General features: G+C 54.4%; 53 protein-coding genes and 1 tRNA gene (1 of these 54 running past the window's edge). 4 read left to right on the forward strand and 50 right to left on the reverse strand.

Features of this window, described 5'->3' with window-relative positions:
* Window positions 1-62 precede the first annotated feature (62 nt).
* Window positions 63-674, forward strand: a complete 612-nt coding sequence (locus G7Y43_RS07660; protein WP_165045715.1) for a transposase — start codon at window positions 63-65, stop codon at window positions 672-674.
* A 254-nt stretch (window positions 675-928) separates the two neighbouring features.
* On the opposite strand, the gene G7Y43_RS07665 is transcribed toward G7Y43_RS07660, so the two are convergent.
* The 23 genes from G7Y43_RS07665 to G7Y43_RS07775 form a co-directional block, all read right to left on the reverse strand.
* On the reverse strand, window positions 929-2,155 hold the full coding sequence (locus tag G7Y43_RS07665) for an oligosaccharide flippase family protein (RefSeq protein WP_165045717.1): 1,227 nt from the start codon (window positions 2,153-2,155) through the stop codon (window positions 929-931).
* Window positions 2,148-3,356, reverse strand: a complete 1,209-nt coding sequence (locus G7Y43_RS07670) for a glycosyltransferase family 4 protein (RefSeq protein ID WP_165045719.1) — start codon at window positions 3,354-3,356, stop codon at window positions 2,148-2,150. Before G7Y43_RS07670 ends, G7Y43_RS07665 begins: the two co-directional genes overlap by 8 nt.
* Window positions 3,349-4,779, reverse strand: a complete 1,431-nt coding sequence (wzy, locus tag G7Y43_RS07675; protein WP_165045721.1) for an O-antigen polysaccharide polymerase Wzy — start codon at window positions 4,777-4,779, stop codon at window positions 3,349-3,351. Before wzy ends, G7Y43_RS07670 begins: the two co-directional genes overlap by 8 nt.
* On the reverse strand, window positions 4,776-5,801 hold the full coding sequence (locus tag G7Y43_RS07680) for a hypothetical protein (RefSeq protein WP_165045723.1): 1,026 nt from the start codon (window positions 5,799-5,801) through the stop codon (window positions 4,776-4,778). The genes wzy and G7Y43_RS07680 overlap by 4 nt, the downstream gene beginning before the upstream one ends.
* A 22-nt stretch (window positions 5,802-5,823) precedes the next feature.
* The gene (locus G7Y43_RS07685; RefSeq protein ID WP_370514666.1) at window positions 5,824-6,975 is read right to left on the reverse strand and encodes an N-acetyl sugar amidotransferase; all 1,152 of its coding nucleotides are present in this window, start codon (window positions 6,973-6,975) and stop codon (window positions 5,824-5,826) included.
* A 45-nt stretch (window positions 6,976-7,020) separates the two neighbouring features.
* A complete protein-coding gene (wecB, locus tag G7Y43_RS07690) occupies window positions 7,021-8,184 on the reverse strand; it encodes a non-hydrolyzing UDP-N-acetylglucosamine 2-epimerase (RefSeq protein WP_165045725.1) in 1,164 nt (387 codons plus the stop codon).
* A gap of 4 nt (window positions 8,185-8,188) precedes the next feature.
* The gene (locus G7Y43_RS07695) at window positions 8,189-9,385 is read right to left on the reverse strand and encodes an NAD-dependent epimerase/dehydratase family protein (protein ID WP_165045727.1); all 1,197 of its coding nucleotides are present in this window, start codon (window positions 9,383-9,385) and stop codon (window positions 8,189-8,191) included.
* Window position 9,386: 1 nt separating this feature from the next.
* A complete protein-coding gene (locus G7Y43_RS07700) occupies window positions 9,387-10,451 on the reverse strand; it encodes a polysaccharide biosynthesis protein (protein WP_304518543.1) in 1,065 nt (354 codons plus the stop codon).
* Window positions 10,441-11,610: a glycosyltransferase family 4 protein gene (locus tag G7Y43_RS07705; RefSeq protein ID WP_165045729.1), complete on the reverse strand. Its 1,170-nt coding sequence runs from the start codon at window positions 11,608-11,610 to the stop codon at window positions 10,441-10,443. Before G7Y43_RS07705 ends, G7Y43_RS07700 begins: the two co-directional genes overlap by 11 nt.
* Window positions 11,611-11,663: 53 nt before the next feature.
* Entirely contained in the window at window positions 11,664-12,407 is a 744-nt protein-coding gene (locus G7Y43_RS07710; RefSeq protein WP_165045731.1) for a sugar transferase, read from the reverse strand.
* Window positions 12,397-14,376 (reverse strand): nucleoside-diphosphate sugar epimerase/dehydratase, encoded by a 1,980-nt coding sequence (locus G7Y43_RS07715; protein WP_165045733.1) that lies wholly within the window; start codon window positions 14,374-14,376, stop codon window positions 12,397-12,399. Before G7Y43_RS07715 ends, G7Y43_RS07710 begins: the two co-directional genes overlap by 11 nt.
* 92 nt (window positions 14,377-14,468) lie before the next feature.
* Window positions 14,469-14,999 carry an antiterminator LoaP gene (gene loaP, locus G7Y43_RS07720; protein WP_165045735.1) on the reverse strand — a complete coding sequence of 177 codons (531 nt, stop codon included), beginning with the start codon at window positions 14,997-14,999 and terminating at the stop codon, window positions 14,469-14,471.
* Between the two features lie 289 nt (window positions 15,000-15,288).
* A complete protein-coding gene (locus G7Y43_RS07725; protein WP_165045737.1) occupies window positions 15,289-15,894 on the reverse strand; it encodes a hypothetical protein in 606 nt (201 codons plus the stop codon).
* Window positions 15,895-16,240: 346 nt separating this feature from the next.
* The gene (locus G7Y43_RS07730) at window positions 16,241-19,615 is read right to left on the reverse strand and encodes a DEAD/DEAH box helicase (RefSeq protein WP_165045739.1); all 3,375 of its coding nucleotides are present in this window, start codon (window positions 19,613-19,615) and stop codon (window positions 16,241-16,243) included.
* Window positions 19,616-19,632: 17 nt separating this feature from the next.
* A complete protein-coding gene (locus tag G7Y43_RS07735; protein WP_165045741.1) occupies window positions 19,633-20,169 on the reverse strand; it encodes a GNAT family N-acetyltransferase in 537 nt (178 codons plus the stop codon).
* Window positions 20,170-20,342: 173 nt separating this feature from the next.
* Entirely contained in the window at window positions 20,343-21,869 is a 1,527-nt protein-coding gene (locus G7Y43_RS07740) for an ATP-binding protein (RefSeq protein WP_165045743.1), read from the reverse strand.
* 10 nt (window positions 21,870-21,879) lie between these two features.
* Window positions 21,880-22,572 (reverse strand): response regulator transcription factor, encoded by a 693-nt coding sequence (locus G7Y43_RS07745; RefSeq protein WP_165045745.1) that lies wholly within the window; start codon window positions 22,570-22,572, stop codon window positions 21,880-21,882.
* A gap of 192 nt (window positions 22,573-22,764) precedes the next feature.
* The gene (gene pstB, locus G7Y43_RS07750) at window positions 22,765-23,505 is read right to left on the reverse strand and encodes a phosphate ABC transporter ATP-binding protein PstB (protein ID WP_241158205.1); all 741 of its coding nucleotides are present in this window, start codon (window positions 23,503-23,505) and stop codon (window positions 22,765-22,767) included.
* Window positions 23,506-23,626: 121 nt separating this feature from the next.
* Window positions 23,627-24,598 (reverse strand): phosphate ABC transporter permease PstA, encoded by a 972-nt coding sequence (gene pstA, locus G7Y43_RS07755; protein ID WP_165045747.1) that lies wholly within the window; start codon window positions 24,596-24,598, stop codon window positions 23,627-23,629.
* Entirely contained in the window at window positions 24,595-25,455 is an 861-nt protein-coding gene (pstC, locus tag G7Y43_RS07760; RefSeq protein ID WP_165045749.1) for a phosphate ABC transporter permease subunit PstC, read from the reverse strand. Before pstC ends, pstA begins: the two co-directional genes overlap by 4 nt.
* Window positions 25,456-25,641: 186 nt before the next feature.
* The gene (locus tag G7Y43_RS07765) at window positions 25,642-26,556 is read right to left on the reverse strand and encodes a substrate-binding domain-containing protein (protein ID WP_165045750.1); all 915 of its coding nucleotides are present in this window, start codon (window positions 26,554-26,556) and stop codon (window positions 25,642-25,644) included.
* 366 nt (window positions 26,557-26,922) lie between these two features.
* Window positions 26,923-28,233: a histidine--tRNA ligase gene (hisS, locus tag G7Y43_RS07770; protein ID WP_165045752.1), complete on the reverse strand. Its 1,311-nt coding sequence runs from the start codon at window positions 28,231-28,233 to the stop codon at window positions 26,923-26,925.
* Between the two features lie 120 nt (window positions 28,234-28,353).
* Window positions 28,354-31,311 (reverse strand): hypothetical protein, encoded by a 2,958-nt coding sequence (locus tag G7Y43_RS07775; protein WP_241158200.1) that lies wholly within the window; start codon window positions 31,309-31,311, stop codon window positions 28,354-28,356.
* Window positions 31,312-31,514: 203 nt separating this feature from the next.
* On the opposite strand from G7Y43_RS07775, the gene G7Y43_RS07780 reads away from it, so the two are divergent.
* Window positions 31,515-34,466, forward strand: coding sequence for a hybrid sensor histidine kinase/response regulator (locus G7Y43_RS07780; protein WP_165045753.1), 2,952 nt, complete (start codon window positions 31,515-31,517; stop codon window positions 34,464-34,466).
* A 92-nt stretch (window positions 34,467-34,558) separates the two neighbouring features.
* Here G7Y43_RS07780 and G7Y43_RS07785 read toward each other — a convergent pair whose 3' ends face one another.
* Both G7Y43_RS07785 and G7Y43_RS07790 read right to left on the reverse strand, forming a co-directional pair.
* Complete coding sequence (locus G7Y43_RS07785; protein WP_165045754.1) at window positions 34,559-35,182, reverse strand: zeta toxin family protein; 624 nt, start codon at window positions 35,180-35,182, stop codon at window positions 34,559-34,561.
* Entirely contained in the window at window positions 35,182-35,610 is a 429-nt protein-coding gene (locus G7Y43_RS07790) for a helix-turn-helix domain-containing protein (RefSeq protein WP_165045755.1), read from the reverse strand. Before G7Y43_RS07790 ends, G7Y43_RS07785 begins: the two co-directional genes overlap by 1 nt.
* 326 nt (window positions 35,611-35,936) lie before the next feature.
* Between G7Y43_RS07790 and G7Y43_RS07795 the strand changes: the two genes are divergently transcribed.
* Window positions 35,937-36,317 carry a NifB/NifX family molybdenum-iron cluster-binding protein gene (locus G7Y43_RS07795; RefSeq protein WP_165045756.1) on the forward strand — a complete coding sequence of 127 codons (381 nt, stop codon included), beginning with the start codon at window positions 35,937-35,939 and terminating at the stop codon, window positions 36,315-36,317.
* Between the two features lie 138 nt (window positions 36,318-36,455).
* Here the strand turns inward: G7Y43_RS07795 and leuB are convergent, their stop codons facing one another.
* From leuB to G7Y43_RS07920, 25 genes are all read right to left on the reverse strand, one after another.
* Window positions 36,456-37,562 (reverse strand): 3-isopropylmalate dehydrogenase, encoded by a 1,107-nt coding sequence (leuB, locus tag G7Y43_RS07800; RefSeq protein ID WP_165045757.1) that lies wholly within the window; start codon window positions 37,560-37,562, stop codon window positions 36,456-36,458.
* A gap of 219 nt (window positions 37,563-37,781) precedes the next feature.
* A complete protein-coding gene (locus G7Y43_RS07805) occupies window positions 37,782-38,033 on the reverse strand; it encodes a hypothetical protein (RefSeq protein WP_165045758.1) in 252 nt (83 codons plus the stop codon).
* A gap of 9 nt (window positions 38,034-38,042) precedes the next feature.
* A complete protein-coding gene (locus G7Y43_RS07810) occupies window positions 38,043-38,366 on the reverse strand; it encodes a type II toxin-antitoxin system RelE/ParE family toxin (RefSeq protein WP_165045759.1) in 324 nt (107 codons plus the stop codon).
* Entirely contained in the window at window positions 38,363-38,650 is a 288-nt protein-coding gene (locus G7Y43_RS07815) for a type II toxin-antitoxin system prevent-host-death family antitoxin (protein WP_241158201.1), read from the reverse strand. The genes G7Y43_RS07810 and G7Y43_RS07815 overlap by 4 nt, the downstream gene beginning before the upstream one ends.
* Before the next feature lie 136 nt (window positions 38,651-38,786).
* Window positions 38,787-41,384 (reverse strand): phosphatidylinositol-specific phospholipase C domain-containing protein, encoded by a 2,598-nt coding sequence (locus G7Y43_RS07820; RefSeq protein ID WP_165045760.1) that lies wholly within the window; start codon window positions 41,382-41,384, stop codon window positions 38,787-38,789.
* 74 nt (window positions 41,385-41,458) lie between these two features.
* Window positions 41,459-41,956: a 3-isopropylmalate dehydratase small subunit gene (leuD, locus tag G7Y43_RS07825; protein ID WP_165045761.1), complete on the reverse strand. Its 498-nt coding sequence runs from the start codon at window positions 41,954-41,956 to the stop codon at window positions 41,459-41,461.
* A 12-nt stretch (window positions 41,957-41,968) separates the two neighbouring features.
* Window positions 41,969-43,237, reverse strand: a complete 1,269-nt coding sequence (leuC, locus tag G7Y43_RS07830; RefSeq protein WP_165045763.1) for a 3-isopropylmalate dehydratase large subunit — start codon at window positions 43,235-43,237, stop codon at window positions 41,969-41,971.
* 432 nt (window positions 43,238-43,669) lie between these two features.
* Window positions 43,670-44,569 carry a peptidoglycan-binding protein gene (locus tag G7Y43_RS07835; RefSeq protein WP_165045765.1) on the reverse strand — a complete coding sequence of 300 codons (900 nt, stop codon included), beginning with the start codon at window positions 44,567-44,569 and terminating at the stop codon, window positions 43,670-43,672.
* A gap of 104 nt (window positions 44,570-44,673) precedes the next feature.
* A complete protein-coding gene (locus G7Y43_RS07840; RefSeq protein ID WP_165045767.1) occupies window positions 44,674-45,729 on the reverse strand; it encodes a polyprenyl synthetase family protein in 1,056 nt (351 codons plus the stop codon).
* 134 nt (window positions 45,730-45,863) lie between these two features.
* A tRNA-Leu gene (locus tag G7Y43_RS07845) sits at window positions 45,864-45,946 on the reverse strand.
* A 29-nt stretch (window positions 45,947-45,975) separates the two neighbouring features.
* The gene (locus G7Y43_RS07850; protein ID WP_165045769.1) at window positions 45,976-46,950 is read right to left on the reverse strand and encodes a Ppx/GppA phosphatase family protein; all 975 of its coding nucleotides are present in this window, start codon (window positions 46,948-46,950) and stop codon (window positions 45,976-45,978) included.
* A 141-nt stretch (window positions 46,951-47,091) separates the two neighbouring features.
* The gene (locus tag G7Y43_RS07855; RefSeq protein WP_165045771.1) at window positions 47,092-47,973 is read right to left on the reverse strand and encodes a septum formation initiator family protein; all 882 of its coding nucleotides are present in this window, start codon (window positions 47,971-47,973) and stop codon (window positions 47,092-47,094) included.
* A 212-nt stretch (window positions 47,974-48,185) separates the two neighbouring features.
* Window positions 48,186-48,566 (reverse strand): metal-dependent transcriptional regulator, encoded by a 381-nt coding sequence (locus G7Y43_RS07860; protein ID WP_165045773.1) that lies wholly within the window; start codon window positions 48,564-48,566, stop codon window positions 48,186-48,188.
* Window positions 48,567-48,623: 57 nt separating this feature from the next.
* Window positions 48,624-48,977: an Hpt domain-containing protein gene (locus G7Y43_RS07865; protein ID WP_165045775.1), complete on the reverse strand. Its 354-nt coding sequence runs from the start codon at window positions 48,975-48,977 to the stop codon at window positions 48,624-48,626.
* Between the two features lie 220 nt (window positions 48,978-49,197).
* Window positions 49,198-49,911, reverse strand: coding sequence for a phosphodiesterase (yfcE, locus tag G7Y43_RS07870; protein ID WP_206215106.1), 714 nt, complete (start codon window positions 49,909-49,911; stop codon window positions 49,198-49,200).
* Entirely contained in the window at window positions 49,908-51,392 is a 1,485-nt protein-coding gene (locus tag G7Y43_RS07875; RefSeq protein ID WP_165045777.1) for an FAD-dependent oxidoreductase, read from the reverse strand. Before G7Y43_RS07875 ends, yfcE begins: the two co-directional genes overlap by 4 nt.
* A gap of 102 nt (window positions 51,393-51,494) precedes the next feature.
* Entirely contained in the window at window positions 51,495-52,379 is an 885-nt protein-coding gene (gene nadE / locus G7Y43_RS07880) for an NAD(+) synthase (RefSeq protein ID WP_165045779.1), read from the reverse strand.
* A gap of 71 nt (window positions 52,380-52,450) precedes the next feature.
* Window positions 52,451-52,813, reverse strand: a complete 363-nt coding sequence (locus tag G7Y43_RS07885; protein WP_165045781.1) for a hydrogenase maturation nickel metallochaperone HypA — start codon at window positions 52,811-52,813, stop codon at window positions 52,451-52,453.
* A gap of 165 nt (window positions 52,814-52,978) precedes the next feature.
* On the reverse strand, window positions 52,979-53,812 hold the full coding sequence (gene tatC, locus G7Y43_RS07890) for a twin-arginine translocase subunit TatC (RefSeq protein ID WP_165045783.1): 834 nt from the start codon (window positions 53,810-53,812) through the stop codon (window positions 52,979-52,981).
* A gap of 3 nt (window positions 53,813-53,815) precedes the next feature.
* A complete protein-coding gene (locus tag G7Y43_RS07895) occupies window positions 53,816-54,673 on the reverse strand; it encodes a twin-arginine translocase TatA/TatE family subunit (RefSeq protein WP_241158202.1) in 858 nt (285 codons plus the stop codon).
* Between the two features lie 36 nt (window positions 54,674-54,709).
* Window positions 54,710-54,904: a CASC3 protein CASC3 gene (locus G7Y43_RS07900; RefSeq protein WP_165045785.1), complete on the reverse strand. Its 195-nt coding sequence runs from the start codon at window positions 54,902-54,904 to the stop codon at window positions 54,710-54,712.
* A gap of 4 nt (window positions 54,905-54,908) precedes the next feature.
* The gene (locus G7Y43_RS07905) at window positions 54,909-56,264 is read right to left on the reverse strand and encodes an amidohydrolase family protein (RefSeq protein ID WP_165045787.1); all 1,356 of its coding nucleotides are present in this window, start codon (window positions 56,262-56,264) and stop codon (window positions 54,909-54,911) included.
* A 108-nt stretch (window positions 56,265-56,372) separates the two neighbouring features.
* On the reverse strand, window positions 56,373-56,651 hold the full coding sequence (locus G7Y43_RS10830; RefSeq protein WP_165045789.1) for a DUF4160 domain-containing protein: 279 nt from the start codon (window positions 56,649-56,651) through the stop codon (window positions 56,373-56,375).
* 2 nt (window positions 56,652-56,653) lie between these two features.
* Window positions 56,654-56,875, reverse strand: coding sequence for a hypothetical protein (locus G7Y43_RS07915; protein WP_165045791.1), 222 nt, complete (start codon window positions 56,873-56,875; stop codon window positions 56,654-56,656).
* Entirely contained in the window at window positions 56,868-57,146 is a 279-nt protein-coding gene (locus G7Y43_RS07920; protein ID WP_165045793.1) for a hypothetical protein, read from the reverse strand. Before G7Y43_RS07920 ends, G7Y43_RS07915 begins: the two co-directional genes overlap by 8 nt.
* A gap of 220 nt (window positions 57,147-57,366) precedes the next feature.
* Here G7Y43_RS07920 and G7Y43_RS07925 point away from each other — a divergent pair, with 220 nt between their 5' ends.
* Window positions 57,367-57,671: the 5' portion of an ATP-binding protein gene (locus G7Y43_RS07925; RefSeq protein WP_255464359.1), read on the forward strand. Its footprint extends 766 nt past the window's final position; only the first 305 of its 1,071 coding nucleotides appear in the window; the start codon lies at window positions 57,367-57,369; the stop codon falls past the right edge of the window.

Consider the following 57,671-nt stretch of genomic DNA (forward strand, 5'->3'; position numbering starts at 1 on the left):
GCGATGCACATAGCTACTCCCAGCCCGGACTGGGAAAATCCGGGCCGGGAGGACTTTGCCTCTTGACAAGGCTCGGGACATATGAATTCCATGTAGCAAAGCTTGTAACAGAAGCTGTTGATGATGTACGACGTCGGCTTACTCGTACAATCGAAGATGACATAGACCACAAAGAACAAAGACGTATCTTGCGCAAGGCTGCCAAACTCATGCTCACCAGAAAAGACATGCTCAAACGGCAAAAAGAACGTGAATGCGTAAGATGTTCCCTTGAGTCTATCGGGGCAGATGATCTGAAACGAGCCTATCTTGCCCTCCAGCTTTTCTTCGAATGGTCTGATACAACCTTTGAAAGCCGAGACGATATGGAAACCGTTTTGAAGCGATGGATATCTATCGCTCGACGCACTGATGTAGCTGAAGTGCGCTCTGTGTCTAACACCATAAACAGACGTAAGACCTACATCGTAAACGCCTGGGAATACGGGCGTACAAACGCAATTGCAGAAAGCCTGAACCGACAGATCAAAGACATCATTCGCACGTGCCGAGGCTTTATGAGCTTTGCAGCTTTGAGACGCCGTTGTTTGTTGGTGCTTGGGCATAAGCGAGAACCCAACAAGCCCATCCCGCTGTTTACAAGAAGCGACAAGAGAAAGGAGAGCGCTAACTAGCGAATAGGTCACATGCGATGGGCACAAGGTCTCCCCCACACAGGTTGTAACATATTCGATTTTCTGGCTTTTGGTCATCTTTTTTGAAGCTACTCTATGGAAGGCTTGGGTTAGTGTGCCCTCTTTTTGCCCCCAAGTGACAACTTGGGGTTAGATTCTCTTTGTTTTACCTGTTCAGACATTAGATTTGGCTATTTTTCCCACACAAATTAAGACTTACCCGGATATCCAGACGTCGCCTAGCGAACAGGTCATCAACTCGCAATGTATTTATAGCAAAATATCAGTCTGAGAACAGTAAGGGTGAATTCAGTAGCATTCCGAAGAAGACACACCGAGAAGAGTGAAAACCAGCCTAGAGACAAAAGAGTAAAAAGACCTGTAACCTGTAATACAGAAGCAGCAACAGAAGAAACTGTCATCTGCTTAATTTTGCCAGCTGCACCTAAAACAGGGAATCCAAGCATTATTCCGTAAAACGAGCAAAACAGCATAGGTACGAGAAGCGATAATACCCATGCCATGCCAACATACTCTTCACCACCTAGAATATAAAACAACAGGCTTGATAAGGACGAAACAGCTATCGACAGAATGATCATTACTGGAATAGACCATGTAAGTATCTTTCTTACAATCGAAAAATCCTTTGTAGCCAGCATACGAGGATAGAGACTGTTTGCAACTGGATTAAAGAGTGCTTGCATTGCGGATATAACCGTAAGAGCTAAAGACCAACTTGAAACAACTAAGGGATCCGAAACATAATACCCTATAGCAACCATGGCTATTGATGCATTGATGGTACATGAAGCATTCGAGATCAAATATGTAGAAGCACGCTTAATATGCTCTACGATCTTTGCCGATCCGTAAACAATGAGTTTTATTCGATGATTACCTTTTAAATCAAGTATGGTCATTACCAAGGCAAAAGCAGCAACTGCTAGATCAATTAAAGCAACTACGATTAAATCTTCGCCACTTTGCACCAAGGTGAATATTAGAACCAGCCCAATCCCACGAGTAATAACGTACCTAATCGTAAGGAGTCGCATCTTCTCAACACCCATATAATAATAATCTGGAATCAGTGAAGTCATTACCATAGCCATATACGCAAAGGTAGCGTACGTAGCGTTTGATTTTATGATTGGCAAAAACACCGCAAATGCAATACTAACAACGGAAATTGGAAGCAATATTATAGTTTTCGCCTTAACGACAAGAGAAACAACACCATCTAAACTAGTGCCTTCCTTATTTGCCTCCGATATAAGTTTTGTTCCATACTGCAAAAAGCCAAAGTCTAAAAAAACTTGAATAAGAGTTGACAGAGACAAAACATACGCACGCACAGAATAACCATCTGGACCAAGAACGCGAGCAAGATAGGGCAAGGTTAGAAAAGGAATAACATACTGAGCAATCTGAAGCCCATACTGAGCGATTAAGTTATTTCTTAGCACCTGGTCACGCATTGGTGTCATTCATAATTAAGTTGACATATTCCACATATCTAGAAATCATCCGTGAAGAGCTATATTCTTGAATGAATTTTATACGTGAGTTAGCACTTAGCTCAATCAGTTGAGTTTTATTATGGATCAGATTCGAAAAGATACCTTTTAACTGAAGGGCATCCGGAGCAATTATATAGCCATTCGAACCATCCTCAATCATTTCAGTTATTGCGCCAACAGGGGTTGATATTATAGGCAACCCCACACGCATGGCCTCGACAATAGACATGGGACAATTGTCGTATCTAGTCATCAAAACAAATAGATCAGCTTCATTGAGAAGCGAATTTACATCATTTCTTTCCCCTAAAAAAAAGACGTTGTTCAATCCGAGTTGTTGAACTCTTTTTTTAAGATAGTATTCTCTTTCTCCTTGTCCAACAAAACTGACCTGAATCATCTCTTTTTCTATGTCCGTCAACTTAGAAACTGCATCTATCACAACATCTTGCCCTTTAATCTCAATCAAAGATGCGACACATATAACCTTGAGAAGATCATCAGTTACAAACGAACTAGCTTCTTTCATTATTCCAGCAATATCTTTCACCCCATTCGGAATTAATGCCATGCGTTTAACGTGGTAATTTTTATTAACGTATTCTTTCGCTCGCTCACAAAGCACGATACATCCCCCAGAGCATTCAAAAGCCTCCCGCGCTGACCTTCTAAGATAAGTCTCGACAAATGTTCCGAGGAGTGCTTTTCTGTTCGAGAACAGTTGCGCACACGGATCACCGCTCGCATGCGAAACAATCACTGTTTTCTCCGGTCTATCCGGATACTGTTCTAAGTAATAGGCAGCACAAAGACAATCGTGAAATACTAGAATATCAGCTTGACAACCACTCGTAATGTATGAATCTACTGCTTGTTTTGCAGGGAGAACATGTTTTAGATACAAAAGTAAACTCTGTATTGGAAAAGCTGTGTACAGACCAGTTTTTTTTATCATGCTTAGCAGTTTTCGAAAGCGACTGCCGCTAGTTTTATCAGACCAACCAACACACACATCAACCAGCCCATAACAATCAAATGGACCTATTAGTTCAATCCCTAAAGAGAGAAATAGATTATGCTCGGAATACAACTGCATTACTAATGCATTTATACCTTGAATTTGACGAAAATCAGGAACAACCATCGCAACTTTAAGCACTGGCACTACCTTTCTTTTGTGCGCTCACCTTATAGGCAGCAACAAGAAACCAAAAGAGTGCATAAACAACTAAGAACTTCGCTATTGTGTACGTATCGAGAAAGTATTCAGCTCGGGGCATTAATAATAAATGTCTTATAAATGGATACGCAAAATACGAAGCGAGGACCGATACGTCAGCAATCCGCTCAAACCACCCAATAATAACAACCAGAAATACAATCCCCAAAACGATACCAACTACGCCAAACTCATATAACTCAGCAATAAAATTACCACCAAGACCCCCACCAAGTAAATACTGCTCAGGCGCAAGGGCATACGATAATTGGTTAGGAAGGTTGTTACTGACCAGGTTTAATTCGATCGAGTTTCCTAAAGAAAACACATCCGGATGCAAAACAACGAGACAAAGCCGTACTATTGGATCAAGAATAAATGGGTAACTATCGTTTATGCTCAGTAATCCGTAATCGTACACCAACGCCAAAACTGAAATACTCGAGCTAGACGCCATTACCGTTTCTGTAAACAGGCCCCCATAATCTAAGCCAACAGTTACATTGTTTCTAATATATGCAATAGCACCAAGAACTGGAATTCCGAACAAACAAATAATCAAAGCAAGCACTGGATTGATTCTCCGATTAAACCGATACTTCCCATACCAGAAATAAAACAGTAGCGGTGCTAAAAAAGCACTCCGAACACCTTGAGTTGAATTCAAAAACGACAAGAACAGAAACCTTCTTCCATACTTTGAAAAATCATCAAGCTCAGGCCTAGAACTAATAAAAAACATAAAGGAAGCAGTAAAAAGAAAATATGAGAGGGATCCGAGTCGATAGAGAATCCCTCTAGCGGCACCAATGTATAAACTGAGATATCCAGAATACAGCACCTGAATACTTGCGAACGCCAAAAAAATAGCCGCTGGCACAAATAAGAATTGCATCGCTTTTTTTGATAGCAAAATGCGTTCTGTTATCGGTATATTTGGTGTTTTGCTTTTCTTTGAAACCTTTTTAGAAATGACCTGTCTATAAAACAGGCACAAGTTATAAGCGAATAATAGGAGGCCGTAGCACTGTACAACCACGCGAGATGCCGACTCTGACCAATTGTAAGAAATTCCCAATGTGCCAAACTGAGTAATATCCCCGAGTCCGAACACAGTCATAGCAATACCGAACAGTCCAAAGAAACCGAGCGAGAACAAAAACAGAGAACCTAAGCTTAAAGCCGAAGTACACGCGATAGATACACCATATGTAACAAAATAAAAAACAGAGATAAAACCGAAGGATGCTAGAACTTCAACAGCTTCATTCGTAGATGCAAATATGATCAGCACCGTTATAACAATCGAAAAAATGCAGTTAGCTGTAACCACTATATTCCGCGAACGTATCGAAATATTCACAACGTGCAAACCCTTTCGATAACAGCCTGAACGTCATTCACAACATCAACACTATCAAAACCATCAAATCGAAACTGGTCGTCAACGCATAGTATCTTTCCGTAAAAGGTGGAGCAATACAAGTAGTCATACACCATGGTTGAGTTCTTCGTTACAACCAGATCAACATCAGAAAAACGATCGTTAGGACATATCACAACACTTTCTGAAGCACATTTCTTAATTACTCTCCTTGGTATCGAAGAAGCAGGATGGATGTAGTAAAACAAACACAAATCGACCCCGCAGCAGACTATCGATTCGATTATTTCATAATCAAATCGATAGTCACCTTGAGAAATCAAGGCGACTTTGTGTCCGGAAATATTAGATTCTTTAAATGTAATACTTGATTTGAAAGGGCGACGATGATACACACAATCAGAATTCTTCACAATAGCAGAAGAGAAGTACCTCTGTTCAATTTCATTAAAGACATAGGCATCGTTTACAGAGATTTTATTCTCAATAGGAGTTAAGCCTATTACTGTTCCGTGCTGGAAAAGCTTATAACCCAATGAATAACGTTCACACAAGTCAGCAAGCCATATAGCATATCGTTCATAATGGACGGCAGTAGATACAGAATCAATCAAACCAATGCATTCAGTGACAGCTTTTTCAAGTAAAGCAAACTCTAGGCAGAAAGAATAAGGAATAGAATCCTCACGGCTATATTTCAAGGCGCTAAATAATACCGGGATGCGTTTCGTGTATGGCACAACTCCTACCACTGAGTGATTTCTAATTGACTGCATTAGTCCATCACCCACGAGTCCATATATGCGCACGTCATTGTACTCTTCTTCTAAGATGTGTTTTTCTATAGGAGAAAATGCAACCGCAAGATACTTAGATGATATGCAGCGATACCTAGCACAACAGATAGATACCAGCGAGTACGCCAACAACTTGAAGTAGTTACCAGGCCTACATACAGTTGAAACATAAGCCTTATATCCTCTGCGACAAATGCTGCTCATAGGCTAAGCTTTCGCTATATTGCTATTTCCTAATTCTCTTTTCAATACCAAGAGCCTCAAATAGCTTGATTCCGGCATTGTAAAGCACCTTCTGGCTTCGGAAACGCTCCGAACACTTTGGCATTTCGTGGTATTCCATCAGCTCGTCTTCGCTTATCTCAAGTCGTTTTGCAACCTCGGAGAACAGCTCTCTCGCCTCTTCATCTGTCAGGGGAGGCTTCTCCAAAATGCGCAAAGCCTCATCCCTGTTCATTTGGCCCGTCATCACCAAGCTCGACAGCTGAGCCCTGCGAATATCGTGGCCGAAACGCGTTGGAACCCACCACCCCTCAAGGAACTTCGTGATTAGATCCTCAAAGTGCTTCTGCCCGTAAGGAGCATACCCGTATTCGGTTTGAAGGGTTTTCACCATTTGGTTTTTTGTGAAGTGAACGAGGTTTAACGGCTTGATCGTTTTCACGCCGTATATATAAGGAAGAAGAACTTTGTGCTTGAAACCGTTGGTGAACGTGTACTCTTTTATGGGTATAGCACAGTGCTTCCTGATCACGTCCCTCATGTAGGTGCTATCCCCTGTAGGACCCCCATCTTTTCCCCAGGAGGCTGGGTCAGCAACGATTTCAGTGCAGATGTTGTAGCCGTTAAGTATGTATTTGACCCCAAGCTCTCGAGAATACCTATCAATAAGAGCGATAAACGCATGGTCCTGGGGAGAATCGAGGTTCTCCATTCCAGTGCGAAACCAAGCCAATTGCATTTCCCGCATCTCATCCCAGTTCATCTTCTCGACATGAAGATCTACGCCTAGTTTATCGGTTACTCTTTTGACGTTCTCCTCGGCAACAGGGAGGTTCCATCCCGCATCGATATGGAACACGAACGGTCGAAGCCCCCATTCTCTAACCGCAAGATGGAGCATATAAGTACTGTCCAGGCCACCGCTTAGCCCAAGGATGCAATCATAAGGTTTGCTCGCGCCTTTTGATTTGATCTCGTTCAATAGCCCGCTTAGTTCTTCTTCATGGCCCTTTCCATAGTTCCACTCGGGCAAAATTCGGGTTTCATACTCGATGCAGCGATTGCATACACCATTAGCGTCGAAGGAAATATCTTCGTCGGTCGTGTCCATGACGCATATTTTACAAACTTGGTATTCTCGTTCCTTACTCATCATTTTTCCCAATCATTGCAGTCTTCAATGCCCAACATCATTACCACTTCAGTGAATCTTCCTCCACACCGTCTTGTTCACCACACCCGTGTAGGACTGGATGACCTTGACCACCTTGTCGGAGACATTCTTGTCGGTGTAGTCGGGAACTGGGATACCATGGTGCCCGTCAGCCTCTATGGCTACAGCTAGGTCCACCGCTTGTAGCAGGCCACGTTCATCGATTCCCGAGAGAATGAAGCATGCCTTGTCAAGCGCTTCAGGGCGCTCGGTGCTTGTGCGAATACAGACCGCCGGGAAGGGTTTGCCAACGCTCGCAAAGAAGGATGATTCCTCGGGCAGGGTTCCTGAATCGGAAACCACACAGAAGGCGTTAGCTTGCAGGCAGTTGTAGTCATGGAAACCCAGTGGTTCATGCATGCGCACACGAGGGTCAAGCTTGAAGCCAGAAGCTGCCAAGCGCTTGCGGCTTCTCGGATGACAGCTGTAGAGGACTGGCATGTTGTACCTCTCAGCCATGGTGTTTACGGCAGAAAAGAGCGAGTTGAAGTTTGTCTCAGTGTCGATGTTTTCTTCCCGGTGGGCACTAAGTAGGATGTAGTGACCTTTCTCGAGTCCGAGCTCTGTATGAATGTTGCTTGAGTTGATCTTACTGAGATTCTTGCTCAGCACCTCAGCCATGGGACTTCCCGTCACATAGGTGCGCTCAGGAGCACAGCCGGCGTCCTTGAGGTAGCGCCTGGCGTGTTCTGAGTATGCAAGGTTCACGTCAGATATGACGTCTACGATTCTTCGATTCGTCTCTTCTGGTAAACACTCATCCTTGCAGCGGTTTCCTGCCTCCATGTGAAAAATCGGGATATGCAACCTCTTGGCACCGATGACCGACAGACACGAGTTCGTGTCGCCAAGCACGAGCACCGCATCAGGCTTAACCTCTGTCATAAGTTGATAGCTTTTGGCGATGACGTTTCCTATTGTCTCGCCGAGGTTGGCACCCACAGCATCTAAGTAGACGTCGGGGTCATCCAGCTCTAGGTCACGGAAGAACACACCGTTGAGGTTGTAGTCGTAGTTTTGTCCCGTGTGTGCAAGCAGGGTATCGAAGTACCTGCGGCACTTCTTGATGACCTCTGATAAGCGAATGACCTCAGGGCGAGTACCCACGATGATAAGTAGCTTCAACCTTCCGTCGTTTTTGAAGGACGCCATGGATCTACACCTCCTCGTAGTACGTGTCGGGACGCGCCGGGTCGAAGACCTCGTTGCAGGACATAACGGTGACAAGATCCTCGACATCGGAGAGGTTGATGATATTGTGAGTCCAGCCGGGAACCATATATACAGCTTCAATCTTGTCGCCCGATACTTCGAACTCAACTGTTTCACCAGTGTTGATGTTGCGTTCTTGGATGAGTCCATGACCCTTGACCACGATAAAGAGCTCCCACTTAGAGCTGTGCCAGTGTTGGCCTTTGGTGACGCCGGGCTTAGATATGTTGACAGATACCTGGCCACAATCTCGGGTATGCACAAGCTCGGTAAAGCTTCCGCGCTCATCGACGTTCATGCTCAAGGGGTACTTGAACTTCTCAACAGGTAAGTAAGTCAAGTAGAGCGAGCAGAGTTTCTTCTCGAAGGAGCCTTCCGGCATCCTTGGCATCATGAGGGTCTCTGGGCTCGCCCTAAACTCCTGCAAAAGCTCAACGATGCGTCCCAGCGTTACTTTGTGGGTGGTCGGTACATAGCAGTAGCGACCTGTACTGGAGGGAACCACCTCTGCCCCGTCGTACTCACAACGTTGCTCCTTACCCTCCAGAAGGTCAAACATCCCATTGACGAGATCGTTAATATAGAGAAGCTCAAGCTCTATATTTGGATCGTTCACCTCGAAAGGTTCATCGTTTGCTATAGCCCAGCAAAAGGTTGACACCGCCGAGTTGTAATTGGGGCGGGAATGCCCCATCACATTCGGGAAGCGATAGACCGCAACCTTTGCCCCAGTTTCCTTTCCGTAAGAGAAGAAAAGATCCTCTCCGGCCTTTTTGCTCTTGCCGTAGTCGCTCTCTTCGAACCTTCCAGCAAGTGTCGCCTGCACACTAGAGGCCAGCATAACAGTGCAGGTATTTCCAGCAGTCTTAAGCTCGTTTAGAAGATCACTTACAAATCCGAAGTTACCTTCCATGAAATCAGCAGGGTTTTCTGGTCTGTTCACACCAGCAAGGTTGAATACGAAGTCACATGCCTTGCAGTAGACCCTGAGTTCTTCGGGAGTTGAGTTCAAGTCGTACTCGAATACCTCTTCAATCTTAAGGTTCGGCCGAGTACGATCTTTGTCATCACGCAGGTTCTTTAAGGCACGGCAAAGAGCGGTTCCCACCATACCCTTGGCTCCAGTAACAAGAAGCTTCACGCTACTGCACCGCCTCGTGCTCGCGACCTTGCAGAGCAAGCTGTACATACTCGGCGGTCTTTATCTTTTCGACAGTACCTGCTACATCGAGCCTTGCCGTGTTGTGCGAAGTGTAGGCTTCTGTTGCCATTGTTTTTACTTCACCGTTCACTACGAACTTGTCGTAGTTGAGATCACGTGTGTCAGCATGTACCCGGTAGTAGTTACCCATGTCTTCAGCGCGAAGCCTTTCTTCGCAGGTCATAAGTGTTTCAAAGAGCTTCTCACCATGACGGGTACCGATAACTTGGATGCCAGTGTGTCCGAACACTTCTTGCACCGCCTCGGCAAGGTCGGCGATGGTGGAAGCCGGAGCTTTTTGGATGAAAAGGTCTCCTGGGTTTGCATGCTCAAAAGCGAAGCAGACAAGATCGACCGCCTCATCTAAGTTCATGAGAAAGCGTGTCATGTTAGGGTCGGTTATCGTAAGTGGCAGACCCTTACGAATACGATCAATGAAGAGCGGGATTACGCTTCCCCGCGAACACATAACGTTGCCGTATCTCGTGCAACAGATAGTGGTACCTGCCGCAGCCCCATTTCTTGCGTTTGCATAGATGATAGACTCCATCATGGCCTTTGATTTACCCATGGCATTGATGGGGTATGCCGCTTTGTCGGTGGACAGACACACCACACGCTTAACCCCTTCAGCAATAGCTGCATGAAGCACATTGTCAGTACCGATGATATTTGTACGCACGGCTTCCATGGGGAAGAACTCACAGGATGGCACCTGCTTGAGTGCTGCCGCATGGAACACGTAATCCACGCCTCGCATGGCGTCTCGAACGCTTTGCGAATCGCGTACGTCACCAATATAAAAGCGAACCTTCCCCGCCGCTTCGGGACTCACCCGCTGCAACCTGTGCCGCATGTCGTCTTGCTTCTTTTCGTCACGAGAGAAGATGCGGATCTCGCCTACATCAGAGTTAAGGAAGTGCTTGAGCACCGTAGAACCGAACGACCCGGTTCCGCCTGTGATCATGAGGGTTCTATCCGCAAAGGAAGCCATGTCAGCAACCATGCTTTCTCCCTTTCAGTCTTTCAAGTTCTCCGATAAGGGTGTTAAAGAACCTGTCTCTGCTGTAGTGTTCATCGCAATACGCCCGCGCATTTGCGCCCAGTTCTCTTCTCTGTTGCTTTGACAGAGCGGCAAAGCGCCTCAAGCAGCTTGCCAAACCTTCGGGATCTTCCGCTTCGCAGCAAAACCCGCAGTGCGCCTCTTCAAGAACTCGACGAGCCTCACCTGTCACCGTTCCAATGACAGGCTTGCCTGCAGCCATGTAGGACTGAATCTTTCTGGGAAGCGTGTATCCAAGAACTGGATCGTTTGCAAACGTGGCCACCATTGCGTCGGTTTTCGCATAGTAGGCAGGCATTTCCTCAAGTGGGTGTCTCCCATGAAACACGACATTGTTTAGATCAAGCTTACTTGCGAGGGCTTTACAGTTACCAAGCTCTGATCCAGATCCCACGATATGAAACCTAAATGGCTCACCTTTGAGCAAGTTAGCTGCTCTTATGAGGGTTTGCACCGACTGTGCAGCTCCGACATTTCCTGCAAACATGACGTTTAACACGTCATCAGGAAACACATCACCAGAAAGACCCTCAGGGTTCGCGGGTAAGTTCCGAAACATCTCTTCGGCGTATTGAGGCAGATAAAGGCAGTGTGTCTCCCTGCCCAGCAATTTAGACAGGTATTCCCCAAATGCGGGTGAGGTTACAGTCAGCATATCAGCTGATGAATATATCCTTCTTGATTCTGTAGCAAACGCCTTGTAGACAAACGATCCCCTACGAATACCGCCAGCAAGAAGGCTCTCCGGCCATAAGTCGACTACGTAGTGAAACACTGGCGTGCCGTGTTTTTCTGCATAGGAAAGCGCAGGAATAGCCATCATGACTGGGGAGAGCTGAAAGACCAAGATAACGTCGAAGCCTTCCCCAGCATCCTCAATCCTCTTCTTTCCCAGGCGCGAGAAGCTGTAGTAATTTCTCACCCTGTTTATCGCGCCTTGTTTCCTCGGAGCGATTCTGGTGCGCAGCACGCGGACACCCTCGATAACTTCGTCAAGCCGATCATTACCCTCGTATCCTTCATAAATCACGCCCTCGGGATAATTTGGACAACCAGTGACAACGACAACCTCATGCCCCCGGAAAACAAGCTCTTCACACACATCGGAAACATTGAACGGCTCAGGGCGATAGTACTGGCAAACAGCCAGAATTCTCACTGCGCTGCCCCTTCGCCTTCATGCCCTGGTACCGTTGTTTCCACAACTTCAGAACCTGACAGTTTCGAAAACGTGCCCAAGAAGCACTTAAAGTCAAATGCAATTCCGCGCCTGCGCATGTATTCACCATCAAATGCTGACTTGGCCTCGATGGTAAGCTCATCGCGGCCGTTAATCTGTGCCCAGCCGGTAAGCCCAGGGCGCACTTCGTTGGCACCGTACTTGTCACGCTCGGACACCAGGTCAAACTGGCTCCAAAGGGAAGGTCTTGGTCCCACCACACTCATGTCACCTTTAAGAATGTTGATCAACTGCGGTAGCTCATCTAGGCTGTATTTTCGAAGTGTTGCGCCAATGGGTGTCATCCATTCGTTGGCATCAATCATGTGACTGGGCAAATCCGGTGTATCGATTCGCATAGTACGAAACTTATAGATACAAAAGAGTTTCTTGCCCTTGCCAACTCGTCGTTGCTTGAAAAGGACAGGGCCGGGACTTGTTACCTTGACTGCAACTGCTGTACCCGCGATAAGCCACGAGAGTGCGATAAGCCCACACCCGCTCACAGCAATATCGAAGGTGCGTTTAATGAAGCGATACCCATATCTACCGTCGAGCTGCAGTTCTTCTCTTACCTGCGCAGATGTTGCAGTACGTCCATAGACTGCAGGAGCACTTTCCACTGACGCGCTGTCCGTAGCCTCTTTCGAAGATGCGACACCTTCCAGGTTACGCAGCATGTGTATCCGTCTTCCCGTTATGCAGCTCAGGGCGATACGTCGGCACAACCTCGGCGAGGACAAGTTTGATCTCGTCGTTGGTTTCGTCTAGGCACGCCTTAAGCTTGGCTAGATTGCCTTCGATTTCTCCTGCATCTTTGGCTGCAGCGCGGCTGATGCGGATTTCGGGATGGCTGGTGGGTAGCAGTTCTTCGTCGTCCATGAGAAGCTCTTCATACATCTTCTCGCCAGGGCGCAGACCAACCTCTTTGATTTCTACGTCACGACCAACCTTCAGACCTGATAGGGTGACCAAGTTTGCCGCTAGGTCCCAAATGCGAACGGGTTTACCCATATCGAGTACGAACACCTCACCACCTTCCGCCATAGCACCGGCAGTAATGACTAGGCGAGCTGCTTCAGGGATAGTCATGAAGTAACGGGTAATGTCTTTGTGGGTAACGGTTATGGGTCCACCTTCTGCAAGTTGGCGCTTAAAGAGCGGTATAACGCTGCCGTGGCTTCCTAAAACGTTTCCGAAGCGCACACAGGTAAATACCGTGCTTGAGATTCCTGCGTAGTACTGAACGATCATTTCGTCCATGCGCTTGGTAGCGCCCATGACGTTTGTGGGGTTTACTGCTTTGTCAGTGGATATCTGTACAAAGTGGGTACAGCCCTTCTCATGCGCCAATCGAACCACGTTCAGCGTGCCAAACACGTTGTTCTCTATAGCTTCTCGGGCATTTCTTTCCATAAGCGGTACGTGTTTATGTGCTGCTGCATGAAAGATAACCTGAGGGGTATAGCGATCAAAGACTCCGGCGATGGCAGGCAAGTGTGTAATGGATCCGATCTCAACCTTAAGTTCAATGCCCTCATCGGCACACTGGCCACATATCTCGTGATAGAGCTCATAGGTAGTGTTCTCGTATATATCAAACAGGATTATCTGTGCTGGCTTGGCGGGTAACAGTTGTCGTACAAGCTCACTTCCAATAGAGCCGCCCCCGCCTGTCACCAGCACGCACTTGCCAGCAACATATCCCATCTGACACAGATCGAGCGCTTTCTCTTCGCGCGCCAAAAGGTCAGATACTTCAACTTCACGCAAAGGAATCCTGTCATCAAGGTCTCGCGGCATGTCTTGGATAAGTGGCAAGGTAAGCGTACGCACACCCGTTTGAACACACAACTGAAAGATGCGGTCACGCTGTGCCTTGGTAGAGCGTGGCATTGCCAATACAATCTGATCTATACGACCACTCTCGCAGATGCTGGGGATGCTGTCACAGGTTCCCATCACCTTGACACCGTGAACATGACTTCCTACCTTGGCAGGATCATCATCTACAAGCGCCACAGGAACTCCTGGCAGATCTGGGTTTCCTGCTAACATGCGCTTTACCGTAAGAGCACCTGTTTCTCCTGCCCCTACAACTAACGAACGTGAAGCGCCACTCTTTTCGTTCACTCCGAAAAATGACCAACCCTTGCGGCCCGAATACAGGCGGATAGCAAAGCGGCTAGCGCCGCAAACAACAAGTAAGACGAGCCAGGCGACACAATACACGCGAAGTGGCAAGCGCTGGCCGAATACCACAGCTGTTACCACATCCGCAATAATGGATGCTGCGGTAGTAACCAAAACAACACGCACAAGTTCGCTTGTACTTGCGTATTCCCAAAGTGAGCTGTACAGGTGACCACAGGAAAACACGACTACGTTGATGGCAGCAATTGCCGCTACCATCTGTGCGAAGTCACCTAACCCTAAGATAACATCGAACACACCAGTACCCCATGCTGCAACAATGTAGGCAACTGCTGTTGCAACAACGTCGAGCAGCACCAGGGGTAGCGCCTTTATCAGCGCACGGACCTTGCCTGTACCAGAAGCCCCTTTCCCCAACTGCTTCGAAAGAGCCAAACGGCCCGATTTCGAGCCGTTCTGTGCATCTATATTTCGTTGTTCTGCGGTTTCGCTCATTCGCTTTTCTGGTTTGTGACAGATGTTTCTCTTCTGCTTCTCTTCTTGCCGCCTGGCGCAAACGCCATGGACACCAGGAAGAAGCCTCAACTTCACTGCTTCTTTCTGACAAGACTCAGGCCCACCTTTACTTCCACTGTTCTTCCCAGAATGGAAAGCTCTAGTGTTGCCTCGCGCTTGCGGCGGTTGACTTTTTTGATTAAGGCCTCGCGGCCCACCAAAGGGCCGCTTGCGACAACCACGCGGCCACCTTCCACGAAGCCCTCAGACATTTCCACCGTCCGATGCTTTCGCTGCGTGAAGGCGCAAATCCACGCCACCTCACCCTCGGCTAAGGGTGTAAACATCCCGTCGGTTCCCAAAAGCCGGGTGAAGGCGGGCACCTTCCCCAGAAGAGCAGAAAGGCGTTCCACCTTGCTGGTTACAACCATAATGTAGCCAGGAAAGAGGGCTGTTTCGCCTTCCACAAGTTCACCGTGCTGCTTTGTGAGGGTTTTTCTCTTTGGGACAAACACCTCGTCAACCAGGTTCTCTTCACCCGAAATGGTAAGGGTCTGTCCTATGAGGCCAACCGCCTTATCCTCTTGCCCGGTAAACACCTGAACGGCATACCACGGAGCCACGACTTTCCTCCTTCTTACCAATAGCGAAGCTGCACACGGAAGCCGCGCACAGCTTTTCGCAAAGGCTTCTCGCAAAGCCCAACTTCCAGACACGGCTTCGCCACTGGGGGCCGTTTTGACCTTCCCCTAAGAAACGACGGGATATCCATTCCCCACGGCTTGTACGAACGCCGAACGCGGCATCGCTTTACACCGAGGGGTTTTAAAGGCAGAGCCTTTCCCCAAGGAAACGCCGATTAATTCCGTCAGCCCCAACTTCGCAATGCAAGACGGCCTTAATCAGTGTTTCCTAGCTTTTGAACGGAACGTCCAGGGGAACGCACTCGGCGAACCCTTCGTCCACGTCCACAAAGCAAAAGCGCTTGTGACGATCCACCTTCACCACACGGTCTTCCTGACCCACCAGCGGGCCGGACTGCACATGCAGCACGCCGTCTTCTATGACAGCGGTGCTCGTACGGATGACGCGCTCGGTGTCGAGCACGCCCTCGTACCACTGTTGCGCGCCTTTCGCCAGCGGCGCGAAGTGACGTCCGTCGGCCTTCGCTATGCGCGCGGGGAAGGTGAGCTTGGCAAGCTCTTTGTCGAGCGCCAGCACGTCTTTTGTTACGACGAAGAAGTACTCCTGATACATTGGTACCGGGTAGAGCCTCCATGCGCCGTGGTACTTGCGCCAGCGCTCTTTGCGCATGACAAACGCGTCCTCGAGCAAGTCGGGGGGCAGAATTTTGCGCAGCTTGTCGCAGGTGGCCTGCTCACGCCCAGGGGCGTGCACCAGATACCACCGCCGCCTGCCGCGCGGCGACCTTCTACCAACAGGCATGCCACCAAGCGCTATGTTGCGTGCAGTACTACCCGAAAGCCTCGTAGCAGCACCAATTCCGCTTGCGACCAACCCGCTTTCCTCCTTCTTGCTTTGATGCGCCTGAAAGTGCAGAGAAGCCTCCGTACACAGACGTCATCAAAAAGCACACGTTTAGAAAACGGGTGAAAAAGGGATGACAAAGCGCTGCCGCTGTCCGACTTTACGTGTGAAAAAAGCCCTATTCTGGGCTTTTACAAGAGAGGGAATATGTATAATGGTCAAGCTTTTGCGAGTTGAAAACGTGTACGTTTTGACAACACAAAAAGGCATTATTACCTGGGGTTATATCTCCAAGGAAACACTGATTAAAATCCGCCAGCCCTTACGTTTATAAGGCAGAACAGCCTTTCATCAGTGTTTCCCCAGACAATGCGCCCTAACCTTCCAGCAAATCAAGCAGTTCTTCGCTTGTGAGGGCCGATAACGACGCCCCTGCCGCACCCAGTACGTTTTCGGCCAGTTCAGCCTTTGCTTCCTGCAATTTCAGAATGCGCTCTTCCACCGTACCTGCGGCTATAACCTTGTACACGCTTACCGCATGGCGCTGCCCAATGCGGTGCGCACGATCGGTTGCCTGGTTGGTGGCAGCGGCGTTCCACCACGGGTCGGCATGCACCACCACACTCGCACCGGTAAGGTTAAGACCCGTGCCGCCCGCCTTCAGCGAAATAAGGAACACCGGTGTATCGTCGGTGTTAAAGCGGTCAACCAGCCGCACGCGCTCTTTCTTAGATGTCGACCCCGTAATGCGGAAATACGACAATTCCCGCGCTTTCAGTTCGTCGGCAAAACGCGCCAGATAGCTGGTGAACTGTGAGAACACCAACACCTTTTCGCCTGCATCGCAGGCGCGCTGAACAAGTTCTATAACGGCGTCGGTTTTCGCCGAGCCGTGCTGGTAATTCTCAAACGCAAGTGCTGGGTCGAGTGCAATCTGGCGCAAGCGCGTCAGCTCGGCAAGCACCTCTACACGCGATTTCTCGGAAGCAGCATCGTTCTTGCCGCCGTTCTTGCCGCCGTTCTTGCTGTTATTCTTGCGGCTGGCCGACGCCTTCTTCTGAACGGTGAGCTCTTGGCGCAGCTGTTGTTCGGCGGCATCGTATAAGCGTCGTTGCTCACTCCCTAACGCCACACGCACCACCGACTCTATTTTCTCGGGCAACTCGGTTAACACGCCCGCCTTGCGGCGGCGCAAAATGAACGGCCCTAGCAGCGCTTGCAGGCGCTGTGATAGTTCTTCATCGCCACCCACAATACCCAGCTCATAGCGCTCTCGGAACCGCATGTAGGAACTTAAGAACCCCGGCATCAAAAAATCGAAGATAGACCACGCTTCCGACAAGCGGTTTTCCACCGGCGTGCCCGTAAGCGCAAAGCGGTGCTGCGCGCGCAGACGCTTCACGGCGCGGGTGGTAAGCGCCGTGTGGTTTTTCACGTACTGTGCTTCGTCAAGCACGCAGCAGTAAAGCTGAAGTTGTTCGAGGTCGTCTATGTCCATGCGCGTAATGTCGTAGGAGGCCACCAGCACGTCGATGCCGCTCTCAGTACGAATACGGTAACGGTCGAGCTTGGGGCCCTCCATCGCCCGTACCGAAAGCTCGGGCGCGAACCGGGCGAATTCGGCTAGCCAGTTATACACAAGCGACGCCGGACACACGATAAGCGACGGGCCCACCGCACGGGCTGCTTCCGCGCGCGCCAGCAGGAAGCTAATAAGCTGCACCGACTTTCCCAAGCCCATTTCGTCAGCCAGAATGCCGCCAAATCCCATGTCGGCAAGCGCACTTAACCATTGGAAGCCCTCTGCCTGATACGGGCGCAGCACGCCAACAAGCGAGGGCGGCACCTGATACGACGACTGATCTACCGAGCGCAAGCGAGCCACGTAGCTTTCGAAGGACTCGTCGCGGCGGGCGCTTTCGAATTCGTCATCTAAGTAAAGCGCTCGGTATGCGGGAAGCTGCGCGCGCCCACGGGCAAGATCGCCCACGCTTAGGCCTGTGTCGTCCACCAAGCGATCGACATCGGAAAAATCGAGGTCGGCGAGGTTTAACAGCGCGCCGGTGCTCAAACGGTGGTAGCGCCTGCGTCTGCGGTAGCCCGCAAGCAGCGCCGCCAGTTCGTCGGGCGGAAGGTCGCTTGACGACACATCAAGATTAATGAGGTTTCCCGCCAAGGAAACGCCCATTGTCACGTGCGGGCGCTTGTCGCTGGTAAGCCGGTCAAACGCCGGCGTGGTGAACACCTCGCCCATTTCCCTAAACTGCGACAGCCCACCGAAGAGCAGCTTGCCAGCTTTCGAGCCATCACCGAGCGGCAACGTGGCATCGGGCTCGAAGAATTCGCGCACGAGTGACGCTGCCCGCCGCTCGAGCACTTCGTCGCGCAGCATTATGGGCGCTTCGGCCTTTGCTGCGGCTTCGACCTCGGCGGCTGCTGGTGCGGCGCCCGCTGTTGCGGCCTTGGACGCACCGGCACCCGCCGCAGCACCAGCACCCGCCGCGTCAGAGCTCAGCGTTAGCGGAAAAGCTTGTTCGCCATAGCGCGCCAGCGCCTCAATTTCTATCAGGTCGGTCTTCTTCGTGTAGTCGAAGTAGAACTCAAATTGCACCGGCACCGGCCGCAACTGCTCAAACTCGGGCGGTGCCTGCACGCCAAGTGTTTCTTCGAGCAGTGGCAGCGCCGCAGCACAGAACAGCGGTGCATCTTCAGGCGCGATATAGAGCTCATCGTCGGAGGACTCGTACACACTGCGCAGAAAGTCGGCACAGCGCGCAAACGATGGCGAACAGTTATACAGCCCGTCATCCTGCAACACATACATACGGTCGTGTACCGCCACGAACACAATGTCGCTCGTACGATCAATCACGTACCCGCCCTTACGACTACGCTCGATTCTCAAGGGAATACACGGGTCACATTGCCGGATTTCCACCATCAAGCGCGTAGCAAGGTTGGGACCCGAACAGCTCAGTTCGAAGGGATAATCGGCCAACAAATCGAGAAGTTCAATAACCTCAACGTCCGACAACGACAGATCACGTTCGATCAGCACTTTTGCGCGACCATGCCAGAATAGGAAATTGTCAAGACGGGTGCGATTCTCGACCGCGCGTTCAAGAAAATCGATAATCTTGCGGGCATGCTCATCAAATGCGGCAGGCGCATGCGTAAACGCAAGCTTCTTCCCGTAGGTAACAAATTGCGCATTGTGCACCGCATCCAGAAAACTGCTGATGCTCTTCATTACGTAGCTGGCGCGTGGGCCTCGCACCTTGAAACGTACCGACCAGTCACCGTAATCGTACGAGAGAAAAGCGTCGAGTCCCACTGGGTCTATAAGCGACTCCCGTTCGGCCCGCACGCGACTTATGCGCTTTATGTACGCGTCGATCGATGGGCTGGTTTCGGGCGTCCGGTCGGGGCGATAGCCCTTAAACGCCGTTGGATTGTCCAGATATACCAGCGCCAGCGCAGCAGCATGCTTACACATGCCATCGTACTTGAACGCGGCCGGACACGTGCACGAGTAGTCATACACTTCGTCTGTGTTCTCATCGAGTTCAACGTCAACTCTGTAGTTCTCGGACCAGCCATCTGATGACAGAACGTAGCCGGAAAGATACGTCAGACCAGTATCATAGCCACACCGCTTCTTCGTTATGCCACCAACACGCCGCGCAAGTTGCTTCGCCCGCTGAAACGTGCGCGACGTGCAGCATTCTTCGACATCCCATGTTGTAATCATACCGTTGCCCCTGCTGCCTACAGCGCAAACTCATACATGACAAGATCGACCGTACCCAGATCGTCGTAGAACACCGGAAAGGTGCCTACACGCGTAAACCCGCACGTTTCGTACAGGCGCTGACCACGCACGTTGGTAGTAAAGGTGTCTAAGCGCAACGCACGCGCACCCTGCTCGCGCGCTGCACAAATGGCGGCTTTCACCAGCTGTTTTGCAAAACCGCGACCATGATAAGCGGGTAGCGTTGCCACCACGTGCAACACCAGCACCTCACCCGGCGCGGCGGGCACAAGCCACGGCACGCTGTCATATCCTGGGGCGCCTTCGCGGTTCATCACCAGCGCGCATACCACCGACCCATCGCTCAGCACGCCCAACAGCACCTCACCTGCGGCAACTGACGCACGCAGAAACTCCGACGAAGGGTGCACGTCGTGTTTCCACAGTACATCGAAATCGGTGCCCGCCATCTGATCAATCATTTGCGTATAGAAATCTAACACGCGCTCGGTGTCGCCTGCCCGAGCGACGCGCAGCGTCAGTTCGCCGTCCATGCCTGCGCTCCCATCAACTCAATCGCGCTTTCACGCAAGGAGAAAGTTTATCACGTGTTTGTGCAGCGCAGAGGCGACACGCGCAGATGTCAGCGACGCGCAGAAGGTGTCCTGTCATTTCCCACGGGTTAGCCAGGAATAGATAGCACGGGACAACGGGGACGTAGGCAGCGTTACCGCCGTGAGGAAGCGAACGGCTCGAAGCTTGACATCTGGTCGGCGGCGGGAATGTGCACAATAAAGACGCTACCCTTCCCCATTTCGCTTTCCACCTCAATGGTGCCGTTATGGTAGAGCACCGCATGCTTTGCAATAGCCAAGCCCAAACCTGTTCCGCCCGTTTCTTTCGAACGGCTTTTCTCCATGCGATAGAAGCGCTCGAACACCTTATCGCGCGCCTCGGGAGGAATGCCCGGGCCTGTGTCGCGTACGCGCACCACTGCCTGCCGCTGCGCGCCGCACGCACCCGACGTTGCAGCTACGCGCCCGTGTGACATTTGGGCTGCTTGTTGGGGGGAAAGCCTCAAATCGGCCGAGGCGAACGCATCGGCTACCCATTCCTCACACACCGTTACCTGAACGTTGCCACCAACGTGGTTGTAGCGAATGCCGTTTTCTATAAGGTTGTACAGCATTTCTTCAAGCAGCGTGCCTTCGCCGAGCACCGTTGCACCTTCGCCGTCTACCGTCACGTTTACGCCGCGCTCGGCAGCAAGCGCCGACAAACGCGCCGCCATGCGCTTGGCGGTTTCCAGCAGATCAACGCGTCCCGCCGCAACGCCGCCAAAGCCAACTTCGTCAAGCCGAGACAACGTGAGCACGTCGTTAATGAGCGAGCGCATGTCTTGCGACTCGTCATAGATAAGGCTCGCGAAACGCGCGGTGTCTTCGGGCGGAACCATGCCAGATCGCATGAGTTCGGCATACCCCGATATCACCTGCAAGGGGGTTTTCATCTCGTGCGACACGTTCGCGGAGAAATCACGCCTCATGCTTTCGGCGCGCGCGAGTTCGTCATTTTGTTCTTTGAGCTGGCGCTGTTGCTCGTCAATTCGTTCGAGCAAGGGAACCATTTCGGAGTAGATGTCATTTTTCAGCGGGTCGGCAAAATCGAGCGCGTCGATGGGACGCATAATGCGTCGCGTGAGCACCTGCGACAGCAGCAGCACCAGCACCACGGCTACCACACTTGCCGCAACCACCGGCCACACCATGCCGCGCGCAAACGCGAACAGCGACTTTCGCATTTCCGATGCGCGCATAACCGATCCGTCATCAAGCAGCACGGCAGCATACACGGTGTCGGTTCGCAGTGTGTCGGAAAAGCGTGTGATTGCCCCTTCGCCTGTGCGCGCCGCATCAAGCACTTCAGGACGGTCGGCATGGTTTGGGAGCTCGCGGGTTTTACCCATGGCACTGTCGTAGAGAACCTCGCCATCTGAAGCGATAAGCGTTAAACGCACCTCACCAGAAAACTGCCCGCTTAAAACCTCGATGCGCTTGGAAGGTTCCACGTTTTCCAAATGAGCGGCAACATCGCGCGTGTAAATGAGCAAGCGTGTTTCGTTGTCGTGCTCAACCAAAGCGTAGTAGATGCAGGTAATAACCAGCGCGGTAACCGCAATAACGCCCACGGTAAACGCCAACACCGTGGCGAAAATCCTCCCCGATAGGCTTTGCGCGCGCTTGGCGTTTTCCATGGCCCGCCGCCTACGCGGGCACTTTCAGGCAGTACCCCACACCGCGAACCGTGGCGATTAACTTGTCGGCTCCTTCACACGCGCTTGCCAGCTTTTGCCGCAGCGTTTGCACGTGCACATCCACTGTACGAGTTTCGCCCACGTACGTAATATCCCACACGTCCTTGAGCAGTTGCGCACGCGTAAGCACGCACCCTCGGTTCTGCATGAGCGCATGCAGCAGATCGAATTCCTTCAGCGTAAGCGTTACCGGCACGCCATCCACCGTAACCGCGTGTGCATCGGGTGAAAGCGCAATGGGCCCCACGCGAAGTTCGCCACGCTGCGAGCCAGCAGACACGCGGGCGCGCCGCAACAGCGCATTTACGCGTGATACAAGCTCCATCATGCCGAAGGGCTTTGCCAGGTAGTCGTCAGCTCCCGCGTCGAGCCCGCATACCTTGTCGTATTCGGTACCCTTAGCAGTAAGCATCATCACCGGCAGCGCCGCCGTGGCAGCGTCAGCTCGCAAGCGGCTTAACACTTCCATGCCATCAACGTCGGGCAGCATGATGTCAAGCAGCACCAAATCGGGAAGGCTGCTTTTGCATGCGACAAAGAACTCATCGGCGTGGGCAAACCCCTGCGCCTCAAAGCCCGCTTGCTTAAGGGCGTACACCGCAAGCTCGCGAATGTTGGTATCATCTTCAACGTAGTAAATCATGCGATTGATTATAGAAGGCTCGCGAACCAAGCGCGAGCCTTCATGCATCAAATTTAAGTAAAGAAGCGCAGCCGTCGGCAAAATCACTGAGCCAACCAGTCGAACAGCCAACTATGCGCCGCGCGGCCGAACTGCCGAGCAGCCTGTCAGCTTATTCGCCGTGCCTTCTAGCAGCTGAACCTCCGAAGCAGCTTAGCCGAAGCGGCCTGCCACGTAGTCGGCAGTGCGGGCGTCGTTCGGCGACGTGAACACCGTGTCGGTATCGCCCGCCTCAACCATTTCACCCAGCAGGAAGAACGCCGTTTTGTCGGAAACGCGCAGCGCTTGCAGCATGTTGTGCGTAACCATGATAACGGTGTAGCTCTTCTTCAGCTCGCCCACCAGCTCTTCGATCTTAGCGGTGGAAATGGGGTCAAGCGCACTCGTGGACTCGTCCATGAGCAGCACCTCGGGGCGCACAGCAAGCGCGCGAGCAATGCACAGACGCTGCTGCTGTCCGCCGGAAAGCCCCAGAGCGTTTTTCTTCAGGCGGTCCTTCAGCTCATCCCAAATGGCAGCATCGCGCAAGCTCTGCTCAACGATGTCGTCAAGGTCAGACTTCTTCCGAATGCCATGCGTACGCGGGCCAAATGCCACGTTGTCGTACACGCTCATCGGAAACGGGTTTGGCTGCTGGAACACCATACCAACGCGACGACGCAGGTTGTTCACGTCAATTTCGCGATAGGCGTCGCTACCATCGAGCGTAATTGAACCCTCAACACGGCAACCCTCAACCAAGTCGTTCATGCGGTTCAGGCTTTTCAGCAGCGTCGACTTGCCGCAGCCCGACGGGCCAATAAGAGCCGTTACCTGGTTTTTCGGGAAGGTGAGGTTTACGCCCTTCAGTGCATGGAAGCTCTTGTAGTACAGGTCAAGGTCGCGCACTTCCATCTTCGAAGCCGTTTCAACGGGCACTGCCGTGTGGGAGAACTCCGACACAGGCGCCGCAAACGCAACGGGCGACTTTCCGGTTTCGGGCACGACGGCGGCATCTGTGCGCTCCATCACCGCATTAGTCATCATCGTTTCCTTTCTTCATCTTCGTGGCCGCAAACGTGGCCAAAAGGTTCAGTCCAACCACCATGATCAGCAGCACAACGGCGGTGGCGTACGTTTCATTCACGTGCAGGCCTTCGCTTGCCAACACGTACATGTGCACCGCCAACGTGCGGCACGAATCAAATACGGCAAATGCGCCCTCGCCCACGAAGTTGGGCACCTGCGCGATGGTTCCAGCCGTGAACAGCAGTGCCGCTACCTCACCCACGCATCGACCAAGCGCCAAAATCACGCCGCCCAAGATGCCAGGAATAGCGGTGGGAAGCACGCAGCGAAACACCGTGCGCAAGTGGCCTGCGCCCAAGCCAAACCCGCCCTCGCGGTAGGCGTCGGGCACTGCCAGCAGCGCCTCTTCGGTCGTGCGCATAACCACCGGCAAAACCATAATAGCCAGCGTGCATGCACCCGACAGAAGCGACAGGTTCCATTGCAGCGCCGTTACGAAGAACAGCATGCCAAACAGGCCATAGATAATGGAGGGAATACCCTGCAGGGTTTCGGTGGTGGTGCGCACCAACTGCACGAAGCGGCTTCCTCGCGGGGCGTATTCCACCAAATACACTGCGCTTCCCACGCCAACGGGCACCGCCATAATCAGCGACAGCCCCGCCATAACCAGCGTACTTACCAGCGCCGGCATAAGCGACACGTTCTCGGAGGTGTACTCCCATTCAAACAGGCTCGGCGTTAAGTAGGGAACACCATTTATCAGAATGTAGCCTACCAAAAACGCCAACACCAGCGCCGTTAAGGCAGCACCTGCGTACACGAGCACACGAAGCAGCGCCGAAACCGTGCGGCGGCGGCGTTCTTGCGCCGCTTCGGCCGCAGCAAACAGGTCGTCTGCTCCATTGCCGCCCGGCACCTGACCACCCGATCCGGAAGAGCCGGCAGCTTCGGGCGCGTATGCGAATTGCGACGTCATTTCACCTCACCTCGTCTCTTGATTGCATTGAACAGCATGGTGATCAGCAGAATGAACACAAACAGCACCACGCCGGTTGCAACAAGCGCTCCACGGTGCAAGTCGGCCGCGTATCCCATTTCCAGAACGATGTTGGCGGTCATGGTACGCACGCCGTCGAAAATGGAACCGGGGATAACCGGCTGGTTGCCTGCCACCATGATTACGGCCATCGTCTCGCCGATGGCGCGGCCCACGCCCAGCACAACTGCCGCCATGATGCCGGAAATTGCCGCCGGAACGATAACGCGGAACACCGAACGCTCATGGTCGGCCCCCAGCGCAAGCGCTCCTTCGTAGTACTTTCGCGGCACGGCGTCAATTGCGCTTTGCGCCACCGTAATAACCGTCGGAAGAATCATGATGCCAAGCAGCAAAGCCGCTGCCAAAAGCGACAAGCCTCGTCCCGGCATGTTCTCGCGAATGAACGGCACGATAACTACCAATCCGAAGAAGCCATACACTACGCTGGGAATGCCGGCCAGAAGCTCAACGCCGGGCTTCAGCGCCGCCGCCACACCGCGGCTCGCGAAGCGCGACAAGAAAATCGCACACAAAAGTCCAGTCGGAACGCCTACGATCATGGCACCCGCTGTTACGTAGATAGAACCCACGATCATCGGGAAGATGCCATACAAGTCGTTCGCCGGACGCCAGGTGCTGCCAAACAGGAATTCAGGCAGCCCAATCTGCGCCATAGCAGGCACGCCGTTGGCGAACAAAAACACGCAGATGAGCACCACTGCAAGCACGGAAACCGCAGCTGCAATGGCGAACAGGGCGCGCGCCAACCCCTCCTTCGCCGCAGATGACGACATGGTTGCTCCTTTCATCGAAGCGATCGGACCCAACAAGCGCCGCCCTTTACGCCATTCAAACAGGCGGCGCACCTTAAGCCAGCCCTCCCTGCAAGCAGTGCGCTCGAGGACACCACTTGCAGGGATGGGCGAACAGGTGCGCCTCCGTGCGCCTTACACGGCGCGGGCAGGCGCTCGATAGGGGCCTTACGCCAATTCGCTCCAATCGGTCACTTCACCGGTGTAGATGCTCTTCACCTGCTCGGAGGTAAGAGCGGCCACAGCAGATTCGGGCGACACGATAACTGCGATGCCATCCTGAGCGATGACAGTCGAAACAACGCCGGATTCCTTCTCGGAGTCCTTCAGCTCACGCGAAGCCATGCCGATGTCGCACGTGCCTTCAACCGTCATGTTCACACCCGTGGTGGAGTCGGACTGCTGCACCTCAACGGTTGCGCCTTCGTTGAGTGCCTCATAAGCCTCGGCCAGCTTCTCCATGACCGGCGTCACCGAAGAGGAACCAGCAACCACGATCTTGCCGCTCACGCCGCTGGGCTCATAGGCCTTCGCCTCGCTGTCGACAGCAATGTAACCAGCCTCTTCCACAACCTTCTGGCCGTCAGCGCTCATGATGAAGTTGATGAAATCCTGAGCCTCTGCGGACAGGCCTTCCTTGGTAACAATGTTGAAGGGGCGAGCAACCTTGTAGTCGCCGCTCTTCACGTTTTCGGGCGTGGCTGCCACGCCGTCGATCTGAACCGCGCGCACGGTGTCATTCAGCGAACCGAGCGAAATGTAACCGATTGCGTTAGGATCGCCTGCAACCGACGTCATCATGACCGAGGTGGAATTGGTGATAGCAGCGCTGGGCGTGGTCATGTCAACCTTCTCGCCCGAAGCATCCTTTTCCTCAATGCCGAACAGCTCAACAAATGCACCGCGAGTTCCCGAACCGTCTTCACGCGAGTACACAGAAATTTCGCCAGCGGCTTCCGCCGGAGTGGCTTCGCCACCCGAGTTCTCGGCGGAATCGCTCCCCTGCGAGCTGCAACCCACGAGGCCGAATGCGCCCATCGCCATTACAGCAGCGAGGACGACTCCCAAAACCTTCTTTTTCATGCTTCTCCCTTCAATCCTCTTGTCAGGGCGGCTTTCACAACCGCCGCATCCATTACGACCACCCCTCGCGGTGGCCGCTATCGCGCGGCTATATTGCGCAGAACACGACATCTCGCGCCCGCACATCCGCATATGACCATGATCGGCGCGACGTATCAGGCTGCCATCACGCAACGGGAAAGGCCGAGTAAAGAAGTGAATGAGAAATGTAAAGTTTTTCAGGAAGGAGCGGTTTATTTTGGCTACCCTACGTTTGTAGGACGACCAGTTATAGTTTCTTTACGGAAGCGAATCCGCCCCGTCGGCTTTGTTCACAGCCGACGGGGCGGATTTCTGGAAAAGGAAGCTTTCAGGGACGCTGGCGATTTACTCCAGCGCGGCGACAATTGCGGACACGTCGGCCAGGTCAACCGGCGTTTCCTCGTGCGTTTCCATGTTGCGCAGGACAGCCGTGCCTGTTGCCAGTTCGTCAGAGCCCAGCGTTATCACATAACGCGCGCCCAGCTTGTTCGCAAGCTTGAACTGACTTTTTAAGCTGCGTGCTTGGTGGTCTTGCTCGGCGGCACGCCCGGCATCGCGCACGGCTTGCACCAGGAAAAACGCTTGCGGCCGCGCCTCGTCGCCTGCGCAAGCCACGAAGAGGTCGCAGGTTCCCGCCCGCGGGAATTCGACGCCCGCCGCCCGCAAGGCCAACACGCACCGCTCAAAGCCCAACGCAAAGCCGAAACCAGGCGTAGCGCGCCCGCCCACTTCTTGGGCCAGCTTGTCGTAGCGCCCGCCGCCACCGATGGCGTTTTGGCTGCCCATGCCTTCGGTTACCTGCACCTCAAACACCGTACGCGTGTAGTAATCGAGTCCGCGTACAAGCTTATGGTCTTCAACATAGGTTAGCCCTGCTGCATCCAGATACGACTTCACCGCTTCGTAGTGATCGCGGCAGCTGTCGCACAGGTGATCGGTAATCTTCGGAGCACCGTCCATTACAGCACGGCAGCCCTCGTTTTTACAATCGAACGCACGCAACGGGTTAATGTCGGCACGACGCAGGCATTCCTCACACAACTGCGTTTCATGCTCGGCCATGTAGGCACGCACGGCTTCACGATACGCCGGACGGCACTCCTCGCAGCCCATGGAGTTCACCAGCAGGCGCGTTGCGGAAACCGGAATGCCCACCGCCTCAAAGAAGCGCATGAGCATGATAATTCCCTCGGCGTCGACGCTGGGCGCTTCGGCCCCCAAGCACTCGATGCCTACCTGGTTGAACTGACGCTGACGGCCTTTCTGCGGGCGCTCGGCTCGAAACATCTGCCCTGCGTACATAAGCTTTGCAGGTGCTGCCCCCTGCGGCACTAAATCGTGCTGCACCACGGCGCGGACCACGCCGGCAGTGCCTTCTGGACGCAAAGACAGGCGGCTTGAGCTTTTCACGCTGCCACCGTCGGTGAGCCGCTTGAGGTTTTCCCCCGAAATGGCAGTGAACATCTCTTTTGACACCACATCGGTAGCCTCGCCGATGCCGCGCACAAACAGCTCGGTTCGCTCAACGATGGGTGTTTCGATGGTCACGTAGCCATAGCGCCCAAACACCTCGGCGGCAGTTGCCTTAAAGCGCGCCCAGAACTCCGCTTCGTCGGGTAGTAGGTCGAACGTTCCTTCGGGAGATTGAATAGCCATAGGTGTTTCCTTCGTTATCAGACATCGTGAACCGGATCATTGTAGCGCTAACCGCTCAGAAAGCAGCACCGCGTTTATGACACGTTGTATGCATTCCGCACCCACATCGCATCTGCGCGTCTAAACCTCCAGCGAGCGCAGCACCGCGGTCAGCGCGTCGTCGGGACGGTAGCGCAACCGCAGCGAAAGCAGGTTGCGAGCAACTAAGAACAGCCCTTCATCCGCCGCGGCGGCAGCTCCCGCACCCAACGCGTCGAGCACACACTCCACCGGAGCAACAGGCACGCCCGCTTGCGCGAGCTCGGCATCGATCTCGTCGCGCTCGGGCATTACCACGCCCGTCTCGTCAAGCAGCTCCTTCAGTTCCGCTGATGACTGCGCGTACACCACCGATGCTGTTTGCATCGACTTCAGGTAGCATGCCGCCCCCACACGGGGTTTTCCCAACCGCCACAGTACGTAGGCAAGTTGGTAGTACGCAACGGCAATATCGTTTGGCTGCGAAGCTATAAGCAACCCGCGCTCGAGCGTTTCCTTCGAGCTTTCCATGTCGCCCACCAGCATATATGCACGGGCGAGCGCACGAAAGCCTACCAACGCAGTAGGCGCGAGCTCGCAGGCGCGCTTGCCGTAGCGCAGTGCGTCGTCCGCGCGCTCGAACGAGTTTTCCAACAAGCTTACCAGGTCGAGGTGGCACAGATAGAACGCGTCACTTGCCAGCACCATCTGCTTGCCAGCATCATCGATGGCTTGCCGACACGCGATACTACCATCGCGGCGCGCCAAGTTGTACAACACGCGCGACGCATACGCATCGAACACACGATGAACGGTAACGGCACCATCAACATAGCCGTCGAGCGCCTCGGCTTCGGTAACTGCGGCAGACAGGATGCTAATTGCTTCCTCTGGCCTTTCTTGCGCAATTGTCCTCGCGCGGTTGAGCGCTACTCGACAGCGGTCTTCTCCGACGAAACTGGCAACCATGGCGTTTTGGTCGGCCATGTCGATGGTTCCGTCCACAAGCCCTGCCATAAGACGGCGACACGCCGCCTGCTGAGCATCGTCACGCGCCGCCTTCGCCTGCGCCTCGGCTTCGCGACATGCGGCTATCGCCTCGGTCACGCTTGCCGTCCCGGCAATGCGGTCGGCGAGACCCTCACCTGCAAGGCGAAGTGTCGATTCGTATTGAATATGCAAGTCGCGCACATTATCGGCACCTAATGCGACAACTGAAGCGGCCGCAAAAGCATCGCCGGCAAGTTCTGGGGCGCGCTTTCTGAATCGCGCCGACGGCAACTCGCGTACCGCATCGAGCGCCGATGACGCCTCGGTGGCAAGTGGCACAGCGCATCGCACGAACAGCGCCTGCGGATCGCCGGCGCGTTCGGCAGCAAATCCATTTTGAGCGTAGTCTCCCCTGTTCAGAGAAACGTTGTAGAGCACATCGCCCGCTATCATATGCTCCGAGACAGGCAAAGAAAAACTCGCTGAAACGGCAGCGGGCGTGGGTACAGCGCCACCCTCGTGCCCTTCTGTCGCCTCTTCTGCGGCATCGTCGACAAACATGCGGGCAGATATCAACACACACTGTACCTGGCTCGATGCCTCGAAAGCGGCAGCAGCCAACAACAGCCCCACATGCATGGCATAGCGCGCAGCCTGAGATGCGCGCTCGGCGTCACCTGCCCACAGCCATCCGCTGCGCGCGGGCGCATCCGCCGCAGCCAAACCAGAGTCAGCGCTGGCAGGAGCTGCACCCACCGACTTCGCCACGCCGTCGCGCCACACCCATTCGGGCATAAACGACGCATCGGGTACCACCAGATCAAGCGCAACCAGACCAGCGGCAACGTCGGCGCGCAAAGACATATCAACACGGAACGGAAGTTTGGCATTCTCAAGTGCCGCGCATACGCCGCGGCGCAACATCCATTCGCCGTTACTGCGCCCAACTGGCGCATCAAACAGCTGGTCAACAACGGGCTGCTGCACGCCCGCTGTTTCGATGAGATACGCGTCCCATCGGGCGCAGTCGACATCGGTTGCTACACTTGCGTTGTCGCCAAACGCGTCTGCAACCAATTTAAAGCGGTTCAGGGCAGCTTCAAGCGCCCAAATTTGCCGCTCAGTTACCGGAGAATCAGAGCTTTCGCTTGCAAGGTAGAAGATGTCGGCGTACTTCGCCGTTCGCACGAGCCGCAACTCGTCATTGGGAACATCAGCAGCATCGAGCTCGGTAAGGCCTGCCGCCTCCAACCATTTCACCAAGCATCGCACCAATGCCGGTGGCTGAAACGCCGGATCGGCGTCGGCCTCGCGCACCAGCGATGCGATAGACCTGAGCGCCTGAAGCCCGGGTTGGTGGCGCAATATGTCAAACACGCTTTCAAGCCCCCGCCCAGGAACGCGCTGTGCACCCAACCAGGGACGATACACAAACGCCAGATACGCACGAGCAAATGCCTCTTCGTAGGACAGATTGGTGCCGTAGCTTTTAAACCCATACCACGAATCGAACATGGAGTAGCGATCATTCACACAGCGATACCGCGCGACATCGGTCTTCTCGCCGCGATCCCATACGTACACGCAGCCCGTCTGCACATCTGGTTCGGGCTGATCCGTAAACTTCGCGAACGACAAATCGGGTTCGCGCGCCGGGGGAGCCTCAATGAACCGGTCTGTTTCAAATACGCGACCGAACGGATCGATATACGCGAGCAGTTTCGCCCTACTTGCGCCAAACGCGTTGCCTCCCATGAAATCGACCACATAACTGCCCCCAGTCGGCGGGCACAAAAGATGCGAAGTGATCACACCGTAGGGCCCTTTCACCGCATCTCGCGCGCGTACTGCTGCAGAAACACCACCGTCGGCACCTGTTTCAGCGATGTCAGCACTGTCAGCGCCCGCATTCGCAATGGGGAGCACCGCACCTTCCAAAATGAAACGCTCCGCCGAAAGCGGCACGTCGATAATGCCCTTTTCGACGGCCGCACCCACGCGCACGCGCGCCGCCGTATCAACCGGCATAGCAGACGTGGCAGGTGTTGCCATCTTCCGATGTTCTATCACCTTACCCAGCATTCTTGAGCGAACCGTCCTATCCTTTGCATGCGCCCGCGCGTTTTGCGCCGGGCAATTCTGTTTGAAGCGTTGTTTTCACAAGCGTATCACACCTGCGTTCTCAGATTTGTATAATGGTTCGCGGTAAACACAAACCTACCCGCGAGCTACTTCGCGAAAAAATGCCAACTCCCAAGCAGATGAGGCTATAGATGAGCAAAATGAAAACCGATAACGAACTGCGCAATCGTATACTGGCAGTGTTCGCTGCGGCCGCCGTTCTTGTTGTGGCGCTGATTCTGTTCATTAATGTGAACGCCCAACGTACCATTAACCAAACCAACGAGTATCTCGAAACGTCGGCCAACCAAACGGCCCGACGCATTAACGATGTGTTCGATAGCTCCCTGAACAGCCTTCGAGGCGCCGCCAAAATTTGCGAGCGCGCAATCAAGGACGACAACGTAAGCATTGATGACGTTGTTACCGACTACGCCATTTCGCAATTTGACAACACGCTCTTCGTCGACGCCAACGGCATAGCCAACAACGGCGACGGCAGAACTGCCGACGCCAGCGACCGGCACTACTACAAAGCGGGCATGCGAGGCGAAAGCGGTATCTGTTTCATCAGTAACGCCCTTTTCGACGGCCGCAACGTTTTGGTCTTCTACGCCCCCGTATACGACGGGGATAAAGTCATTGGTGTCTTAGTATCGTTATTCCATGAGGAAACCCTTGTCGAGGTTATGTCTACCGAGTTCTACGGGCAGCCCACCCCCACCTACTTGTGCACGGCTGACGGCACCGTAGTTGCACAGGCCGATCCCACCAGGCCAAACGCAGAAAACATACGCGAGGTGTTCTTCGATAAGGAACTCAATGGATCAAGTATTGAAGTTTTAGTTAAAGACACCTCTGAAAGAACTTCTACCGATTTCACCTATCGCACGTCTGAAGGAGTGGGCAACACCTTCTTGGTCAAGCTTCCTTCCTACGACTGGGTGCTCGTGCGCTCGTTCCCCTCGGCTATTACCAACAGCATGATCTCGGAAGCAAACGCCTCTGGTTTCATCGTTATCGGCGGCATGCTCATTGCAGCCGCTATTGTGATTGCAGTCTTCATGATGCAAGCACGAAAGCGAACTCAGCAGCTGCTGTTCGAGCGACAGGAAGCCAATCGCATTATCGATGCGACAACAGACCTGTTCACCAATCTGCTGTCTATTAACCTAACAGAGGGCACCTATGAAGTCTTAAAGAACAATGCCGAAAGCAGCCTATCCGTAAAGGGCAGCTACGACGACCTGCTCGCCTATTACGTGTCGCAGGCGGATAGCTCCCACAAAGACGCATCGGCCATTCTTTTCCTCAATAAACATAATGCAAAGGAAATGCTTCACCCAGAAGTGCCTTTTGTCAAAAACGAGTGGAAAACAGCCGACGACATGGGTGGACGCTGGCTTCGGTCTTACACCTTGTGCCTCGATAGAAATGCCGCAGGCGAGCCTATCAGCCTGCTTGTTGCCATTCAAGACATCACCACTGCCAAAGAACAAGACCTCGCAAAACACCTTGCTCTAGAAAACGCGTTCCATGCGGCGGAGCATGCATCGCGTGCCAAGAGCGACTTCTTAAACTCCATGTCGCACGATATTCGCACACCTATGAACTCCATCATGGGGCTAACCGCCATCGCCAGCATGCACATAAACGAACCCGAGCGTGTGCATGAGTGCTTAAACAACATAACCGCCGCAAGCAGGCATTTGCTGGGGCTTATCAACGAAGTGCTCGATATGGCGAAAATTGAATCGGGATCCATCGGCCTTGCCGAAGAACCCTTTAGCCTGTCTGAATCTATTGAGAGCCTTGTGAGCATTATAAACCCGCAGATCGCCGCGAAGGGGCAACGGCTCAAGATGGATTCTATTAACATCAAGCACGAGTACGTGATTGGTGACCCCACTCGTCTTCAGCAGGTGTTTGTGAACATCATGGGCAACTCGGTGAAGTTTACCCCCGAAGGCGGCACGATCGGGCTGCGCATTGCCGAACTTCCTAGTCCTGTGCCCGAGTGCGGTTGCTACGAATTCACCTTCAGCGACACGGGCTGTGGCATGAGCGAGGAATTCATGAAGGTTATGTTCGAACCCTTCACACGTTCCCAAGACTCACGCACAACCAATGCTGAAGGGACAGGCCTTGGCATGCCTATCGCAAAGAGCGTTGTTTCGCTGATGGGCGGCACGATTGATGTTGAGTCGAAAGAAGGGGAAGGTACCACGTTTACCGTGGTCGTTCACTTAAAACTGCGCGATGGAGGCCGTGAAGACCTGGAAGACCTGAAAGGCGTGCGCGTGCTGGTGGTTGACGATGAGAAAGTTGCCTGCGAGGGGGCCTGCACGTTGCTCGACAGCATAGGGATGCGCTTCGCGTTCGCGCTTTCTGGCCAAGAGGGCATCGATGCGGTACTTGCTGCCGAAGCCGATAACGACCCCTTCCGTGCCGTTATCCTCGACTGGCGTATGCCCGGCATGAGCGGCCTGGAAACAGCGCGGCGCATTCGCGAGGTTGTTACCAAGAACATTCCCATCATTATTCTGTCTGCCTACGACTGGTCGATGATTGAACAAGAAGCGCGCGAAGTTGGCGTAGATGCGTTCATATCGAAACCGCTGTTCCGCAGCCGCCTGGTGCAGGTGATGCAGGAACTGCTGTCGGGAAAAACCACCGACGTTCTTGATGAGCGAACGATTTTGGAGGAACTCGCCTTCTCCGACAAGCATGTTCTTCTCACCGAGGACAACATGATGGCCGCCGCCATTGCCCAAGAGCTTATCGGCATGACCGGAGCTGTTGTGGAGCATGCCGAGAACGGCCAGATAGCAGTTGACATGCTGCTGAAGCACGACCCCCACTACTACGACATTGTGCTGATGGATATTCAAATGCCAGTTATGAATGGATACGAGGCGTCGATAGCCATCCGCAGCAAAACCAACGAGCGGCCGGATTTGGCAGATATCCCCATTGTGGCGCTTTCCGCCGACGCGTTTGCTGAAGACATCCGCCAAGCGCACGCCTCGGGCATGAATGACCACATGGCAAAGCCCCTCGAGATTGACACGCTGGTGCACATGCTGCGCAAGTGGATGTCGTAATGGGGATGTTGTAGTGGTGGTTTCGTAGCCGAGGCGTCGTAGCCGAGATAGAGGTTCGAGATAGAGGTTTAAAATGTGTGGCAGACGAACTGCTAACGTACTCGCCACACATTTTCATCTTGCATGGCATCAAGAAGCCATGGGCCGTTTACCTGGGGATTTCCCCACCACGATAGCATGCCGCGCGACCATTCCATGATGCACGTAAACACGCGTGTGTTATCAAAGACTGTAATGTGCTCACAAAAGTCAAGTACGCTGGCGAGCCCCGAAAGCGAAGCAGTGAATCGCCGTTGAACGACACGCTCGCCTATGTCATGTCCACCGACTTCAACACGATGCGCGATGCGCCGGAGCGCAATGTGCGGGCTTTCAACGCCAACATAGTACAAGAAGACACGATATCCCAGGTCATGTGCGTGTTTAATACGCTGTACCGAGGAACGACCTGCAAGCGTTGTTTCATGAGTAAAACTCGTGCGCTTCTCAAACAGCTCGTCGATGCGTTTGAGCGCCACACGTCCTGCACGCAGCTGATCCGAGGTATTACGCCAGCTCCCTCCAAGCTCGCGCACGATTTCGTCGGGGTTTACACGCGCCATCTTTTCGGGTATGTCCGCACTACGCCACAAACCCGAGCGATAAAGCGTCGACTTCCCTGCACCGTTGACTCCAGCGAAAACAATGTAGAAGGGACGTAGATCTTGCTTAGACATCAGTACACACCACTCTTCACAAGCTCTCGTTGCTTTTGCTGCAGGAAGAAGTCGGCAACAGCCATGTAGAATGCTGCCTCTTCAGACGATTCGGCACGTGCTATAACGTATGGACTCGGGCGCAAGGCGAATGCGTCCTTACAGGTGAAATAGAGATTCTTAAGACGTAGACGTTCTGCTTCATCTCTCTCTTCGCAAGAGGGTTGTTCTTCTGCTACATCGCCACTTGGAACACTCGCAAACTGCGTCGGCCGCTTCGCTGGTCTCCCTGGGGCAGGATGCAGGGAAAGCCGCTGGATGACATCTTCTTCTCGCAACGTCCACGCGCGCCCCACCTTAACAGCAGGAAGGCTTCCACTTTCAATAAGCGCCCGTACGCGAGCAGCGGATACACCGAGCAGCTTAGCGCTTTCAGTAACTGACAACATGATAAGCCTCACTCTCTTTACCTATGGCACACCTTTAAACTATTGCGATATCGCAATAGTTTAAAGAGTATAGCAGACGAGGAAGGGTTAAGGGAACTGGGGGATTGGATGCTGAGGTGATCGCTAGATGGCCGAGCGCTCAAAACTAGAAGGGTGTTTGGAGTACCCCAGCTTTCCCCATCCTGCCCAACCCTATGCCGACCTCGCCTGTCCGACAGGCGTTTCGTGCGTGTTTTTGCCAGTTGCGATGAGGTGTCTCGACCTTTGCATAGGCTCGCGCTATGCTGTTTGACGAAACAAAAAGCCTATTCTGTAAAGGAGCGACTATGAGCAACGTATTGAAGCTGGCCGTGCCCACGTTGGGCGAAGCGGGACTTGAGAGCGAGCGCAGCGGGCATTTCGGTCACTGCGACTGCTTCACCATCATCGACATCGCCGATGGCAAGGTTGTTGCGGCAGAAGGGCTTGACAACCCGCCGCATGAGGAAGGCGGCTGCCTGCGCCCGGTGAAGCTGCTTCACGACGCGGGTGTCGACGCCATTGTGGCGGCTGGCATGGGCATGCGCCCGCTTATGGGCTTTGCCGACGCAGGTATTACCGTATATTTCGACAACCGCACGCCGCGCGTCGGCGACGTAGCGAAGCTGGTCGCCGCAGGCGAAGTGCCCATTATGGGTGCCGAACACGCCTGCAACCATCATCACTAGACGGTTCGCAACGTTGCGCATTGTTAAAAAAGGGGCACCTGCTAAATTGCGGGCGCCCCGTTCGCTCTATGCTCCCTTAAGGAAACGCCGATTATGGCCGTCTTGCCCTGCGTTTCCTTAAGGGAGCAAATGATGTTGCTACAGATGCGCGACTACCACATCACCCATGGCTACCGTACCCACCACATGGTCTGCGGGCGTTGCAGCGTCCTTGATGTCGCCGGTACGCCACCCCTCATCGAGCACCTCGGTTACCGCACGCTTAATATCGTCGGCAGCTTCTACCATGCCGAAGCTATAACGCAGCATCATTTCCACCGAGAGGATCTGCGCAAGCGGGTTGGCGATGCCGCGACCCGCAATGTCGGGCGCGCTGCCGTGGCTGGGCTCGTATAGCGACACACCGTCGCCCAAGCTGGCGCTTGCAAGCATACCAAGCGATCCGGTGATCTGCGCAGCTTCATCAGACAAAATGTCGCCGAACATATTCTCGGTTACCACCACATCGAAGTCGGCGGGGCGGTTGATGAGCTGCATGGCGGTGTTGTCCACCAGCAAATCCTCAAGCTCAACATCGGGGTATTCTGCCTCACCGATGCGATGCACAATCTCGCGCCACATGCGGCTGGTTTCTAGCACGTTTGCTTTATCGACGCTGGTCACCTTGTTGCGACGCTTGCGCGCAGCTTCAAATGCCTGACGTGCGATGCGCTCAATTTCGTATTCGCGGTACTCCAGGGTATCGTACGCGCGCTGTCCGCGGGCGCCGCCTGTGCCCGCGCCCTCTTCGTCGTAAAAGCGCTCGCGCTTCCCGAAATACAAGCCACCGGTAAGCTCGCGCACGATCATCATGTCAACGCCGTCGATAATCTCAGGCTTCAGCGTGGAAGCATCAGCTAACGCGTTGAAGATTTGTACGGGACGCAGATTAGTGTAGAGCCCTAACGCCTTGCGAATGCCCAGAAGCCCCTGCTCAGGGCGCGGAGCGGCAGGATCGGTAGTGTCCCATTTCGGGCCGCCCACCGCAGCGAGCAACACCGCGTCAGACGCGTTCGCCACATCAAGTGTCGCCTGCGGCAGCGGATTTCCCGTCGCATCGATAGCCGCACCACCGATGAGTGCTTCAGTGCACGTGAACGTGGTGTCGTACTTTGCGCCCACAGCGTTTAACACCTTCACGCCTTCAGCGATGATCTCGGGGCCAATGCCGTCACCCGGCAGCAGACAAATCTTGTAGTCAGTCATGTTCGTTCCTTTCGCAAAACGCATACGGCGCAATATTACCGCAGATGCCCGCCCGACGCGAAGATTTCAGTGTCCCAGCGAAAGAAAAAGTAAGTGTTGGCTACAAGTGTTGGCTACAAGTGTTGGCTACAAGTGTTGGCTACATCCCCTTTAGCCCATTTAATTCAATAGGACGTTTAGTAATTCAACCAACCGCTAAACCTACCCCTACTGCGTAACCTACCCCAACAGCTTTTCAGCAAGACGGCGGCCTTTTGAGCAGCGAGGTTTTGCGAGTAGACAGCGCTTCGAACAACACGTACAGAAGGCGAGCACTGGCTTTTGATCTTCTGATTTCTCGCCTTTTGATTTCCCTGCCTTCTTGGCAGCCTTCTTGGATTTCTTCGACTCCCCGACGTCTGTCTTGATCTTCTTGACCTTCTTGATCTTCTTACTGTCTTTCTTTTCCTTCTTGTCTTTCTTTTTCGCCATAGTCACACCTTACTCCGGCCAGTCGATGAGCGCCATGTCGTCGATATCTTGGTGCGTATGGATTACGCGCCACACAGTGAGTTGTTCGTCGTCAAACTCGTAGAATACCCGATAGTTCCCAACAAGCCACGAGCGGAAGCTCGTTCGGGTGAGCGTCTTGTCAGCAAAAGGTCGCCCAAGTGTCGGCATTGTCGCCAGCTTCTCCATGGCATCCACGATGCTCTCATAAGTTGCTCGCGCAGCTGAAGGATTGTGGCAAACCTCTCCCACATAAATGACAATGGACTCCAGATCGAACGCGGCACGAGGGCGATACCGCACCTCTCGCTTCATACGCCCCATACCTCAAAGATGCGCGCTATCGTTTCATCGAGTGAGGCTTGCGAAACGGTTCCCGTGCGGTACTTCGCCTCGATCTCCGCTTCACGCAGCTTCTGAACGTAACGATCGTGCTGTCGCTGCTCTTCGTACGCATCGCAATCGATGACAACCAAGCTGGCCTTTCCGTTCTTCGTCATGAAAATAGGTTGGCGTGATTCCTGAGCTTGAGCGCACACGTCATTAAGGTTGGTGCGAAGATCGCTTATGGGCCGAATCAGAGGAAGCGCAGCAGGCATAGCAATCACCTCACACAATTTGTGACTTATTTCTATGTATATTTATCACATAAATGCGTTCTGTTCAAGATAGCACTCAGGCAATGTACCGACCAAACCGTGAAACTGTGCCAAGTTCACCATTTGATGTGACCCTTTAGCACGCCTCCGCCGCTTCATATGCATACGCACCCGCGGCCACACCTGCGGCCACCACGGCGGTCACACCTGCCACCATGACCACAGCGCTTGCACTGTCACCTGTCGGCGCAAGCGGCGTACCCGCCTTCGTACCCGAGTTCGCAGCACCTGTCGTGCCCGTATCCGCAATGGCGCCGCCCTCACCGACCACAACCGCACGCGACACGGTAAAGCTGATACGCCCGTCGTCAACCAGCTCGTAGTTTTCCGCTTGGTCGCCCAAAAGTCCCACGGCACGCACCCAGTAGGTGCCCTCGCCGAGCGCACCGAGCTTCGAAGTGTCAACCACCGCACCCGGCGCACCTGCGTTGTCATAGCAAAACTCAAGCTGCGCGGAGAGATCGTCTCCATCGACGACGTTTAGCAGCTTCGCCACTACCTTCGAGCGCACATCGGCAGCCGAAACAAGGTTGTCGATACCCTCCCATACCAGGTTCACTGGACGCGGCAACACCGTAATGGGAACCATCGCACGCACGCTGGTCTCATACTCAGGGCCAAACGGGTCAACTTCTACATACACGATCTCGTGTTCTTTCCCCGAATGTGCCACATCAAGCACCGCCGAGCTGTCAACGAGCTTGTAGTAATCGTCGCCACTGAGTCCGCCACCTGTAAACTGTGCGCTCATCAGGTCATCGCCGTAGACAAGCGTAATCGTCGTGGGCACATGGTACAACTCCGACAAGTCCGGGATTTTGCCATCAGGAAGGTTTCGCCGAAAGACATTGGTGGCCAGCACCGCATCCGAAAAGTCAGACGGGATGATTCCAATGAAATCGTTGCTGTGATCAATGCTCGAATCTCTGGGTTTGCAGAAATAAGAACTCTTGAACAAATGCTCGTTCATAGACTGAGCTGCGTAGAACGGGTTGCTGTACGAATGAGAGAATTTCGAACTCGACGTGTAGTTGATGACGTAGTTCGCCTTCGGAACGCTTATCTTCTGTTCCTCACCATCCACCGTGACTATGATCTCCTGCGCGGTGTCATCAGGAATCTTCACTGCGTCCGCGAGCGCCGTGTCAACATAAGGAGGCTTTTCATCACGAGGGACGTCGTACTTGTCCTGCGCGTACACAGTAGTGTAATAACGACCCATGACGGTGTCGCCGTCCTTTTCCTCAACCAACTCCTCGTGAATAAGAGCAAGCCCATCTTCACCGCTCTCTGCCACCTTGGCATCCCAGTCGTGCAGGTCGATGCCGTACTGGTGCTTGTCCTTGTCAGCCCCTTCCGGCGTGAAGCGACGCAGGAGCACGATCTTGCCACGCGCCTCAGCCAACGTGGGCACACGTATCCCATCGTAGAACCACATCTCACCGGAATCTTCCTTCTTCTCGCTCAGGTACTTCGCGAAGGCGCTCGTGATCTCGGCATTATCACCATCGGAGTTCGATGCTAGCATGACGATAGTCTCGGTCGGGTTCGCGCCTAGGAAGGTCTTACAGTACTCGACGACGTCGGAGAGCTTCAGGCCCGTATGATCCTTGCGGAACGCGTACATGCTGCCGTGGTTCACGCCGGGATCATCCCCTTTCCCCAGACGCATATCCAGATAGCGAATACCCAGGTTGAGCTGCGTGGGGATGTAGTCCTGTTGGCACTTGGCCATGGAGGTCTGCGGCTCAGTGTCGTTGTCGATACTGAGCGCACCTGAGTCGTGCGTGCCGGGCAGGGAAATCGCCGAGAGGAGTGTGTCGCTACTCACGGACGTCATCGCGCCCATCCAGCAGGGGCCGAGCGGGAAGCTGCTGTAGTCCGTGCAGAATTGAGAGGTGGGGTAGCGCTCGTCTACGTCGTCGTCCGAGCTGCCGGCCACGCCCACGCCGACAACCTCGACCTCCCATGCCATCGCTTCTCCGCGCTGGACGAGTTTGTTCTCATTGGTATCGTTGTTGACATTCTCAAGCGAAAGATATCTGCCGCTGTTCACGTTCTTGATGAGATAGGTGCCGTCGTCTTGACGACGGAACTTAAACACGCGGCTTGCCTTCTCGTCGTAGTCGCCGCTCCACACATGAATGGCCTTCCCTTCGTCTTTACTATCGCCGTCAACCGACCAGACGTTATACGACGAGAGTTTCTTTTCCTCGAAGTTAGACATCGTGTGGATGGAATATCCGCCAAGATCACTATGCCACGACAGGTGATGCTTGCTTGAGGTGCCCTGCTGGTAGAGCCAGCACACCTGCCCAACAACCGTGCCATCGCCGTGCACGCTCACCGTGCGCAGAAAACCCTTGGGCCGCAGGCGGATGATGTAGTCGGAAAGCTTCTCACCCACGTTGTTGTCGAGGTCGTCCGCCCAGGCCGTCTGCGCGCCGAAATCGGACGCGCCGGGTGTGCCGAATACGCCGGGCACACCGGGAGTACCTGCCAGAAACACCGATGCCGCCAACGCCGACGCAGCAACGAAGCTACGGCGCGTAAGCGGCACCTGCCACATATTGTGGTCTGCGGGCGCAGTGCTGGCGGCATTCACCTGAGACTGCACTCGCCAAGAGGAACTGGACTGCTGTGAGAAATCCGGTGCATCGTAGGTCATAATCATGCACTCCTTTTCGGCGAGGTTTTCAATGAATGCATGCGCGCCGTATGAATCGCGCGGCGCGCATGCAAGCGTTTCTATTCCGCAGCCAATTTTGCTTTCGTGCGGTTGATCAGGCCACCTGCCTCGATGATCTCCTGCAAAAACGGCGGGAACGGCTGCGCCTTGAACGTCTGACCTGTAGTTTCGTCAACGATAGTGCCGGTGTCGGCATCCACGCTCACCACGTCGCCGTTTGAAATGGCGTCTACGGCTTCGGGGCATTCCATAATAGCCAAGCCAATGTTGATCGAGTTGCGGTAGAAGATACGCGCGAAGCTCTTCGCGATAACCACGTCAATGCCCGCCGCCTTGATGGCGATAGGCGCGTGCTCACGCGAGCTGCCGCAGCCGAAGTTCTCATCGGCAACAATAATATCGCCCTGCGACACCTTGCTCACGAACTCGGTGTCGAGGTCCTCCATGCAGTGCTTTGCAAGCTCTGCTGGGTCAGACGTGGTCAGATAACGCGCGGGAATGATAACGTCGGTGTCAATATCGCGCCCGCAACGATAAACGGTGCCCTTGAATTGCATGGATTGCCTCCCTTAGTCCAAATCTTGCGGAATGCCAATATGACCGAGCACCGCAGACGCGGCCGCCACGGCCGGAGATGCCAGGTAGACCTCGCTTTCCGGATGGCCCATGCGGCCGACGAAGTTGCGATTCGTGGTTGCCACGGCGCGCTCGCCCTTCGCCAAAATGCCCATGTGCCCACCCAAACACGGGCCACACGTGGGAGCGGATATTGCACAGTTCGCATCGAGGAAAACCTCCATCAGGCCCTCTTCCATACACTGACGATATACCAGCTGTGTGGCCGGAATGATCAAACAGCGCACGTTTGGATGAACCTTGTGACCACGCAACACATCGGCTGCTTGGCGCATATCGGCAAGACGTCCATTCGTACACGAACCGATAACCACCTGGTCGATGGTAATATGCCGCGAGTCTTCCGCCAAATGCGTGTTCGACGGCAGATGGGGCCACGAAACCGTCGGTTTGATGTCGGCAGCATCGATCTCGATGATGCTTTTGTACTGGGCGTCCGGATCGGAATGGTACTCGGTGTAGGGGCGCTCAACGCGACCATCCATATAAGCACGCGTCACGTCGTCAACAGCGATAAGACCCGCTTTACCGCCCGCTTCGATAGCCATGTTCGAAATGGTCTGGCGCTCATCCATGGGAAGAGCAGCGATAGCCGACCCGGTAAACTCCATAGCGCAGTACAGCGCGCCGTCAACACCGATCTTGCCGATGATATGCAAGATGATATCTTTGCCGGTAACGCCCGGAGCGAGCTGGCCCTCAACCTTAAATAGAATGCTCTCGGGTACCTTAAACCACGCCTTGCCTGTAGCGAAACCCACACCAGCATCAGTGGAACCCACGCCCGTGGAGAACGCGCCAAGCGCGCCATAGGTACACGTGTGACTATCGGCACCAATGATGAGATCGCCCGCACCCACAACGCCCTGTTCGGGCAGCAGCGCATGCTCGACACCAACGCAACCAACTTCCCAATAGTGCGTGATGTCCTGCTCGCGCGCGAAATCGCGGACAATCTTCGCCTGCTCGGCGGCAGCAATGTCCTTGTTAGGCGTGTAGTGGTCGGGCACCAGCAGCACCCGCGTCGGGTCAAACACGTCACCCGTTCCGCACTCCTTGCACTTCTTGATGGCGATGGGAGCCGTAACGTCGTTCGCCAGCACTAGATCGAGATCGCACTCGATCAGCTGACCCGGCTCAACTTCATCGAGATGGGCGTGAGCGGCGAGAATCTTCTCCGCCATAGTCATGGGACGCGCCATATTCTCTCCTTCGATAGACCGTAAATCGGACCCGCAAACAACAAGCCCGTGAAAAACGGGGTAATTGTACCACCGGGCGCACGCGAGCCACGCGGTGCCAACAGCGAAAACATGCTTGGAAAACGTAGAGACACAGAGCAAGATGAACAGAGGAAACGTACGCGAACGAAGTACCCCTTGTCGTTCGTGAAGCGTCCTTGTCGTTTGTAACGTCAGCGAGAAGGATACTGGAGAAGAGAGCGTTCCTTGTCGTTCGTGAAATGTCCTTGTCGTTTGTAACGTCAGCGAGAAGCGCTCCGGTGCCTCAGATTGCCGTGAAAGCATGAGGAAGCGTACTTTGGTACGCGACGAATGTTTGGAGCGGCAAAATGGGGTGCCGGAGCGCTTCGCAGCGTCGAGGAGTTCCGTCTGTTCGTCAGAACAGACGGAACTTTAAGACAGTGCGCTGCAGAGTGCGTCAAGGAGTGCTGTGGCGTAGTGCTGTGCCGAACGGTCGGAGCCTGCGTCCATCCACGACTGACCTGGAAGCTCAATAGCAATGCGTGACGGAACGTTCTTGCGAGCGGCAGTAAGCGCTGTCTCGAGGCGCATGGACAACGAATAGTCGTCACCAGAATAGGAAACACGGGGAACACCATCGGCCGATTTATCGTCGGGCAGCACAATATGCACGAACACCATACCGTCATCGGGAGCAACCAGCAGCGTTTCGGCGCTGACCATCTTCGATGCAGGGTTTGTGGCAACTGCCAGGTTCGACATGCGCAGTGCCACATTCCGCGTGAATTCGCAGGTGCCGAAGAGGCAAAGTGCATGCCGCTCGAGCACGTCGGCAGCACGAGAAAAACCAATGTAGTCGGTTTTCGGCACAATTTCCTTGTCGGCCCACGAATGACGCAGGTTATGCAGCGCCGAATACGTGAATGCACCTGCGATGCCATCTGACGGCAGCGCCATGTTCAGCTGGAACTTACGCAGCGCCTGCTCGGTGAAGGCGCCGAAGATGCCATCGATCGGACCGGGATCAAACCCCAGCACGCCCAAGGCACGCTGCAGCTCGCGCACATCATGCCCGTAGAAATACGGCATGCGAAGATACAGCGTACGGTCGCCGAGCTGCCCCGACGCATCGACGAGTGCCACCCAAACTCGTTCATCGACGTCGGTGCCTGCCGGCAGGCCTGCCTGACGACAGAAAGCCCGAACAGCGATAGCCGTCTCATCGCCGTACACGCCATCGATATCGGCTTCTCCCAAAAGCCCCACGACAGCCAGACGCTGCTGCATATCCAAAACGGTAGCACCGGAATCGTTCAACTTGATGGTTTCCATGCTCACACTTCCCCATGCGGCCCACGCACACCCACACGCAGGCGGGCCAGCCCCGCGTGCAAGCCCAATCGCAATCTTGCCTGATCGGCGCGCCGCCAGGCTGCTTACTGAAGACGCTCGACAAACCAATCGGCCATCGATACCAGCAAGTCGCGGGCATCAGATGGAGGAACCATGTCGATCAGGCGATTCTTCGCGATGCTTGTCAAGTTCTGCGCATAGCTGCGCGCGTAGTCAATACTGCCCGACTCATCCATCAGACGCACGCATTCCGCAAGCACCCCCGGTGCCTTCACGCGCGACGATAGAATCTCAATAATACGATCGCGGTTTTCAGGCGTGGAGTTCTGCAGAGCGTGCACCACCACGAGTGTGCGCTTGCCTTCCGTGATGTCATTGCGGAAATCCTTCTTCGTGCTTTCCTCAGAACCAATCAGATTCAGCAAGTCGTCTTGAATCTGGAACGCCAGCCCCGTGTCAAGCCCGTAGTTGCGCAGTGCTTCGATCTCAGCTTCGGAGCCGCCACCAATAATGGCACCAATGGCCAGCGGCACTGCGCCCGAATAGTGCGCGGTTTTGTGCGTAGCCATGACCAGATAGTCTTCCGGCGTAATGTCGTAGCGGCCATCGCGCGCCCAGCCGATGTCGAGCGCTTGGCCTTCCACCGTGCGACGTGTCATGTCAACAAGCTCGGTGACCACGCGTACCTTACATGCGTCATCGAGTAGCGGATCATGCATAACCGTGCCGTTTACCAGCGTCAACGCAAGATCACCCGCATTGATAGCCAAGCCCAGCCCCTCGGTAAGGTGCATGCACGGCTCGCCACGTCGCAGTTCTGCATCGTCGGCAATATCGTCGTGGATGAGCGCGGCGGTGTGAAAATGTTCGATGGCAGCAGCCGCACTCGAAGCGAGCCGTGAATCGCCGCCCACCGCCCGACATGCAGCGAACGCGATGAGCGGGCGATGGCGCTTGCCGCCGTTTTCGCTATAACGACGCAACGGGCCATACAGGTATCGATCCATATCGGGGTGCGACCCATGCGGAATGTACGAGTTCACCATGTCGCCGACCCCTTCCGCATAGTGAGCGAGATAGTCCTCGAACGAAGCAAGCGGCTCTTCCATGGTGAAAATGAAATCATTGGTGTTCGTCATAGGCGCTTTCTACTTATGGCTTCCGTGTTCCTTTTGTACTTAAACTGCGCGACTCGTCGCGATTCCAACCTCTACGGAAACGCCTTGCGAGAAGCAAACGGCGCAATGCGCCCGAACGCATAATGACGCGCTGCTGGTAGGGGCGGTGGGACTCGAACCCACAATCCGAAGAGGCGGATTTTAAGTCCGCTGCGTATGCCAATTCCGCCACGCCCCCTTGCGCAACTGTATATACATGGTAGCAGATTAATCGGCAAATCTCCGATTTGAGTCCTCCGCCAAAATGATTCCATGCAGAATATCCGATTCACTAACCGTGAACGAGTTGACACCGGCCAAATCGAGCACTGTTTGCAAGATAACCATGCCCGCCACGATTACCGGAGCACGGCCCGGATCGAGACCCACGATGAGCTTACGACGCTCGAGGGGAACCGCAATCAGCTGCTCATACACGGCGTCTAAGTCGAAGCGAGTAACCACCGCGCCGTGCACGCGCGACGTGTCATAGCGAGCAAGCGCCTCACGAATGGCGACCACCGTTGTTGCCGTGCCTGCAACCGCAACCAACCGATCAGCTTCAAACCCTGCAGCGCGCGCCGTTTCGAAATACGGCGCCATCGTCTCACGCATCCATTCGCGGGAACGTGCGAGCTCTTCTGGCGCGGGTGGGTCGGTGTGAAAGAAACGCTCGGTCACGCGGCGGCAACCGATGTCAAACGAACGAGCGAGCAGCACCTGATCGCCCGCCACACCTGCTACTACCTCCGTAGAACCGCCACCCACGTCGACCACAAACAGACGCTCGCCGGGAAAATCGCACGACGCCCCTGAAAACGACAACGCCGCCTCGCGCTCACCGGGAATGACTGACAGCTCAACGCCGACTGCACGAAGCGCACATACGAACTCGTCGGCGTTCTTTGCATCGCGGGAAGCCGACGTTGCCATGGCGGTAACAGGAATGTTCGCAAACCGATTCGTGCGGAAGCGCTCGAGCACCTGCATAAAATCGGCAACCGCGCAAACCGCGCGCTCAATAGCTTGTGGTTTCAGAACACCCGTCGCATCAACGCCTTCACCCAGGTTCACGATCCGGTACTCGCGATCGACGTCGCGAATATGCCCCGCACGGTCAACATCGGCAATGAGCATACGACACGTCACCGTGCCGATATCAATCGCGGCAAAACGCCGTGCAGAAGTATCATCGAACGCCATGGGAAACTCCTCGCACCTCCCGCGTGTTCAGCACGCAGGCCCAAACAACCTTGGAAGTCGAAACGAAACGGATCAGTAGCCTTTCATGAAATACCTTTCACGAAAATGCGGTGACAACGCGGCCGCGTGCTGGTCAAACGGTTACGACACCCCGAAAATCGGGTCGAGCACCTTGGAGTACCACGTTTCCGGGGGCTCGATTTCGTCAGACAGCACCTTTGCCGACACGGATGCCTCCGATTCGGTAGCCTCGATACCGCTCACCTTGCCAGCCTGCTCGCCTTTCTTCACCCACCCATACTGAGAGCGGGCACGATCCTCAACGCCGGCGTTGGTTTGCAGGTACGCGACGCTTCTCTCAAGCGCCTCGTTGCGCTCAGCAAGCGCCTGGTATTCCACCTCGAGGCGAGCTTCCTCGCGAATTGCCTGGTAATACGTACGAGCCGACGGATACAGAAACGATGCCGACAAGAATAGACACACAACCACTGATGCACACACCGCAGTGCGAGGGCGTTTCAGCGCCGACAGCGCTGCGGATACCACACCTGAGAGCGAGAAGCCAAAGCTCCGCGCAGACCCTGCATCGCCAGTCTGCATGCGTGCAGCTTGACGATGTTTTGTTCCCATTTCGCCTTTATATACGGCAGCCCGCGACGAACCCTCGCCCGCATCCGACGCGCCAGTGGTGCCGAACTGCTTAACAAACGCACGCTCGGCCTTTGCTTTCGCGCGAGAGCGCTTCGCCTGCTCACGCAGATGGGCGCGTCGCTGCAGCGCAGTAAGTTCGCCATCAAACTCGTCTTCCTGTATGCGGGAAGCCTTGCCACCACGACTGACCCGAATGGAGGAAGCACCATAACGTTCTTTACTGTAGCGTTCTTTACCGTAGCGCTCCCCATAATAATCGAGTCCCGCATAGCGGTCTCCGCGTGCGCCTGACACACCACGCGACAGCACACGACGGGAGGATGCGCCTTGGCGCGCCTGGTCGAAAGACAGAATGTTGCTGTATTGGGTCACCGGGATTCGCCCCTTCGGCACCGTGTTGCGTTTCTTGTTCGTTTCGTGCTGGAAGCTGATTCAGGATACCACACCCACCTACGGCATATGGGACAAAGTATCCTTACCGTCAACAAAAAACCGCCGTCTGTTTTAGCGGCGGTGGAAATGGCGAAAACGATATGCGAGCGCAAATGAGCGAACTCGAGCGACCCTACAGGTTAACCCCTTCCCTATAAGTCGAGCTCTTTCACGTAGGTAGTCCACTTCTCGAAAGAGTCATCGCTAATTGCGTGCTCCATCAGGCATGCCTCCCGCTCGGCAACCTCCTGATCGATGCCGATGGCCTTCGTGAGAAACAAAATGAGCAGACGATGCCGCTCGTACACCGCCGATCCGTACGCATACCCTTCGGCAGTGAGCGTAATGTCGCCGTAATAGGGCTGGTCAAGCAAGCCTTTTTCCTTCAAAGCTGTAACGGCTTTGCTCACCGATGCCTTAGAAACACCCAGTTTTGTGGCAACATCGACAGAACGCACCGACACCTCCGTCGTGCCGCCGAGCATGACTATAGCTTCTAGGTAGTCCTCATGCGACGTCGATATTTTCTCCATGGCAGACCCCTTCTATACGTGTGCTCTCATGGTAACACACGCCGCTCGGGAAACCATCTATCCTTCAAGCGCCACGATGCCGTCCCGCACCCGAACGAACTCCGCCACAAGCGCGTCAACTTTTTCGTCAAGGCCCGTATAATCCTCATCGCGCAGCGTCTGTACAACAACGCCTGCCAAGCTGCTCAGATGAACAAAGCCCAGATTCGCCGACGACCCTTTCAACGCATGAGCCGCACGCTCAAGTTCGCCCCAATCGCGTTCAGCAAACGTCGACATAAGCCGCTCTTCATAGCTTTCCTTTGCAAAAAGCCGCATCATCGATTGCAGCAGGTCGATGTTGCCGCAGAAGCGGTCTGTTGTTTCTGCAACGTCCATGCCTAACGCTGCGAATTTGCTTTCAATGCCCATTGGCCTCATCCCCCTTCATAATCGGGCAGTGGCAGAGCGCCAAACCCTACCACCGAAACCATGCCGTGGTTTTCACCCCAGATGCAGCTTTGTAAAGTTTTCCTTATTTTTGCGAGTTTCATCCGTTTTTGCAAGTTTCATCTTCGTTTCATCTTCCGAAGAAACCACTGACGGAGGAGGGCCGCTCAAGGAAAGGGAGCGAGGCGTTTAACCCGTCGTATCAATCGAGCAGGCGAACCTCGAACGCGCCGTCTTCGTACACCATGAAGCTGTTCGAGCCGTCTTTCGGAAGCGACACGCTGCCGGGGTTCACGAACAGCACGCCGTCGCGCACAACCTGCTGCTTCACATGCGTGTGTCCGCTCACCACCGCAAATATCGGCGCTTGTGCTGCAGAAGCGGGGTGTGGCGGTACGTTATCAGGCCCGAACACATGGCCATGCGTAAGCAGCAGCTGGCGACACGGGAAAACAGGCGATGCCGCATTGGATGCGGTACCTGATGTCGTGTCGGACATAGTGCTCGAAGCGGCGTCAGATACAGGATCAGCCACACCATCGGACATGATGCTCGAAACACCTGAAACGTCGTCGCAGGCATCACCCTGCCCTACCTCAACACGAAACGGTGCCGCACCACCGTCCGACAGCAGCACGTAATCACCCATACAGGGAAACGACAGCATCATCTGGTCGACTTCCGAATCACAGTTCCCTCGCACGGCCACAATACGGCTCGCAAGGTTGTTCAGCATGGCGGCCACCTCGGCCGGCGCGTAATCACGCGGCAGCGGATTGCGCGGACCGTGATACAGCAAGTCCCCCAGAAGCGCAATAACATCGGGACGCTCCTGATGGATATGGGAAACCAGCTTGCGACACCAGTATGCCGATCCGTGAATGTCAGATGCGATAACCAGCTTCAATGCAATCACTCCTTTCCCGTAAGGTCGGCAACTACGGTGCGCCCAGCAATGAACCCCGACGACCCACATGTCGACAGCCCTTCAACACTGCCCGCAGCAGCGGTGCCGCAGCAGTACAAGTTGCCAATGGGCTTTTCCAACTCATCAAGTACGCGGCATTCCTCATCGGTCATCACACCCCCGCGGGAACTGCTACGTACCGGAAACTGTTTCAACGCGTAGTACGGAGCCTTCAAGGACTTCATTTGCAGTTCGCGACCAAATTCCTCGTCCTTTTTCTTCTCCATTGCTTTGTTGAACGCCTCCATGGTAGCTTCTAGCGCATCGGCAGGAATGTTCATGGCTGCCGCAAGATCGGAAACGGTGTCGCACGGACCCACCAAGCGATCCGCGCGCTTCGTCATCACTTTCGCCGCACTGGCCGACTGCACGCCTTCGCTCATCTGGTTGTCGAAGATGCTCCACCAAAACCCCAGCTCGTCCGCCACGCACGCTTCAGCCGTCGCCGAAGCGTCATCTTCTCGCGCAAGCCGCTTACCCGCTGGGCTCACATTGATCAACGGCGCGAACATGCCCCACCACGTAGCGTCGGGAACATCGCTTGCCACCATAATGGACACATTGAGGTCGGCAGTGGCCGCACCAACGCTCGAGCACAACGAAAGCGCGTTTCCCTGCGACAAGCGCGAGCAGCATCCCAACAGCTCTTGATCAGGGTTGTTCGCATGAACCATGAGCTGATTGGCACCGTAGCCTCCCGTAGCGACTACCACCGCGCGGGCTCGCACGTCAACCGTTCCCGCCTTACCCGACGTGAAACGCGCACCGGCAATAGCTCCCGTGCCATCCCGCACAAGCGCAACGCACTCGTGCTCCGTCGTGAATGTCACGCCCTTTTCCGCCAGCTTGTCGCGCAGCGGCAGCATGATCATTTCCGTGTCGCCAAGGCCCGAAAACGACACGAGTATATCGACTGGGCCATCCTGCTTGTAGCTTTTCGGATCGGCGAACGACGCCCCGTACTCGTCAACCAAGTGATCGAGCCATTCAGGTGCGCTTTTTAGCATGCTTTCGGCACGATTCGCCAAGGTGAGGCCAGCTTTAAGATACGAATCTTTGTTGCGCTGCCAAAACGCCGAGGGCGACTGTCCGATACCTGCCTGTTTTTGCAGCTGGGTGTCGCAAACACGAATCACCCCGCTCGATTCATAGCTTTCACCACCAAGCAGGTCTTCTCTTTCCATGACCAGCACTGACAAACCCGATTCCACCGGCAACATAGCAGCGGACAAGCCGGCCATACCACTGCCCACGACCAGTACGTCAACGTTATAGTCAAACGACACCGCAGGCTGCCCCACTGCCGAATATGAGCGTACGTCGCCCGTTGGCGCTGACGGTGCCTGCGTGACACATGCCGTAAGTCCCAAACCGGCCACAGCCGATGCAGCCCCGGCACCTGCCAGCTTCACGAAGCTCCGACGATCCATACCTGCCTGTCCCTCCTTCACACCTGTTAAGCCATCACATTTGCACACTGTCATTTGTCGCATTGAGTTCGATATCACGCCGCACCACGCACACACAGCGTTTCACTCGTACGCCTTGTTACTACACGACTCACCATCACATGCCTCGCTATCACACGCAGCACGACCTCCATAAAACGACGCTGTAGGAAACGGCGGTTCAAGTGCACGCTTGAATGCCGTGCGGCGCACCGTTGCCAATACACGAGCAACATCGCCTTCATCAAAGCCTCGACGCACTAGTTCATCTGCGTCCAAACCATCTTCTTGACTGGCGATAAGCAACCGGTCGAGCACGTCGTAGGAAATACCCATGGAACGCTCGTCTTCCTGATTTGCCGACAGCTCGGCACTCGGTGGCTTGACGAACACATTTTCTGGGATGGGAGCAATCTGACCTTGAGATTGCGCTTGCTCGTTACGCCAGCGGCCAACCGCATACACATCGGTTTTGTACAAGCCGCCAAGCGGAGCGAAAGCACCGGCGGTATCGCCGTACAAGGTGGAATACCCCATAAACGCCTCGCTTTTGTTCCCGGTGTTCAAAAGCATCCATCCGTAGGTGTTCGACAGTGCCATCAGGCATACCATACGGCACCGGGCCTGCGTGTTCTCGGCGGCAAGTCCGCTCAGCCCCGCACTCCCAAGCGCCTCACGCAGCCCGTTGGAAAACGCCTCGTACGGCTCACGTATTGAAACCGTGCGCGACTCGATTCCTAAACAAGCCGCAAGCTCAAGTGCGTCGGTAACTGAATGATCACTAGAATACGGCCCTGGCAGCAACACGCCATGTACATGGGAAGCTCCCAGCGCATCGACGGCCATAACCGCAACCACACTCGAGTCGATACCCCCCGACAAGCCAATCACGCAATCGGAAAAGCCCGTACCTTCCGCAAACTCCCTCAACGCGCTTACGCATACGTCGTACTTCTCGGAGATATCCATCGCCTTTACTCCTTCATCGCATTGCCTGCACCACACACAATCACATAAACGACGCACGAAGAAGTGCTCTGTTAGTCGGAGGGAATGTCGACCTCGATCGAATCAATCTGCATCTCACGCCCTGCAACAAGCTGCGTCGCAAAACTGTCACACTTCGGGCAGAAGAGATGAAAGCGATCGTGCTCGAACTCGGCACCGCACTCTAAGCAGCGGCTTTTCGGTCTCACGATGTTCACCTGAAAAGCAGCATGCTCGCACAAAGCGTACTCCGGCAATTCACGCAGCGCCTCAAACGCAAAGTTCAATGCGTCAACAATAGCTTCGGTCATCTCACCGACAGACAGATCAATGCGCAGCACGCTCGTCGCACCGGCCTGTCGCGCCGACTCGCACACGGCATCCATGACCCCCGTCATGATTCCCAATTCATGCATGGGCGTTGCTCCTTGCCGATAAAAAACCCTGCCGAACCCTATTATGCAGGGTTCGGCAGGACGATAACACATACTCTTCCGAAACGGCCGTCGCATACAACGGATGATAAAAACACCGACACATCGCCATCATTCGCGAGCACGCCCGCACGCAACCGCGCGGACCTACTTCTTCTTGGCTGCACGCTTAATGGACACCGATTTCGATGTCTTCCGCTCGGTGTCATCATCATCAGCGTCCTGCGCTTCTCGTTTCTTGATACGCTTACTCAGCGCCACGCGAGCGATCAGCAAACTGCCCTCGTAGAGCATCAATAGCGCGGCGAACATGAGTAGCATGGTAATCGGCGAAGCGTCAAGCGTCACCATGGCAGACACCACCATGAGCACAACGTAGACAATTCGCCAATTCTCGCGCAACTTCTTGTAAGGGATTACGTCAAACAGCACCATGTAGAATACCAGCAACGGCAGCTCGAATGCAAAACCGAAGCCGATCTCGAAACCGATGATAATACTCAAGTACGACTTGGCTCGCGGGGTTATTTCAGCGAATCCCGCACCTTGGTCAGTGAGCCATTGAAATGCCGGGGGCAAAATGAGGAAGTAGCAGAAAATGGTTCCGATGATAAACAGGGCAACTGCAGCCGCGAACGTGGGAATAAACCATTTGCGCTCGCTCGGCTTTAATGCCGGCAGGAAGAACGCAAGAATCTGCCAAAGAATAATAGGTGCCGTAGCAACCACCGAAGCCCACATGGCCAGCGTAAAGCGAACGGTAAACGTCTCAAACGGATCGATTGCCGTGAGCATGTACGTGCCCTCGTCACCCTTCGGCAGGTAGTCGGCGATAGGCAGCAGCATGAACTGGGCAATGGTAGGCGCAGCAAAGTAGAATATACACACGCCAATGGCCAAACAAACCACAATGCGCACCAAGCGCATGCGCAACTCGCCCAAGTGATCAAACAAGGGCATGCGGGCAGCACCGATAGCCATGCGTTACTCCCCTTCCTTTATGTCGGCCGCATCAGATGCAACCTGATTGTTCACTTTTGTTGCAACACCCGATGTCACGGGTGCTGTCGCGGCCTTCGCCGCTGCGGCGCGCTTCAGTGCCGAGGGCTTCTCGGCAGCATTAGCTGTCGGCTCAGATGCCGTCGATGTTGCCGATACTGCCGCAGTAGGCTTTGCTGCGGTGGCCGCCTTGGCTGCACTCGCCGCTGCTGCTGTCGTTGCTGTTCCTGCTGTCGCCGTCGTTGCTGCAGCAGTGCCACCTTCGGTACGCAGGCGCTCGGCGCGCTCCGCAGCGTAGCGGGCTTTGCGCTCTTGGAATGACTCGCCTTGCCCCGCCTTCTTCGCACCAGTGTCTGATGCGGACTTCGCTGCACCGTCTGTCGCCTGCGCGGGTTTCGTCGCCGTGGATTTCGCAGCAGGCTTCGCCGCAGATGACGTGGGTTTCTTGGCAGCAGACTTTGAAGCGGCACTCTTCGCGTCCTTCGACGCCTTCTGCGCCTTCTTTCCAACCTCGTCAACCACATCGAGCGGATTCTTGAACGGCTCGTCGGAATCGGGATCGTATACCCCACTCTTCAACACGTCGTTCATTTCCTGCTGAGCCGCTCTAAACTTGCTAATAGCCTGGCCAAGCATCTTAGCCATAGCCGGCAGCTTGTCCGGCCCGAAAATGAGAAAGCCGAACACGATAATAAGAAAAAGCTCTATTCCACTTAACCCAAACAAAGCTCGCTCCTTTGCACGGTTACGCGCCTTTTGCGCCAATAGTTCCGCCGGGCGCGACACGCCGGGCACAATACCCCTTGCGGGAACAACCGGGATATAGTAGCACAAACAGCTCACGCCATGAGACCCCGCACCGCCTGCGCTTGCCGGTTTCTACGCACCGCCCAAAAACGCCAAACCAACCGTCGGTATGCCCAGTGCCAATACCAAAATAACGCACACCACCACGACAAATATGCGCTTGATGCGCTCAGCGCGCTCGCGCTTCTCTTGCGCGCGGCGTTCGCGTTCCTGCGCGGCCTTAATGCGCTCGCTTTTCTGCTTTGCAGTTAGTTTCTGCTTTGCCATAACGTTACGACCTGATCTTTCCCCGAATTTCGAACACACGCGCGATGTTGTGAGCCACTTCGACGTCCACATTCCAGCGATCCTGTTCGTAGAGAATCTTGCCGTCGACCATGGTCATAAGAACATCAGAGCCGCTGCAGGTGTTAACAATGGAAGCCGCCGGATCATCAAGCGTCGTCTGACGCGACCCTGCAAGGTCAACAGCAATGAGATCGGCAGCTTTGCCCAGATCGATCGACCCAATACGATCGTCCATCTTCAGCGCACGCGCACCACCGAGCGTAGCCATTTTCAGCACCGAAGCGCAATCGAGGAACTCGCCTACATTCACAGCGCGTTCAATGAGCATGCCGGTGCGCATTTCGATAAACATGTCGGTCGAATCGGTTGCCGCAGGCGAGTCGGTTCCTACGCCCACGCGCAGGCCAGCGCGCCGGAACTCACCGAGCGGTGCCACACCCATGCCCAGTTGGGCATTGCAGCGCGGACACACAGCCACGGCAACGTCGTATTCTTTGAGCTTTGCGATATCCAAGCGGTCAACATGGACGCAATGGATGGCCAGTACGTTATCGGCCTCGAACGCGCCCCAGTTCAGCGCATAGCGAACGGGCGACGCCTGTGTGGGAAGCCATGGCGGAACTTCCACGTAGCCACGACGATCCTCCATGGTATGAACGGCAAACGGCGACGAACCGTATTTAATGAAGTTGTACTCTTCACGGCTACCCGCAAGATGCATGGCGACAGGCAAGCCCTCGCTGCGTGCGAACTCAGCAACCGCCCCATACACCGACGGATGGCATTCATACATTGCTGCCGGGGCCACGCCAAGCGTAATGCGGTCGGAATCGATCTGGCCACGCCACCGGTCGATATCCTTCTGCGCACGAACGATTGCCTGAGGTACGCGCTTTTTATCCATAGCGCCCACTTCGCGGTAGATGACGCTGCGCAGACCAACACTTTGCGCAGCCGCGCATGCCGCACCAGTAGTGGTGATGTCGGCAACACAAGTGATGCCGCTCGAAAGCGCCTCAAGGCCGCCCAGCACTGCAGAATCGCGCCAATCGGACGAATCGAGCTTCAGGCTCTTTTCCGCGATGCTCACCGCCCACGACGCGTAGGGAACGTCGTGGATGATGCCTCGCATGACGGAGTTCTCCAAATGCGTATGCAAGTCGACCAAACCCGGCATAATTGCCGCATGCCCGTAATCGCGCACCTCTTCCTCGGGGTAGCGCAGACGCAGCAGGTCAGCCGAGCCAATGTCGCGGATGCGACCGTCGCGAACGAGAACGGCCCCGTTCTGGAACGGCTCGGACGTGATGGGGAGAATGTATTGCGCGCAGATAAGCATGGGCACCCTCTTCGTATCCGCTCGATAACGTAAGTTTGTATGATAACACTGCCGAGCGCGCGGCGCGAGAGCGCACACAGTCTCTGCGGTTGGAAATACGACGGTTTATTATCCTCGGTGGAAGCCTTTGTCGCTGAATTTGGCCCACATAAGGTACATCTCGCGGTAGTTATCCTTGATGAATGCCTGGATTTGACGAATTTCGCGGTCACTAAGGACACCTGGACTCTGAAGAACAGAGTCACCGTTCTTTTTGACGAAAAACTTAGCGGATCCTTGCTCGGTAAGCTTGCGATCACTGGCATGCACGTGCATGCACTCGATGATACAGTGGCTGGTGAAGTACAGGTAGTAGCCGCAGACCTTGAAGTTGAAGTATTTCGGCATGATTAGGCCGCCATGTATTTGAGACTGCGATCCAGGTAATCGTGCACTATTTCCAGCTCGATATCGTCCATGGTAGTTTCCCTTAGCTCGCCCTGCGCGCTGAAAACTGCAGCGCTTGTCGGGCGATTGAGGTTGAGCACGCGGATACTGTCACCGTTTCGAGTGAAAGCGTATCCATTGATGATGACATCGGCGGCATCGGCGACTTGCAGCACGTCAGGCATAGCTAACCTCCACGGTTTCGATGGAGCTAAGGAAGCTGTCGGGGTCAATGTAGAGATTCTTCAGGATGGGCACCAGGTCGATGTATTCCTCGGTATCGGGCAGGCCGTGATAACGGGCGGTAACGGCAAGATAGCCGCTGTCCCATTCTCGTACATCCAAGTACCGTTCCAGACGTTTTGGTGTTTTGAATCTTATACGACGTCCGTCGAAGGAGAAAGACGTGAGGTCGCCGTGACTACTAAGGATAGCCACGCTGCTCCGAGCCGTCATGCTGCCCTCCTTTCTCTTCTGTGTTTCGGAACCCTAAGCATACCAAAATCCTCTAAAGACTTCAGCCAAGTTGTTGAATAGTCAGGCCAACAGGTAATCAAGCTGCTTGACTGCCCATGAGCCAGCCAACTACATGGGATCATTAAAACGGTAACGCTCTCATTATGTACTACGCTACTACTACCAAGTTTAGCGATCTCTTATCCCAAGAAATGCAGGATTGTTCGCAAGAGAAACCACGAAAGACATATTCAGGTATGCCCAGACAAAGAAAACCCCACCTTGGGGCATGTTCCTGCGCCGTATGGTTGACACCCAAAAAGCAACCATCTACGTAAGTGGGTCTTCCTCGAAGCTGCTTTCGGCGGATCTTGCAACAGAGTTTCGAGGAAGAGCTCTTTCCAAAGAGTTGTTCCCTATGAGCTTTGCTGAATATGTGCGGTTCCACAGCGCGTCAACTAACGTGCTTACCCAGGTCGGTTCAACGGAGGAACAAAATGAAGTCTTCGGAAGCGCGACAGTTGC

It is taken from the genome of Adlercreutzia sp. ZJ138 (assembly GCF_011038935.1).
Lineage (GTDB): Bacteria > Actinomycetota > Coriobacteriia > Coriobacteriales > Eggerthellaceae > ZJ141.

Bases quoted from the DNA above. Each gene is read 5' to 3' on its own strand.
- G7Y43_RS07665 (WP_165045717.1), bottom strand. From the start codon at position 2,155: ATGCGTGACCAGGTGCTAAGAAATAACTTAATCGCTCAGTATGGGCTT.
- G7Y43_RS07680 (WP_165045723.1), bottom strand. From the start codon at position 5,801: ATGAGCAGCATTTGTCGCAGAGGATATAAGGCTTATGTTTCAACTGTA.
- G7Y43_RS07685 (WP_370514666.1), bottom strand. From the start codon at position 6,975: ATGATGAGTAAGGAACGAGAATACCAAGTTTGTAAAATATGCGTCATG.
- wecB (WP_165045725.1), bottom strand. From the start codon at position 8,184: ATGGCGTCCTTCAAAAACGACGGAAGGTTGAAGCTACTTATCATCGTG.
- G7Y43_RS07700 (WP_304518543.1), bottom strand. From the start codon at position 10,451: ATGGTTGCTGACATGGCTTCCTTTGCGGATAGAACCCTCATGATCACA.
- G7Y43_RS07710 (WP_165045731.1), bottom strand. From the start codon at position 12,407: ATGCTGCGTAACCTGGAAGGTGTCGCATCTTCGAAAGAGGCTACGGAC.
- G7Y43_RS07715 (WP_165045733.1), bottom strand. From the start codon at position 14,376: ATGAGCGAAACCGCAGAACAACGAAATATAGATGCACAGAACGGCTCG.
- G7Y43_RS07730 (WP_165045739.1), bottom strand. From the start codon at position 19,615: ATGATTACAACATGGGATGTCGAAGAATGCTGCACGTCGCGCACGTTT.
- G7Y43_RS07735 (WP_165045741.1), bottom strand. From the start codon at position 20,169: ATGGACGGCGAACTGACGCTGCGCGTCGCTCGGGCAGGCGACACCGAG.
- G7Y43_RS07740 (WP_165045743.1), bottom strand. From the start codon at position 21,869: ATGGAAAACGCCAAGCGCGCGCAAAGCCTATCGGGGAGGATTTTCGCC.
- G7Y43_RS07745 (WP_165045745.1), bottom strand. From the start codon at position 22,572: ATGATTTACTACGTTGAAGATGATACCAACATTCGCGAGCTTGCGGTG.
- pstB (WP_241158205.1), bottom strand. From the start codon at position 23,505: ATGGAAGTGCGCGACCTTGACCTGTACTACAAGAGCTTCCATGCACTG.
- pstA (WP_165045747.1), bottom strand. From the start codon at position 24,598: ATGACGTCGCAATTCGCATACGCGCCCGAAGCTGCCGGCTCTTCCGGA.
- pstC (WP_165045749.1), bottom strand. From the start codon at position 25,455: ATGTCGTCATCTGCGGCGAAGGAGGGGTTGGCGCGCGCCCTGTTCGCC.
- G7Y43_RS07765 (WP_165045750.1), bottom strand. From the start codon at position 26,556: ATGAAAAAGAAGGTTTTGGGAGTCGTCCTCGCTGCTGTAATGGCGATG.
- hisS (WP_165045752.1), bottom strand. From the start codon at position 28,233: ATGGCTATTCAATCTCCCGAAGGAACGTTCGACCTACTACCCGACGAA.
- G7Y43_RS07780 (WP_165045753.1), top strand. From the start codon at position 31,515: ATGAGCAAAATGAAAACCGATAACGAACTGCGCAATCGTATACTGGCA.
- G7Y43_RS07785 (WP_165045754.1), bottom strand. From the start codon at position 35,182: ATGTCTAAGCAAGATCTACGTCCCTTCTACATTGTTTTCGCTGGAGTC.
- G7Y43_RS07790 (WP_165045755.1), bottom strand. From the start codon at position 35,610: ATGTTGTCAGTTACTGAAAGCGCTAAGCTGCTCGGTGTATCCGCTGCT.
- G7Y43_RS07795 (WP_165045756.1), top strand. From the start codon at position 35,937: ATGAGCAACGTATTGAAGCTGGCCGTGCCCACGTTGGGCGAAGCGGGA.
- leuB (WP_165045757.1), bottom strand. From the start codon at position 37,562: ATGACTGACTACAAGATTTGTCTGCTGCCGGGTGACGGCATTGGCCCC.
- G7Y43_RS07805 (WP_165045758.1), bottom strand. From the start codon at position 38,033: ATGGCGAAAAAGAAAGACAAGAAGGAAAAGAAAGACAGTAAGAAGATC.
- G7Y43_RS07810 (WP_165045759.1), bottom strand. From the start codon at position 38,366: ATGAAGCGAGAGGTGCGGTATCGCCCTCGTGCCGCGTTCGATCTGGAG.
- G7Y43_RS07815 (WP_241158201.1), bottom strand. From the start codon at position 38,650: ATGCCTGCTGCGCTTCCTCTGATTCGGCCCATAAGCGATCTTCGCACC.
- G7Y43_RS07820 (WP_165045760.1), bottom strand. From the start codon at position 41,384: ATGATTATGACCTACGATGCACCGGATTTCTCACAGCAGTCCAGTTCC.
- leuD (WP_165045761.1), bottom strand. From the start codon at position 41,956: ATGCAATTCAAGGGCACCGTTTATCGTTGCGGGCGCGATATTGACACC.
- leuC (WP_165045763.1), bottom strand. From the start codon at position 43,237: ATGGCGCGTCCCATGACTATGGCGGAGAAGATTCTCGCCGCTCACGCC.
- G7Y43_RS07835 (WP_165045765.1), bottom strand. From the start codon at position 44,569: ATGGAAACCATCAAGTTGAACGATTCCGGTGCTACCGTTTTGGATATG.
- G7Y43_RS07840 (WP_165045767.1), bottom strand. From the start codon at position 45,729: ATGACGAACACCAATGATTTCATTTTCACCATGGAAGAGCCGCTTGCT.
- G7Y43_RS07850 (WP_165045769.1), bottom strand. From the start codon at position 46,950: ATGGCGTTCGATGATACTTCTGCACGGCGTTTTGCCGCGATTGATATC.
- G7Y43_RS07860 (WP_165045773.1), bottom strand. From the start codon at position 48,566: ATGGAGAAAATATCGACGTCGCATGAGGACTACCTAGAAGCTATAGTC.
- G7Y43_RS07865 (WP_165045775.1), bottom strand. From the start codon at position 48,977: ATGGGCATTGAAAGCAAATTCGCAGCGTTAGGCATGGACGTTGCAGAA.
- G7Y43_RS07875 (WP_165045777.1), bottom strand. From the start codon at position 51,392: ATGGATCGTCGGAGCTTCGTGAAGCTGGCAGGTGCCGGGGCTGCATCG.
- nadE (WP_165045779.1), bottom strand. From the start codon at position 52,379: ATGGATATCTCCGAGAAGTACGACGTATGCGTAAGCGCGTTGAGGGAG.
- G7Y43_RS07885 (WP_165045781.1), bottom strand. From the start codon at position 52,813: ATGCATGAATTGGGAATCATGACGGGGGTCATGGATGCCGTGTGCGAG.
- tatC (WP_165045783.1), bottom strand. From the start codon at position 53,812: ATGGCTATCGGTGCTGCCCGCATGCCCTTGTTTGATCACTTGGGCGAG.
- G7Y43_RS07900 (WP_165045785.1), bottom strand. From the start codon at position 54,904: ATGGCAAAGCAGAAACTAACTGCAAAGCAGAAAAGCGAGCGCATTAAG.
- G7Y43_RS07905 (WP_165045787.1), bottom strand. From the start codon at position 56,264: ATGCTTATCTGCGCGCAATACATTCTCCCCATCACGTCCGAGCCGTTC.
- G7Y43_RS10830 (WP_165045789.1), bottom strand. From the start codon at position 56,651: ATGCCGAAATACTTCAACTTCAAGGTCTGCGGCTACTACCTGTACTTC.
- G7Y43_RS07915 (WP_165045791.1), bottom strand. From the start codon at position 56,875: ATGCCTGACGTGCTGCAAGTCGCCGATGCCGCCGATGTCATCATCAAT.
- G7Y43_RS07920 (WP_165045793.1), bottom strand. From the start codon at position 57,146: ATGACGGCTCGGAGCAGCGTGGCTATCCTTAGTAGTCACGGCGACCTC.